This is a genomic window from Bacteroides togonis, from assembly GCF_900130135.1.
In the GTDB taxonomy this organism is placed as follows: Bacteria; Bacteroidota; Bacteroidia; order Bacteroidales; family Bacteroidaceae; genus Bacteroides; species Bacteroides pullorum.
Genome location: NZ_LT670820.1, coordinates 1,846,423 through 1,904,093 on the forward strand (window position 1 = coordinate 1,846,423; position 57,671 = coordinate 1,904,093).

General features: G+C 52.9%; 44 protein-coding genes, 1 tRNA gene and 1 pseudogene (1 of these 46 running past the window's edge). 19 read left to right on the plus strand and 27 right to left on the minus strand.

All coding sequences use genetic code 11. The features are described 5' to 3' along the window. Positions 1-1,873, minus strand: partial view of a hybrid sensor histidine kinase/response regulator transcription factor gene (locus BQ8005_RS08015; protein WP_075317688.1) — the beginning only. 2,573 nt of this gene lie to the left of the window's left edge; only the first 1,873 of its 4,446 coding nucleotides appear in the window; it begins with the start codon at positions 1,871-1,873; its stop codon lies beyond the left edge, outside the window. 83 nt (positions 1,874-1,956) lie between these two features. Between BQ8005_RS08015 and BQ8005_RS08020 the strand changes: the two genes are divergently transcribed. Continuing rightward, positions 1,957-3,117 (plus strand): dienelactone hydrolase family protein, encoded by a 1,161-nt coding sequence (locus BQ8005_RS08020; protein WP_075317689.1) that lies wholly within the window; start codon positions 1,957-1,959, stop codon positions 3,115-3,117. A gap of 136 nt (positions 3,118-3,253) precedes the next feature. On the opposite strand, the gene BQ8005_RS08025 is transcribed toward BQ8005_RS08020, so the two are convergent. The 3 genes from BQ8005_RS08025 to BQ8005_RS08035 form a co-directional block, all read right to left on the minus strand. Then, positions 3,254-5,005: a pectinesterase family protein gene (locus BQ8005_RS08025; RefSeq protein WP_075319041.1), complete on the minus strand. Its 1,752-nt coding sequence runs from the start codon at positions 5,003-5,005 to the stop codon at positions 3,254-3,256. A gap of 75 nt (positions 5,006-5,080) precedes the next feature. Further along, positions 5,081-6,010, minus strand: a complete 930-nt coding sequence (locus BQ8005_RS08030; protein ID WP_394334116.1) for a pectinesterase family protein — start codon at positions 6,008-6,010, stop codon at positions 5,081-5,083. A 69-nt stretch (positions 6,011-6,079) separates the two neighbouring features. Continuing rightward, positions 6,080-7,264 (minus strand): glycoside hydrolase family 88/105 protein, encoded by a 1,185-nt coding sequence (locus tag BQ8005_RS08035; protein WP_234984079.1) that lies wholly within the window; start codon positions 7,262-7,264, stop codon positions 6,080-6,082. A gap of 335 nt (positions 7,265-7,599) precedes the next feature. Between BQ8005_RS08035 and BQ8005_RS08045 the strand changes: the two genes are divergently transcribed. From BQ8005_RS08045 to BQ8005_RS08055, 3 genes are all read left to right on the plus strand, one after another. Next, entirely contained in the window at positions 7,600-8,973 is a 1,374-nt protein-coding gene (locus BQ8005_RS08045) for a PTS galactitol transporter subunit IIC (protein ID WP_021847016.1), read from the plus strand. Between the two features lie 36 nt (positions 8,974-9,009). After that, positions 9,010-9,966 carry a 5-dehydro-4-deoxy-D-glucuronate isomerase gene (kduI, locus tag BQ8005_RS08050; protein ID WP_075317693.1) on the plus strand — a complete coding sequence of 319 codons (957 nt, stop codon included), beginning with the start codon at positions 9,010-9,012 and terminating at the stop codon, positions 9,964-9,966. Between the two features lie 140 nt (positions 9,967-10,106). Beyond that, a complete protein-coding gene (locus tag BQ8005_RS08055; RefSeq protein WP_075317694.1) occupies positions 10,107-11,651 on the plus strand; it encodes an MFS transporter in 1,545 nt (514 codons plus the stop codon). Positions 11,652-11,925: 274 nt separating this feature from the next. Here the strand turns inward: BQ8005_RS08055 and BQ8005_RS08060 are convergent, their stop codons facing one another. The 14 genes from BQ8005_RS08060 to BQ8005_RS08130 all read right to left on the minus strand — a co-directional run bounded on the left by BQ8005_RS08060 (position 11,926) and on the right by BQ8005_RS08130 (position 28,372). Then, on the minus strand, positions 11,926-15,321 hold the full coding sequence (locus BQ8005_RS08060) for a DEAD/DEAH box helicase (RefSeq protein ID WP_075317695.1): 3,396 nt from the start codon (positions 15,319-15,321) through the stop codon (positions 11,926-11,928). A 317-nt stretch (positions 15,322-15,638) separates the two neighbouring features. Beyond that, entirely contained in the window at positions 15,639-16,442 is an 804-nt protein-coding gene (gene tatC, locus BQ8005_RS08070) for a twin-arginine translocase subunit TatC (protein WP_021847011.1), read from the minus strand. An 8-nt stretch (positions 16,443-16,450) separates the two neighbouring features. Beyond that, entirely contained in the window at positions 16,451-16,669 is a 219-nt protein-coding gene (locus tag BQ8005_RS08075; RefSeq protein WP_021847010.1) for a Sec-independent protein translocase subunit TatA/TatB, read from the minus strand. A gap of 80 nt (positions 16,670-16,749) precedes the next feature. Next, positions 16,750-19,296, minus strand: coding sequence for a bifunctional UDP-N-acetylmuramoyl-tripeptide:D-alanyl-D-alanine ligase/alanine racemase (locus BQ8005_RS08080; RefSeq protein WP_075317696.1), 2,547 nt, complete (start codon positions 19,294-19,296; stop codon positions 16,750-16,752). Further along, on the minus strand, positions 19,272-20,264 hold the full coding sequence (locus BQ8005_RS08085) for a GSCFA domain-containing protein (RefSeq protein WP_075317697.1): 993 nt from the start codon (positions 20,262-20,264) through the stop codon (positions 19,272-19,274). Before BQ8005_RS08085 ends, BQ8005_RS08080 begins: the two co-directional genes overlap by 25 nt. Positions 20,265-20,366: 102 nt before the next feature. Further along, entirely contained in the window at positions 20,367-20,783 is a 417-nt protein-coding gene (locus tag BQ8005_RS08090; protein WP_075317698.1) for a DUF5675 family protein, read from the minus strand. Then, entirely contained in the window at positions 20,774-23,062 is a 2,289-nt protein-coding gene (locus BQ8005_RS08095; RefSeq protein ID WP_075317699.1) for a BT4734/BF3469 family protein, read from the minus strand. The genes BQ8005_RS08090 and BQ8005_RS08095 overlap by 10 nt, the downstream gene beginning before the upstream one ends. 132 nt (positions 23,063-23,194) lie before the next feature. Further along, positions 23,195-23,512 carry a hypothetical protein gene (locus BQ8005_RS08100; protein WP_075317700.1) on the minus strand — a complete coding sequence of 106 codons (318 nt, stop codon included), beginning with the start codon at positions 23,510-23,512 and terminating at the stop codon, positions 23,195-23,197. A gap of 128 nt (positions 23,513-23,640) precedes the next feature. Next, complete coding sequence (locus tag BQ8005_RS08105; protein ID WP_075317701.1) at positions 23,641-23,922, minus strand: hypothetical protein; 282 nt, start codon at positions 23,920-23,922, stop codon at positions 23,641-23,643. A 170-nt stretch (positions 23,923-24,092) separates the two neighbouring features. After that, positions 24,093-24,635: a very short patch repair endonuclease gene (locus BQ8005_RS08110; protein WP_234984019.1), complete on the minus strand. Its 543-nt coding sequence runs from the start codon at positions 24,633-24,635 to the stop codon at positions 24,093-24,095. Then, positions 24,601-25,701: a hypothetical protein gene (locus tag BQ8005_RS08115; protein ID WP_075317702.1), complete on the minus strand. Its 1,101-nt coding sequence runs from the start codon at positions 25,699-25,701 to the stop codon at positions 24,601-24,603. The genes BQ8005_RS08110 and BQ8005_RS08115 overlap by 35 nt, the downstream gene beginning before the upstream one ends. 1 nt (position 25,702) lies before the next feature. Next, positions 25,703-27,052, minus strand: a complete 1,350-nt coding sequence (locus tag BQ8005_RS08120; RefSeq protein ID WP_083610526.1) for a DNA cytosine methyltransferase — start codon at positions 27,050-27,052, stop codon at positions 25,703-25,705. Between the two features lie 104 nt (positions 27,053-27,156). Then, the gene (locus tag BQ8005_RS08125; protein WP_075317703.1) at positions 27,157-27,666 is read right to left on the minus strand and encodes a hypothetical protein; all 510 of its coding nucleotides are present in this window, start codon (positions 27,664-27,666) and stop codon (positions 27,157-27,159) included. Between the two features lie 34 nt (positions 27,667-27,700). Beyond that, the gene (locus tag BQ8005_RS08130; RefSeq protein WP_159436229.1) at positions 27,701-28,372 is read right to left on the minus strand and encodes a hypothetical protein; all 672 of its coding nucleotides are present in this window, start codon (positions 28,370-28,372) and stop codon (positions 27,701-27,703) included. A gap of 586 nt (positions 28,373-28,958) precedes the next feature. On the opposite strand from BQ8005_RS08130, the gene BQ8005_RS08135 reads away from it, so the two are divergent. Both BQ8005_RS08135 and BQ8005_RS17385 read left to right on the plus strand, forming a co-directional pair. Beyond that, positions 28,959-29,453, plus strand: coding sequence for an HU family DNA-binding protein (locus BQ8005_RS08135; protein ID WP_075317705.1), 495 nt, complete (start codon positions 28,959-28,961; stop codon positions 29,451-29,453). 150 nt (positions 29,454-29,603) lie between these two features. Continuing rightward, the gene (locus tag BQ8005_RS17385) at positions 29,604-29,705 is read left to right on the plus strand and encodes a smalltalk protein (RefSeq protein WP_159436189.1); all 102 of its coding nucleotides are present in this window, start codon (positions 29,604-29,606) and stop codon (positions 29,703-29,705) included. 99 nt (positions 29,706-29,804) lie between these two features. On the opposite strand, the gene BQ8005_RS08140 is transcribed toward BQ8005_RS17385, so the two are convergent. Beyond that, complete coding sequence (locus BQ8005_RS08140; protein ID WP_075317706.1) at positions 29,805-30,794, minus strand: lysylphosphatidylglycerol synthase transmembrane domain-containing protein; 990 nt, start codon at positions 30,792-30,794, stop codon at positions 29,805-29,807. A gap of 142 nt (positions 30,795-30,936) precedes the next feature. Here BQ8005_RS08140 and rsmA point away from each other — a divergent pair, with 142 nt between their 5' ends. The 3 genes from rsmA to BQ8005_RS08155 all read left to right on the plus strand — a co-directional run bounded on the left by rsmA (position 30,937) and on the right by BQ8005_RS08155 (position 35,119). Then, positions 30,937-31,743 carry a 16S rRNA (adenine(1518)-N(6)/adenine(1519)-N(6))-dimethyltransferase RsmA gene (gene rsmA, locus BQ8005_RS08145; RefSeq protein ID WP_021848070.1) on the plus strand — a complete coding sequence of 269 codons (807 nt, stop codon included), beginning with the start codon at positions 30,937-30,939 and terminating at the stop codon, positions 31,741-31,743. A 46-nt stretch (positions 31,744-31,789) separates the two neighbouring features. Beyond that, complete coding sequence (mgtE, locus tag BQ8005_RS08150) at positions 31,790-33,136, plus strand: magnesium transporter (RefSeq protein WP_021848069.1); 1,347 nt, start codon at positions 31,790-31,792, stop codon at positions 33,134-33,136. Positions 33,137-33,259: 123 nt separating this feature from the next. Beyond that, positions 33,260-35,119 (plus strand): DUF349 domain-containing protein, encoded by a 1,860-nt coding sequence (locus tag BQ8005_RS08155; RefSeq protein ID WP_075317707.1) that lies wholly within the window; start codon positions 33,260-33,262, stop codon positions 35,117-35,119. Positions 35,120-35,273: 154 nt separating this feature from the next. On the opposite strand, the gene BQ8005_RS08160 is transcribed toward BQ8005_RS08155, so the two are convergent. Then, positions 35,274-35,344 (minus strand) — tRNA-Gln (locus BQ8005_RS08160). Between the two features lie 220 nt (positions 35,345-35,564). Between BQ8005_RS08160 and rsfS the strand changes: the two genes are divergently transcribed. The 3 genes from rsfS to BQ8005_RS08175 are packed head-to-tail and all read left to right on the plus strand — an operon-like array spanning position 35,565 to position 38,897. After that, positions 35,565-35,924, plus strand: a complete 360-nt coding sequence (rsfS, locus tag BQ8005_RS08165; protein WP_021848066.1) for a ribosome silencing factor — start codon at positions 35,565-35,567, stop codon at positions 35,922-35,924. Positions 35,925-35,933: 9 nt separating this feature from the next. Beyond that, positions 35,934-38,045, plus strand: a complete 2,112-nt coding sequence (gene ftsH, locus BQ8005_RS08170) for an ATP-dependent zinc metalloprotease FtsH (protein WP_083610527.1) — start codon at positions 35,934-35,936, stop codon at positions 38,043-38,045. Between the two features lie 12 nt (positions 38,046-38,057). Beyond that, entirely contained in the window at positions 38,058-38,897 is an 840-nt protein-coding gene (locus tag BQ8005_RS08175; RefSeq protein WP_075317708.1) for a phosphatidate cytidylyltransferase, read from the plus strand. A gap of 100 nt (positions 38,898-38,997) precedes the next feature. On the opposite strand, the gene BQ8005_RS08180 is transcribed toward BQ8005_RS08175, so the two are convergent. The 3 genes from BQ8005_RS08180 to surE form a co-directional block, all read right to left on the minus strand. Then, entirely contained in the window at positions 38,998-39,759 is a 762-nt protein-coding gene (locus BQ8005_RS08180) for a NigD1/NigD2 family lipoprotein (RefSeq protein ID WP_075317709.1), read from the minus strand. A 114-nt stretch (positions 39,760-39,873) separates the two neighbouring features. Beyond that, complete coding sequence (lpxB, locus tag BQ8005_RS08185) at positions 39,874-41,016, minus strand: lipid-A-disaccharide synthase (protein ID WP_075317710.1); 1,143 nt, start codon at positions 41,014-41,016, stop codon at positions 39,874-39,876. Positions 41,017-41,020: 4 nt separating this feature from the next. Further along, the gene (gene surE / locus BQ8005_RS08190) at positions 41,021-41,785 is read right to left on the minus strand and encodes a 5'/3'-nucleotidase SurE (protein ID WP_021848061.1); all 765 of its coding nucleotides are present in this window, start codon (positions 41,783-41,785) and stop codon (positions 41,021-41,023) included. Positions 41,786-41,933: 148 nt separating this feature from the next. On the opposite strand from surE, the gene BQ8005_RS08195 reads away from it, so the two are divergent. The 6 genes from BQ8005_RS08195 to BQ8005_RS08220 all read left to right on the plus strand — a co-directional run bounded on the left by BQ8005_RS08195 (position 41,934) and on the right by BQ8005_RS08220 (position 49,011). Next, positions 41,934-42,407: a DUF456 domain-containing protein gene (locus tag BQ8005_RS08195; protein WP_075317711.1), complete on the plus strand. Its 474-nt coding sequence runs from the start codon at positions 41,934-41,936 to the stop codon at positions 42,405-42,407. Positions 42,408-42,785: 378 nt separating this feature from the next. Beyond that, a complete protein-coding gene (locus BQ8005_RS08200; RefSeq protein ID WP_075317712.1) occupies positions 42,786-43,550 on the plus strand; it encodes a ParA family protein in 765 nt (254 codons plus the stop codon). A gap of 21 nt (positions 43,551-43,571) precedes the next feature. Further along, positions 43,572-44,462, plus strand: coding sequence for a ParB/RepB/Spo0J family partition protein (locus BQ8005_RS08205; protein ID WP_075317713.1), 891 nt, complete (start codon positions 43,572-43,574; stop codon positions 44,460-44,462). Beyond that, on the plus strand, positions 44,459-45,298 hold the full coding sequence (locus BQ8005_RS08210) for a DUF5683 domain-containing protein (RefSeq protein WP_021848053.1): 840 nt from the start codon (positions 44,459-44,461) through the stop codon (positions 45,296-45,298). The genes BQ8005_RS08205 and BQ8005_RS08210 overlap by 4 nt, the downstream gene beginning before the upstream one ends. Positions 45,299-45,336: 38 nt before the next feature. After that, positions 45,337-46,617 (plus strand): lytic transglycosylase domain-containing protein, encoded by a 1,281-nt coding sequence (locus BQ8005_RS08215; RefSeq protein ID WP_075319045.1) that lies wholly within the window; start codon positions 45,337-45,339, stop codon positions 46,615-46,617. A gap of 126 nt (positions 46,618-46,743) precedes the next feature. Beyond that, positions 46,744-49,011 carry a RelA/SpoT family protein gene (locus tag BQ8005_RS08220; RefSeq protein WP_075317714.1) on the plus strand — a complete coding sequence of 756 codons (2,268 nt, stop codon included), beginning with the start codon at positions 46,744-46,746 and terminating at the stop codon, positions 49,009-49,011. Here BQ8005_RS08220 and BQ8005_RS08225 read toward each other — a convergent pair. Together BQ8005_RS08225 and BQ8005_RS08230 are read right to left on the minus strand one after the other, a co-directional pair. Further along, entirely contained in the window at positions 49,008-49,415 is a 408-nt protein-coding gene (locus BQ8005_RS08225; RefSeq protein WP_021848050.1) for a MerR family transcriptional regulator, read from the minus strand. The genes BQ8005_RS08220 and BQ8005_RS08225 overlap by 4 nt on opposite strands. A gap of 50 nt (positions 49,416-49,465) precedes the next feature. Further along, complete coding sequence (locus BQ8005_RS08230) at positions 49,466-50,434, minus strand: M23 family metallopeptidase (protein WP_075317715.1); 969 nt, start codon at positions 50,432-50,434, stop codon at positions 49,466-49,468. Positions 50,435-50,644: 210 nt separating this feature from the next. Here BQ8005_RS08230 and alaS point away from each other — a divergent pair, with 210 nt between their 5' ends. Further along, positions 50,645-53,263: an alanine--tRNA ligase gene (gene alaS, locus BQ8005_RS08235; protein WP_075317716.1), complete on the plus strand. Its 2,619-nt coding sequence runs from the start codon at positions 50,645-50,647 to the stop codon at positions 53,261-53,263. Between the two features lie 303 nt (positions 53,264-53,566). Here alaS and BQ8005_RS08240 read toward each other — a convergent pair. Together BQ8005_RS08240 and BQ8005_RS08245 are read right to left on the minus strand one after the other, a co-directional pair. Continuing rightward, positions 53,567-56,151, minus strand: a pseudogene (locus BQ8005_RS08240) (hypothetical protein). Between the two features lie 13 nt (positions 56,152-56,164). Further along, the gene (locus BQ8005_RS08245; protein ID WP_075317717.1) at positions 56,165-57,619 is read right to left on the minus strand and encodes a TlpA family protein disulfide reductase; all 1,455 of its coding nucleotides are present in this window, start codon (positions 57,617-57,619) and stop codon (positions 56,165-56,167) included. Positions 57,620-57,671: the final 52 nt, after the last annotated feature.

Consider the following 57,671-nt stretch of genomic DNA (forward strand, 5'->3'; position numbering starts at 1 on the left):
CCATTAGCAAGCCTACGGTAGTACCTATCCAAAGATGTCCTTTCGAGTCGCCCGTAATGCAACGTACTTTGCTACAGTACTTGATGGGGAAATTTTTCAGATTGTTGCGATGGCTGATGAAGATTTCCTTCCCTTCGGCATCGCGAGTCAGATAGCTGACACCATTGGCAAATGTTGCCATCCAGATACGCCCCTGACGATCTTCATAGATGCAATAGACGTTGTCGTCCGACAGGCTGTAGACATCGTCGGCACTATAACGGTAGCGCGTCAGTTTATAACGAAGCTTTCCTGGCATGGGTTCAGCTTTCACCACTCCTGCTCCCTTCGTCGCTATCCAAAGATTGTCTTTACTGTCCTGCATGACGTAATAGGTATTGCCAAACAGAGGTTTTCCACTCTTAGCTACCGTGCCAGTTTCTGTCAGATAGCCTATCTCATTCCTATTTCTGTCATACACACGCAGCATGCCGTCCTTCAGCCCGACCCACATGTTGCCGTCCTTATCCTCACAAAGCGCGCGCACTTCGTTACTCAAAGATTCGTAGGAATGATTGACCAGAAACAGCAGATGAAAACGCTCCGTACGAAATGTCACCTTTTCCAACCCCTTGGAATGGGTACACATCCACAAATTGCCCTGACGGTCGGAGAAGGCAGAATGTATCTTGTTGGAAAAACGCCAGTTCTCGCCCGTCATGCTGTTGTAAAACGGACGCAGGCAGTTGTTTTTACGATCGAAATAAGAAAAACCTCCTCCATAAGGATGCACCCACAACATGCCGAAGATGTCTTCATGGATATGGAAAGCCGGACGTGAACGGTCGGTATTGGTAGGTTCGGCATACACTTTCTCACACTTCAGCTTACGGGTATAAGGATTGAAATGGGCCACTTCGCCCACAACGTCCTGTTCAAACCAGATTTCATCGGACGAATCCCTATAAATTGCCTTTATCTTCTCAGGAGGTAAACTGTCCGCCGAATAATGGCTCACTTCGCCTGTAGACAGGCTATAAACAAAAAAGCCGTCGGAAAGAGTCGAAACAACGACTTGTGAAAGTTTCTTCAGACATTTAATGCCACTGATGCGTGAAACAGCATCGAGCTGGACAGGCTTGAACGTCTTTGTATGCTTCTGATAGACCCAGACGGTACCATTGTCCGAACCAAAAAGAAGATAGTCGCCACAATCTTCCATGGCATAGAAGCCCTGTTTTTGCCTGCTACCACCATTTTCAAAATAAACGGTCGGTATCGACGAACCTGGGCTGAAACATCCCAAGCCATTATCCGAAAGAACCCATTCGCAACTGTCTGCACGACAAACATCAAACACATGAGAGAGCTGCAACCCTTCCGACGTCGGTGAATACCAAGTGGTAGTCAGCCGATAGTTCACAGAGTCGGTTGTCACACGAAGCGCGCCTTCACGTCCGCTCAACAACCAAACCGTACCGTCGGCCAACACCTTGATGGACGAAACGGCCATCTGACTGCCAGGCTCACCTTCGGCCGGTACAGATTCGAAAACCTCCGTACGAGGATCGAAGCGGAAAGCCCGATCGTCATAGGTCTGAACCCAAATAAAGCCATAACGGTCCTGCTCCATGTGGTCCATCCGATTGCTGGTCAAAGCGATCTGATTGTCCTGACGCGCTTTGTACGTTTTGAAAGTATAGCCGTCGAACTTGTTGATGCCATTCCAAGTGGAGAACCACATGTTGCCACGACTGTCCTGCAACATGTCCATGACTGTGTTTTCGGACAAACCATCATCCGACGAATAATGCGTAAAAGAGCCCTCCGGCTGTGCTTTCAAGAAGGAGGCCGACAGAACGGCCAGTATCAGATATAATAACCTTTGCTTCATAGTATCCGCGAATATATGGATGCAAATATAAGGATTTCATGAAAAAAACTTTATTTTTGTCACACGAAAAAACTCTCACAAATATGAAACACAAACTTCTTCCCCTGTTGTTCGCCTCCCTCCTGAGCCTTTCAACCGCTTCCGCACAGACGGACAGCACAGCCTACGAAGTGACCGGCAACATGCCCGTCTTCTACCAACAGATGAAACAACAGCTCACCTACCCCCTAGCATGGGGAAAGGCGGAAGAAAAAGACTTTGCGAAATGGAAAGCACAGGCACGCCACGTGCTGGCCGAATGCATGCAGAACCTCCAACCCGCCCCCAAGGCGTATGCCATGGAAGTGACCGACCGTGAACAACGCGATGGCTACGAAGCCCGCAAGATACGCTTCAACCTCTCCGAATGGAGCCGCGTCCCTGCCTACCTGCTTGTTCCTGAAGGCAAAGGACCGTTCCCCGCCATCGTTCTGCTACACGACCATGGTGCCCATTTCTCCATCGGAAAGGAAAAGATGGTACGTCCCTTCCACGTCGCGCCCGAGGTCATGGAGGATGCCGACCAATGGGCCAGCCAATGCTATGACGGACAATACGTAGGCGACTACCTGGCCCGACACGGCTATGTGGTGCTGGCCGTAGACGCCCTCTTTTGGGGCGAGCGCGGACGAAAGGAAGGGACAAGCTACGATGCCCAGCAGGCTTTGGCGTCCAACTTCCTGCAGATGGGTGCTTCGTGGGGTGCCTTCATCAACGTGGACGACATGCGAAGCGCCGAGTTCCTGGCCTCCCTGCCCTTTGTAGACAAGGAGCGCGTAGGCAGCCTGGGCTTCTCGATGGGGGCCTACCGTTCGTGGATGCTGGCTGCCCTGACCGACGTCGTCCGTGCATCGGCCTCCATCTGCTGGATGAACACCACCGAACATCTCATGACCCTGACCAACAACCAAAACAAGGGCGGATCGGCCTACGCCATGCTGATACCCGCCCTGCGCCGCTACCTGGACTATCCGCACGTAGCCAGCATCGCCTGCCCCAAGCCGACTCTTTTCTTCAACGGCACGCACGACAAGCTTTTCCCCATAGAGGGCGTAAGAGACGCCTATCAGGAGATGGAAGCCGTGTGGCAAAGCCAAGGAGCATCCGACCACCTCGTGACGAAGCTATGGGACGAAAAGCACTTCTTCAACAAGGAGATGCAGAAAGAAACGCTGGAGTTTTTCGACCGCTGGCTGAAGCCCTAAGCCTCGCAAACAAACGGCTCATCATAGGAAAAGGCACCCTTACAATCGTAAAAGTGCCTTTTCCTACCCACAAAGCAGTGCTTTCCGCCTGCTAAAACATAGTTTCTTTTCGGCTGAAACGAAACGACTTATGCCGTCAGCGTTTGATGTCCAGCAAGGCGTTTCCGTCCTTCATCGGATTCCAACCGTCCGTACCTGCCAAAACGTCCTCCATGGCATATCCTTCCAAGCTGTGCAACTGATGCGAGAAGGGAGCGCGTGTCTGGGGATTGGCTCCCGCTCCACGACTCTGATATTCAGCATAGAAAGCTGTCTTTTCGTTCGACTCCTTCCCCCAGTTGTTCCATCCTGCAGGCAGAATGTGGCCACCCAAGTCGCAACGTACAAACACGGCTTGTGCATAGGGGCGCCAGGGACGCGACAGGTAGACATCGGCCACGCCCTCGTCGGCCGTCAGGCGGCAATCGTAGAAGACGTAGCCGTACTTCTGCCCCTGGTCGGTAGAGGGAGCCGTGACGTAGCCTTTCGTCTTGCTATGGATATGGCAACGGTTGAACACGGCCGTAGACCATCCGAAGATGAAGTCTACTGTCCCTTCGATGTAGCAATCTTCGTAATATTGGCGGCAACCCTTCCCATAAGTGTAGAGCGTGTCTTGCCAGCCCAGGAAGCGACAGTTCTTGAAATAGGCGCGGTCGGCACTAACGAAGCAGGCGACGGCCTGCCCTACAGGCCCTGAGGTATTCTCGAAGGTAAGGTTCTCGGCATAGAAGTCGGGAGCATAGATATAGCAGGAAGCGGAGCCCGACGTGCCTGTCTTCTCTCCGAAGCGGTTCAATTTGTCGGCATAGTCGTCGTAGGAAAGGACGGCGCCGTCTTCGCCTGTCAGCGAGAGGTTTATCTTGCTGGCGGGTATCACAATCTTTTCTTTATAGACACCTCGCTTGACAAGAATGGTGGTGCGGACATTCTTGCGGAAGTCGGGCACGGCATTGATGGCCTCCTGTACGGAGAAGAAATTGCCCGAACCGTCCTTAGCCACCACGAAATCGTAATGTCTGACATAGGGTTTCAACGCGGGCACTACCTTGATTACCTCCTGCACGGCCAGCCAGGCGACGGTCGCGGCTCCGCGAACGTTCAGGTGCGTATTGTCCTCACGTCCCTTGGGCAGGGCGGGCACTGTGTTGGGAGCCACCCACACGAAGAGTTGTTTGGAAGCTTCGGGGCCCATCTGCTCCACCAGGTCATGAGTGACACGATTGAGGTCTACAAAAGGCACCTCCAGCTCGCGAGCCACATTGCGTGGCGAATCCAGATAAGCCCCGTGGGTATCAATCAGTCGGGCACCTGTTTTCACTTCCGCTTGGGGTGCATTGGGAGCAATACCCTCACGAATATCATCCTGAACAACAGCCTTCGCTACGGCATCGGCATCGGCTTTGCCAAAATTACGGCGGACGATGGAGTTGAACAGAACAGGGATAGCACCCTTGGCACGGGCTTCCTCGACGAAACGTTTCAGGTTGGCATCGAAAGTCGTACCAGGGTCGGTATGACGTTTTTCGTCGGGTTTCTCGTCGTTGTGTCCGAACTGGATGAACACGTAGTCGCCTTTTTTCAGTTTCACCAACACCTTGTCCCAACGGCCTTCGTCGATAAAGCTCTTCGAGCTGCGTCCGTTGACGGCATGGTTGTCTATCACAATCTCTTCCGAGAAGTAGCGGGAGAGCATCTGCCCCCATCCACGCTCAGGGTTTCCGCCCTCCAGCGGCTTATTAGCCATCGTGGAGTCTCCGATGGTAAAGATAGTAATTACTTGCTTTTCCGACGTAAAGGCCGAAAACATCAGAAGCAAGCCCAGCAGTATGGTCAATTTTGTTTTCATCATGTTATTATTTTAATCAGTTAGCAAAAAATTATTTCCTAATTAGAGAAAAAACAAATCCCAGTTGGAGAAAAATCAAGGCTTCACAGGCGCATCAGCAGGTTGCCAATCGCTACAAAGGCCGAAGACGTACGCCCAGTCGGCATAGCGGGCCGCTTCTTCGGACGTCAATGCCCTTGCCCACTTCGCGCGACCTGCCAACTCCGCCCCTTCGCCCTTGTTGCCGTATTCGGCATAGCGGACAGTCTTTTCGTTCTCGGCGTTGCGCCAGTTGTCCCAACCGGCAGGGCAGATATGCTTCCCCATGTCGCATCCGATAAAGACCGTTGCCGCATAGGGACGCCAGGGACGACCCAGATAAACCTTGTCCACCCCTTCGGAAGCCGTCAGTTTGCAATCTCGAAAGACATATCCTACCGCCACATTGGCAGGCGTAGAAGCGGCCGTTATGTAAGAATTGCGCTTGCTATGGATAACACAAGCTTCGAACAAAGCCGTCGAAGGGCCGAAGATGAAATCGGTCGTCCCCTCGATATAGCAGTTCAGGAAGTAGAGGCGCGTGCCTGCCACCCCTGTATAGACCGTGTCCTGATTGCCTAAAAAGCGACAATTGACAAACACCAGGCGGTCGCCCTCCGTATGGAGCGCCACGGCCTGACCAAGTTGCGCAGCATTGTTCTCGATGGTCAGGTTGCGGAAAGTGATGTTATTCCCTTCGACCTTCAGCGTATAGGTGCGGAAAGTGCCCATCTTGTTGATGTTGGCGTGGTCGTCGTAGGTGATGACAGTGCCTTCCGCACTCTCGCCGACGAAGTCCACATTTTGCAACCACGAGGGGACAATCACTTTCTCCTTATACACGCCGTTCTTGATGAGCACCGTCACCTTGTAGTCCATAAAGGCGCGGATGCCCTCCATCGCTTCGGTCAGGGTGCGATAGTCACCCGTGCCGTCGCGCGCTACTACCAGCGTATCTTTCCACTGTCCGGCAGCCTGAACCTGCATGGAAGCAGCTGCAAGAATCAATATCGTCCACACGACATACAAATAGTTTTTCATCTGGTTTCCTCTTTTTTATTCTTGGTTAACAATTTCTTTTACGTCCTGCAAATGTTCCCATTCAAGGCTGGCAAGGATGAAAGGGCCTACCGCCTTCGGATCGTTGTCGCGCACCTGTTCATGGATATAATAGTCGTAGTCGCCCGAACGGTAGTTCTTTCCGCCCAAGCCAGCCACGGCACAGGCTTTGGTGATGCTGACCAGCCCCCTCTCGTCCACTTCGATGAAATGGTCCAAGATGCCTTGATAGCCTTTCAGCGCCACTTTCAGATACGACTTGTCTACATACCCTTTGCGCACCGCCTTGAAGAGCGAATAGACAAACATGGCCGAACAGGAAGACTCCAAATAATTGCCCGGCTCGCCACTCTTGTCCAGCACCTGATACCACAAACCAGTTTCTTCATCCTGCAGGCGCTTGATTTGCGAAGCCAACTGATTGAGCACCATCAGCATCGAGTCACGCCCCGCCTCATGGACAGGAATAAACTCGAGCGCATCGACAAAAGCCATGGCATACCATCCCATGGCACGCCCCCAGCTATGCAACGAACGACCTGTCACAGGGTCGGCCCAACGCTCCTTGCGGCTGACGTCACAGGCATGTTTGAACAGATCCGTCTGAGGGTCGTACGTATGGCGGGCGGCCATCAAGAACTGGTTGACCACGTCCTGATAAGCATCCACTTCATTGTTGCGATAGGCATATTCGGCATAGAAGGGAGCACCCATGTACACGCCATCGAGCCACACCTGGTTCGGATAGACCTTCTTGTGCCAGAAACCTCCATCGGCATTGCGCGGGTGTCCTTCGAACTGACTTCGAAGCAAGTCCAATGCTTTCTTGTACTTCACATCTTTGGTTTGTTCATAGATGCGGAAAAGGATTTTCCCCGAATTCACACGATCAAGGCTATACTCTTCCAGCTTATATTTCTTGATGGTACCGTCGTCGTTGACCATCGTATCGGCGTATGCCAAGGCATAGTCATAAAACTTCTTGTTGCCATAGCGGTCGTACACGTCGAGCATGGCCTGAAGCTCCAACCCATGACAATAATCCCACTTCAGCTTCGGCTGGAAATCGAGTTGCCAGGACTCCGGCCAGCGTATCATTTCCGACTCGGCCATACGGACCGACCAAGGTTGGTCAATCTTTACATTTTGTGCTTCTGCAAAAACTGAAGCAAAGCACAACATCACCGAAACGATGAAACGGATAATCGATTCTTTCTTCATGAAATCAGTGGTTCAATTTATATTTGGACTCGAATTCTATCAGGAAACAAAAATACGCTTTTTACGTTGAAAACATGTGCATTTTTTTGTCCTAGTTAGTGCATTATTTGGTTTTCGTGCACGGAAACGAGCATTTTTGTGCACGCAAACGACAAAAAAGGTATAAAATCGTCCTTTTTTCCAATAATTAAAGAATTTCTTTTTTGAATAATGAATAAAAGAGCTAAATTTGACACCGAAATTTCATATAGATTCTTGTAAAACATAAATTTAATCATAATCAAAAACAAAAGAGAATGGAACAAGTTTTCGGCTATATCATTAGCCTTGGAGCATCGGTCATGATGCCTATTATCTTTACAATTATTGGTTTGTGTATCGGGATGAAATTTGGAAAGGCACTGAAATCGGGCCTTTGCGTAGGAGTCGGTTTCGTGGGCCTGGGTGTAGTTACCGCCTTGCTGACTACCAACTTCGACAATCCCCTGAAAGCCATTTCCGACCTCTACCACCTGCAGCTGAACGTTTTCGACATGGGTTGGCCTGCCGCAGCTGCCGTAGCCTACAACACGGCCGTAGGTGCACTGATCATCCCTATCTGTCTGGGCATAAACCTGCTGATGCTTATCACCAAGACCACTCGTACCGTGAACATTGACTTGTGGAACTACTGGCATTTTGCCTTCATCGGCGCTGTAGCTTACTTCGTTATGGGCGAAAGCCTGGCATGGGGCTACTTTGCAGCCATCATCTGCTATGTCATCACACTGGTATGTGCCGACCTCACAGCCGAGAAATTCCAAAAATATTATGACCTGAACGGTATCTCCATTCCCCAACCTTTCTGCCAAAGCTTCGTTCCTTTTGCCATCCTCATCAACAAGGCGCTGGACAAGATACCCGGCTTCTCCAAGCTGGACATTGACGCCGACGGCATGAAGAAAAAATTTGGCGTAATAGGCGAGCCGCTCGTACTGGGTGTTATCGTAGGTATGCTCATCGGATGGGCTGCCCAGCTGGACATCAAGAAAGTACTCTTCCTGGGTATCACGATGGGTGCCGTAATGGAGCTTATCCCCCGCATCACTTCCCTCTTCATCGAAGGCTTGAAACCTATCTCTGAAAAGACTTCCGAGCTGGTGAAGACCAAATTCAATGGTAAGAAGGTGCACATCGGTATGAGCCCTGCTTTGGTTATCGGACATCCCGCTACCCTCGTGGCATCTGTTATCCTGATCCCCGTTATCCTTGCGCTGGCCGTATTCCTGCCTGGTAACCAATTCCTTCCGCTGGCTTCACTGGCAGGTATGTTCTACCTCTTCCCCATGGTATTGCCCTTTACGAAAGGTAACGTACTGAAAACATTGATCGTAGGTCTGGTAGCGCTCATCGTCGGACTTTACTTCGTGACCGACATGGCCCCCGACTTCACCCTGGCTGCCAACAATGTATATGCTGAAACCCACGACCCCACAGCCCACATCCCTGAAGGTTTCTCGGGTGGTGCACTCGACTTCGCTTCCTCATTATTCGGATGGACCATCTACCGCGGCATCAAGCTTTCGTATGTAGGTGGCGCTGTACTCGCTCTGATAGCTATCGCCCTGATGCTCATCAACCGTCGCATTATCATCCGCAGCGAAAAAGAAGCCAAACAAGCAGCTAAATAAGAAAGAAAGTTTTATTTAATAGTTTATATACTGAATATGAAAAAGTTAGCAATTGCAATGATGTTAGGCGTCGCCGCCATCTCGGCCAACGCCCAAATGAATTACAAAGTACAGACTGCCTGCCATCCGCTGGACGTAAAGCACTATGACACAGAGCGTCTGCGCAGTTCTTTCATGATGGAGAAAGTAATGGCTCCCGATGAAATCAACCTGACTTATACCCTCTACGACCGCCTGATCTATGGTGGTGTAATGCCTGTCAACAAGGTCCTGAAGCTGGAAACTTTCCGCGAACTGGGTCCTGAAATCACTTACTTCCTCGAGCGTCGCGAACTGGGCGTCATCAATGTAGGAGGTGACGGCGTCGTTACGGTTGACGGCAAGGAATATCCCATGAAATATAAAGAAGCCCTCTACGTAGGTTGCGGCAACAAGGAAGTGACTTTCAAGAGCAACGACGCTACGAAGCCTGCCAAGTTCTACATCAACTCGGCTCCCGCTTACAAGCAATACGTTACCCAGCTGATTACAACCGACGTAAAAGCTCAGAAGGCTGAACCCAAGAAATATGCCCTCGCCATCTCCGACCACTATGGCAAGATGGAAGACAGCAACGACCGCGTAGTGAACCAGCTCATCGTAAAAGATGTATTGGAAAGAGTGAAGAACGGCGGTACCAACCAGCTTCAGATGGGTCTGACCGAATTGGCTCCCGGCTCTGTATGGAACACCATGCCTGCACACACGCACACACGCCGTATGGAGGCTTACTTCTACTTCAACGTATCCGAAGGTAACGCTATCTGCCACCTGATGGGCGAACCTCAGGAAGAACGCCTCGTATGGCTGCACAACGAGCAGGCCATCACTTCACCTGAATGGAGCATCCACGCTGCTGCAGGTACCAGCAACTACAGCTTCATCTGGGGTATGGGTGGTGAAAACCTGAAATATAGCGACAAAGACGAAATCAAGTATTTGGACATGAAATAATTGATAACGGCAAATGGGCGTAGGCTAACACAGGTCTACGCCCATTTTTGTCATTTTATACAGTATTTCTACCAATTATTGCACAAAGTGCTGACACGAAAACCTCTACTTTTGCAATCGAAAAAAAAGAATCTACTATCATGAATACAATTCAAAATGCCGTCGGAAAAATGACCAATTACAGATGGACCATCTGTGCCATGTTGTTTTTCGCTACTACAGTAAACTATTTGGACCGTCAGGTTCTGTCACTGACGTGGAAAGACTTTATCGCTCCCGAATTCCATTGGACAGACGCACACTACGGAGACATCACCGCAATTTTCTCACTTGTTTATGCCATAGCCAACCTGTTCGCCGGTCGTTTTATCGACTGGATGGGCACTAAGAAAGGTTACCTTTGGGCCATCGCCGTATGGTCGTTGGGCGCCTGTCTTCATGCCTTGTGCGGATGGGCCACAGAGCATGTGGTAGGTATCCACAACGCAGCCGAAATGATTTCGGCCACAGGAGCCATCGCTTCTACCATCGCTATCACCAGCGTCTACTTCTTCATCGCAGCACGCATCGTGCTGGCCGTAGGCGAAGCAGGAAACTTCCCCGCTGCCATTAAAGTGACGGCAGAATACTTCCCCAAGAAAGACCGTGCATTTGCCACTTCTATCTTCAACGCAGGTTCTACCATCGGCGCCTTGATAGCGCCTATCAGCATCCCGCCCCTCGCCCGCTACTTCCAAAGCGTCGGCATAGGAAACGGTTGGGAAATGGCCTTCATCGTAATCGGTGGCCTGGGCTTCATCTGGATGGGCTTATGGATGTTCATGTACAAGAAACCCGAAGGCAATCCACGCGTCAATGCAGCCGAACTGGCATACATCAACCTGGACAAGCAGACAGAGCAACCTGCACAAGACGCAGCCGCTCCCAAGAAAGAAGAAAGAAAGATGAGTCTGTGGGAATGCCTGAAATATCCGCAGGCATGGGCCGTGGCAGTAGGTAAATTCATGACCGACGGTGTATGGTGGTTCTTCCTCTTCTGGACTCCTGCCTATATCTCGGACGTCTATGGTTTCTCCTCAGACAGCGGTACAGCCCAGTTGCTGATTTTCGTACTCTATGCCATCACCATGCTGTCCATCTATGGCGGCAAGCTGCCTACCATCATCATCAACAAGACTGGCTTGAACCCCTACGCCGCCCGCATGCGTGCCATGTTCATTTTCGCCCTCTTCCCGCTGCTGGCCCTCTTTGCCCAGCCGCTGGGTGAATACTCCTACTGGTTCCCCATCATCATCATTGGTATTGCAGGTGCAGCCCACCAGTCATGGTCGGCCAACATCTACTCCGTAGGTAGTGACATGTTCCCCAATAGTGCCGTGGCCACCATCATCGGTTTGGGAGGTATGGCAGGTGGTATCGGCTCTTACCTCATCAACAAGGGTTCGGGTATGTTGTTCACCTACGCCGCAGGTACAACCATCGTAGACGGCCAGGAGGTGGAAATGACCAAAGCCCTGCTGGCACAAGGCGCCGAATATGCACAGCCCGCCATGCAGTTCATGGGATTTGAAGGAAAGCCCGCCGGCTACTTCATCATCTTCTGCATCTGCGCTGTAGCCTACCTCATCGGCTGGTGCATCATGAAGATCTTGGTACCGAAATACAAACCCATCGTAATAGACTAAACAAAACAGTGCTTTAGTCTCCCTAACTCATAGTTTTCATAGAAACAAAAGGGGGTTGTGTCAGATTAGCGACACAACCCCTTTCTTTTTTACGATAAACAAACGTCCTACAAACCTTCAAAAATAGTGAAAAGCAAGAGGATAATTTCCATAAGGATAAAAAAAAGGGAAGTCTCACGACTTCCACAATTCTTCTAACCTTAAATCTAAATCTCTATGAAAAAAACGTAATGCAAAAATAACAAATATTTCGATATGTTGTATCATTCACCGATTAATTTTTGCAAAAACGAAGCAAATCCGCATAAATAAGGTTCTGATTCAGCAACTGAGGCACGCCTATGATGAACACCTGCATACGAGCTCTGGTCAAAGCCACATTCAGTTTCCGATCGATCACCACTCCTTTCTCTTCGGTCACATTGGCCAGATACTTCAACTGGTAGGCACGATTCACGCAGAAGGAATAAATAATAACATCCCGCTCGCTGCCCTGAAAGCGCTCTACAGTGTCCACGGCCACGTCGTTCAGGGCAGGTATCCCCAAGGCGGCAAGCTCAGCCCTGATCAAGGCAATCTGGCTCCGATAGGGCGTGATGATGCCCAACGTCTTCGCAGAGTCGAAAGTCGAGCATGCCGAGTATTGCCTGTAGACAGCCTCGCTCAAGGCGGCTGCCAACCTGGCTTCCGACGCATTGGTCTTGACCGACTTCAGAGAAACATCCACGACAGAGGGCAGAAAAGCCACCCGCCTGGTCAGCACGGAAGCCAGCGGATGGTCGCGCAGACAAGGCGCCAACTTCAGATCGCCCCGCTGGTGGTCAAGTCCGAGCACTTCGAGCAGGCCTCCATAGAAAGCACGGTTGGGGAATTGGGCCACGTCGGCGTTCATTCGCCCCTGGCGGCGCAACATGTCGTGGCAACGACCCGCCACGCCTCCACTTCCATCATCGGCCTCATCCTGTGCTGTCAGGTGGCGGTAAAGGCGCTCGAACAACGAGTCCTTCAGGTTGTACAAGCCCAGTCGGCGCAACTCTTCGTCATGCACTTCCGAATGTTCAGACGCCTGCTGGACGACGGCAGGCAGCTGCTTGTGGTCGCCTATCAGCACGAACTTGCCGATGGCATCTCCGCCCGACGCGCTTCGTGCGCAAAGCAGGCCCAGCAACTGAGGTTCCAATATCTGCGTAGCCTCATCCACCAACGCCACGTCGAAGCGCTTCAGGCGGAACAGGTCGCCCTTGGTCGAGAGCGTGGCCACTGTCCCTACAAACACCCTGCACTGCACGATGCGCTCCTGCACGGCGCGACGATTGGCGCAATCTTCCAGCACATTTTCAATCAGATGCGGACGATAAGTCTCCTCGCAAGCCAGTTCGCTGCCGAGACGTATGTAGTCGATGGAAGGATTGATGGCCGACAGGGCCTTGCAGATTTCATCGACGGCTCGGTTCGTGTACGACAAGAGCAGGATCTGTTTTCCCTCCGCATAAAAGGCTTCTACCATCCCTCGCAAGGCACGCGAGGTCTTTCCCGTCCCTGGCGGGCCCACCAGCAGGAAGTAGTCGCGAGCCGCCCGCGCCTTCAGGGTGATGCGTTCGAAATCGTCCGCCGCCGCACGGATCTGCCCGTCAAAGCTCTCGTCAAAGGCTGGTTCACGACGCCCCAGCAACAAGTCGCGACGCCCCTGCGTGGCAGACAGGAAGAGCGAAAGCCCCTGATACATGCTGCGGAAAGTCGTGTCCATGTAGTCGTGCTCCACCGCATAGCGGCTATCGGCCGGCAACACGCCCGCATTCTGTTGCGAAGCACGCAGGCGGAGGCGGATCGTCTGTTCGGAGATGTACTCCACGTTGCCTTTGAACACCATCTTGTTCGTCACGTTGTCCTGCTCCGAATTGCGCTCGTAGAGCACCACGGCATCGCCTGCGCGGAAGTTGGCCAACGCTTCTTCCCCGCCACCCCGTCTGGCCAGTTGCAGGTAAGGTTTGTGGATGTCGGCGGCATGGTTGTCCTGAATGGTCAAGTCGTAGATGATTTCGCCCGCCTCGCATTTCTCGTCGAGGGTAGAAAGCCACAAAGAAGCAGCCCCCGTGCGGCTCAGGCCCTCTACGTCGCCCGATTTCGAGGTATAGAGTTCCTTCGTGATGAAGTTGTAAAGCGTATAGAAATAGCTTTTCTCCAACGGCGACAAGGCGGCCAATTTCTCCGCCAGACGCTGGATAGGCGGACACAGGTAGTCGCGCCAAAACCTGCCGTCCAGCTTGCGTTCGTTCAGTACGTCGGGTTGCAGGTCCTTGAATTTATAGGCCGTATATTCGATGTTGTTTCGTAGTTGGATGCCATACTCCGCCTCGACAATGCGGTTGCGCACGTTCATCACCCTGCGCACCATCGCCCACGACGGCCGGGCGGGATAGAGCAGCGGATAGCGCGTATAGAGCAGGTAGGCCTTCACCCGCCGATGGTCTCTCCCCATCGCATACTCCAGCACGGCCTGATAGAGGAGCATCTGCACACGGTTGTTCTCCTTCGGCTCCACCTTGCCGCGGATGGAATATTCGTCGGCCTTGCCCGACTTCATTTCGATGAACGACGTCATGTCGCGCTGCATGTAGTCGAGGCGTCCTTGCAGACCCAGTGCCTCGCAGATGTACGACGGCTCGAGCACGGCGTCGCTCTTGTCGAGCCCATAGCCGGGGGCGGGAAAGGTCTCGTTCACCGTCCGACGGATGTTCTCGAAGTGCAGGCGGCAATCGGCAAAGAACTGCCTTTCCTTCGCCGCCTCACGCAGATCCTCACAGGCGGCCAACTCCAGCGGATAGGTGCGGAAGGCTTTCTTCATGCACGCCAGGTAGTCGGGTTCGCCTTCTACATGTATCCATTCGTCCAGAAAGAGGTTGGCGATGTTACCCAGCAGCAGCGGACACGTATTGTCCGACGGCTGGAGGCGGGCCAGGATGTAGTTGGCCGGATGGTGTCCGTAGTCCTTGAAGCATTCGGCCAGTGAGCTGATGTCGATCAGATAGTCGGGCTCCAGGATGATGAACGAGGGTGTCAGCACTCCCTCCTCGTCCACCACCACATCCAGCAGGTTGAGTTGCGCATGGCGCCACAACAGTTCACACGTCTCCCTGAACTCTTCGTTCACGTCGGGCACGTTGTAGCGCACCTTGAGCCATTCGTCTGCCAGGGTGTCGAGGGGTTGTACATAGAGGTAGGTGTCGTCGGCGTATTGAAAGCACACGCGCATGCGCTTCACGCGGCGTCCCACGGGCATCACCACGTAGGTGGCGTCGGCGCGTGGCAGGAGGCGGTAGAGGGCGTCGGGGATATCCTCGCGCGTCAGGAGTTTGACGAAGAAAGCCAGCGTCTTCACGTCGCGCAACAGATTGTCGCGCACAGGCTCTTCTTCGCGATTGAGCACACGATTAGACGTCAGGCGAAAAGTGTGCAGGCGGTTCTGCTCTACAACAGAAAGGCCGACTTTCGCCGCCACGTAGCTGATGCGGGCGGAAAGGTCGGTCATCTGCAAACTGCCGTCCGACATCTGTGTGCGGCATAGTTGCTCCAGCAGTTCGCGCAATTGTCTGTAAGCCACTTCCAGGGGCACATCGTCCCTGCAAGCATCCAGCAATCGGTCGTAATATTCCTTCACTTCATTTTCCATGAAGGCAAAGATAGCGATTTCCACAGATATCCTATCATGCTATCCGTGTCATTCACACCAGAACATTAATTTGTCCTGCCTTTCTCACTTCTTCTGATTTCTCGGCTTCTTGCTGGCCTCGTTCAAGGCTTCTTCCTTCTCGTAAGCGGGTACATGATGCTTATCTTTTGGTTTTTTCGGCTTTTTGTTTCCAGCGGCTCCCATAAGGCATTCCTCCTTTTTTTAGATGGTTAAACAATCGAATTCAAAAATCGACCTCCCTCTTGCAAAGAGTGTACCAACGCCATGCGCTGTCCGTTAAATTAGATAAAATCTGCCTATTCTTCCGCTTCCGCCGGTTTGTCCTTGATCATCAGGATGCTCAGCTCGTAGAGCAGGTAGAGCGGTATGGCCACTACGGCCAGTGTGAAGGGATCGCCCGTAGGCGTAATGACAGCCGCCACGATGACGATGAGCACCACCGCATGACGCCGATACTTGCGCAACAAGCGCTTGTGCACAATGCCCAGCAACGACAACAACCACGTCACCAAAGGCAGTTCGAAAGCCAATCCCATGCAGAGAATCAGCATCATGAAGTTGTCGATGTAAGAGTTCAGCGAAATCTGGTTCTCGATGAGCGAACTGAGCTGATAGGTAGAAAGGAAACGAAGCGTCAGCGGATAGACCATGAAATAGCCTATCAGTACGCCCACGAAGAACATCCCCGCCCCTATCAACATGGCTTTGCGCACACCACGCAGCTCGTGGGGATAGAGGGCGGGACTGACAAAACGCCATATTTCGTAGAAAAGATAGGGTGCAGCTGTCACTACCGACATCCAGAAGGCGGTAGACATGTGTATCAGGAAAGGAGCTGCCAGGTTGATGTTGACCAGCTTCACGTGAAACTCCTGCGTGAAGAAGTCGTCCTTCAGCTGGAGGCGTTCACCGATGTAGCGCAGCAGGTCGTAGAAGACAAAGTCGTTGTTGCAGGGGGCCAACACCACCTTGTCGAACAGGTAGGGCATAGCTATAAAGTAGCCCACACCCAATACGAACCACACACAAAGCACCCTGATGAGCACTTTGCGCAATTCGTCCAGATGGTCCCAGAAAGTCAGTTCCTTGTCGTCCGACATGCTTCAGGTCATTTCTTATCCTTGACCGGCTCGTTGAGATCTTCCTGGGCCTTGTTGATTTCTTCCTTGGCTTCGTTCACGCCTTCCTTGAAGCTCTTCACACCCTTGCCCAATCCCTTCATCAGTTCGGGGATTTTCTTGCCGCCGAAGAGCAGCAGGAAGATAACTGCAATAATGATCCATTCAGAGCCACTAGGCAAGAAGCTTAATAAAAGTAAGTTTGTCATGGTTTTCTTTTTTTTCTATTCTATTTGGGGGCAAAGATAGAAAAATTATCCATTCTCCATACAGCTTTGCCCCTTGTTTCTCAATCCTGATAATACACTCGCTTCACACGGGTAGACACGCTCGTCAGCACCTCGTAGGGGATGGTTTCGAGCACATCGGAGAGGACCGTCACAGGCAGGTGGTCGCCAAAGATTTCCACCGCGTCGCCCTCCTTGCAATCGATGTCCGTCACGTCGATCATGCACACGTCCATACAGATATTGCCCACGTAGGGCGCCCGTTGTCCGTTCACCAGGCAGTAGGCATGTCCGTTGCCCAGGCGTCGGTTCAGGCCGTCGGCATAGCCTATAGGCAGGGCGGCGATGCGTGAAGGACGCTCCAGATGTCCCTTGCGACTATAGCCCACAGTATCCTCCTGCGGCACGTCGTGTATCTGCAGGATGGCGGTCTTCAGCGTGCTGACGTTGTCCAGTATCGAGTTGTCTATCGGGCTGACGCCATAGAGGCCAATGCCCAGACGCACCATGTCGAACTGCGCACCAGGGAAGCGTTCGATGCCTGCCGAGTTGCAGATGTGGCGCAAGATCTTGTGGGGGAAAGCGTCCTGAAGTACCTTTGCCGCCGCTTCGAAGGTCTCTATCTGCCGCCGCGTGAAGCTGTCGAACACAGGAGAGTCGCTGCCCACCAGGTGGGAGAAAACCGAACGCACCAGCACGGCATTCTGTCCGCGCAAGCGTTTCACCAGCTCGGGCATCTCTTCGGGCGCGAAGCCCAAACGGTGCATGCCCGTGTCCAGCTTGATATGGATGGGGAAGTTCGTGATACCTTCTTTCTCCGCCTCGCGCACAAGGGCGTCCAGCAGATGGAAGCTATAGACCTCAGGCTCCAGCTTGTAGTCGAACATCGTCTTAAAGGCCGTCATTTCGGGGTTCATGATGAGGATGTTGGCCGTGATGCCTGCCTTTCTCAGCTCCGACCCTTCGTCGGCCACAGCCACGGCCAGGTAGTCTACGTGCCTTTCCTGCAACGTCTTGGCTATCTCGTAGGAACCAGCCCCATAGGCCGATGCCTTCACCATGCACACCATCTTCGTCTCAGGCTTCAGCTTGCTGCGGTAGTAGTTCAGGTTGGCCACCATCGCGCCGAGGTTCACCTCCAGAATGGTCTCGTGCACCTTCCGTTCGAGGTTTTCGCTCAGGATGTCGAAGCCGAACTTGCGCGCACCCTTTATCAGGATCAGCTCCTTTTCCAACTTCAGCTCGCCGCGGGCAATGGCTTTGAGCAATGCCTGCGTGTCGGGATAGAAAGCCTTCTCGATGCCGAAGCAGGAGGCACACGACGAGATGTTCGGCCCTACGCCGATGATGCGCTCCACGCCGCGGCTGTTCATCAGCTGGGCCACGCGCCGATAGAGCGTCGATGCATTCTGCCCCGTCTCCAGGATGTCGGACAGGATGAGCGTGCGCTTCAGCCCCTTGGCTTGCGAGCGCCGGTATTGGAAGTCGAGGGCTATGTCGAGCGAGCCCAGGTCGCTGTTATAACTATCGTTGATCAACAGGCAGCCGTTCTTGCCTTCCTTCACCTCCAGACGCATGGCCACCGGCTCCAGCCGCGCCATCCGTTCCTTGATCTTCTGCGGCGGAAGCATCAGGTAGAGGCAAGCCGCCAAGCAGTTCAGCGAATTCTCGATGGAAGCATCGTCGATGAAAGGCAGCGTAAACTGGTTGTCCATGTCCAGATAGCGGTAGGCTATCAGCGTGCAGTCGTCTTTCTTCTCCACCTTCGAGATGAAGAGCGGCCGTTCGGGGTCCTTGCGACTCCACGCTATCTCTCGCGCGGAAAGCAGTGACTTGGCCACGCAGTTGCAGATGAATTCGTCGTCGCCGTTGTAGATCAGCACGTCGCAGTTCTTGAAGAACGTCAGCTTCTCCATACACTTCTCCTGCAACGAATAGAAGTTCTCCTGATGGGCGCCTCCGATGTTGGTCAGGATACCGATGGTCGGCTTGATGATGGCTTCCAGCGCCCTCATTTCGCCCGGCTCGGAGATGCCAGCCTCGAAGATGGCCAGCTCGTCGTCCGCCCCCATCTGCCAGACGGACAGGGGTACGCCGATCTGCGAATTGTAGCTGCGCGGCGAGCGCACGATGCGACGGTCGTCGCCCAGCAGCTGGTGGAGCCATTCCTTCACCACCGTCTTGCCGTTACTGCCCGTGATGCCCACCACGGGGATGCTGAACTGCGCCCTGTGCAGCTCCGCCAACTTCTGCAAAGCCTTCAGGGGCGAAGGAACAAGGAGAAAATTCAATGAAGAATGAAGAATGGAAGCCTTGCTTCCGAATGAAGAATTCTCATTGCTTACAGACAATTCTTCATTCTTCATTTTTAATTCTTCATTACTCTCATACTCTTCCTCGCTCACCACGAAACAGCGCACGCCCCGTTCGATGAGTTCGGGTATATAGTTCGCCCCCGTGTTGCGCTTGGCTGGAAGGGCAAAAAACAAAGTTTCTTCGGGGAAGTTCAACGAGCGGCTGTCAGTCAGCAGCCAGTCGATGGTAGCCGGAGCCTCGCCAATGCGTCGGGCTCCGATCATTTCTGCTATTTGTTCAATCGGATACGACATGTCATTCTCTCTTTTTCGAAGTCTAAGTACGGGTATTTTTCGTTAAGTCGGTCGATTTTTAACAAAATTTGTTCTAAAAATTTCTTATAGCCATCCGAGTCCGGACGGAAAGGTTTGTGTGCCAAGTCTTTACGAATGGCGTCGCATTCGTCCATCACCCGCCTTGCCTCGTCCGTCAGGCAAGCCTCGCAGAAGCGTTGCCACACGTAGTCCACCGCCACGTCCGAGGGGTGCACCATATCCGCCGCATAGAAGCGGTAGTCGCGCAGCTCGTCGTTCAGCAGCTCGTAGGCGGGAAAGTAGCCCACGACGTCGGGCATCGCCTCCACCAGCCTGTCGGCGGCCAGCAGCAGGGTAGCCTTGCTCAGCTGGTTGGCGTGCAGCCCGTCGCGCAAGTGCCGGATGGGGCTCACGGTCAGCAGCACCCTCAGGCGCGGGTTCACCGCCCTCAGCCGCCTGACGAGGTCGCACCAGTCGTCTGCCACCTCCTCCACCGTCAGCCGCCGGCGGCGGAAGCAGCGTTCGGGCCTCTTGTGGCAGTTGCCCACGATGCAGCCCGTCTGCGCGTCTTCGTACACCCACGCCGTCCCCCACGTCGCTACCAGCACGTCCAGCCCCTTCAGCTCCTCGCGCAGGACCTCCAGGCGCGTGTTGATGCGCTCCAGCGCCTCCTCGGCCGTCGGGGCGGAGAAGTCGCCATGGTGCATCGGGCTGTGCCACAAGCCGCCATACGCCTGCAAGTCGTCCGCCCGATAGACCTTCCCCTCCAGCGCCTCGCGCAGGGCGGCGGAGATGGACATCGGGTTGTAGAGCACCCCGTAGGGATTGACGTCGCAGGCAAACTTCGCCTCCACCAGCCTCGTGCCGATGTTCGTGGCAAAGCAGGAGCCCATCAGCAGCAGCCGCTCGCGCCCTGAAAATCGCGGCAGCCCCTCGGGCATTTCAACGGAAGTATAAAATCGGTTCATGAAAACAAAGGTAGGAAATTCTGCTGAAAGTCGGAAGGGGACGCCCCGATAAAAAAGGCAGGCGCCCCTGCCCCGCGGCAGGACGACGCCTTTTCCGTTTCTTCACTTCACCGTGATCCACACGCCCTCGCCCCGCTCCTTGGCTTCGACGATGCGACGCTTCAACAAGTTCACGTTGCGCGTGGAGTTCAACACATGCCCCACCTTGCGATTCTCGCCCACGAGGATACAACCTGCCGTATCGGCGGCCGTGTTGCCCGCATGAATGCGGATACCCTCGAACAGAGGCACGTGGAGCAGCAGGGGCAGCCACTGGCCGAACTTGGGACTCCAGGTGATGACCACCGGATAGCGTCCTTCGGGGATGGCCGTGCGCCCCGCTATCTTATGTCCCGGACGTCCCGGCCCGAGGTCGCGCCACGCAGGCTCCAGCGTGTCGCAAAAGTACACTCCGTCTATTTCCAGGCGGCCTATCGTGTAGGTCTTACGCTTGGCGGTTCTTGTCAATGTCATTTCCATTGTTCCGTCTTTTGGTAGATTTGTTTATTGTCAATTGTAAGTTTTGTAATGTAATGGCGGTGTGTCCATTGCCAGAGCATGTTACGCGTACCTTCGGCATCCATACCCTGCGACTGGCGCACGCGCACGACATCGGCATGAGTGAACTCGTCAGGAAGCAAAGTCAACAAATTGACTCGTCCGTGGCGCTTGCCTTCGTTCCGCACCTCACTCATGGCACTTTCGATGTCCGCCCCGAAGAACTCCATCTTGCAAGCCAGGTCGTACTGGAGCGACCAGCGGATGAAGTCCTCGAACGTCTTGTCCCACTGGCAGCCGTTGGCCACGTAGAGCACGCAGGCCTTCAGGTAGGCAATCACGTTCGCACGAAACGACAGGTTCTCGTACACGCGGCTCTGCGAGAGGCGGGCGAAGTCGGCACACTCTTCCTTCAACGTCTGCGCCAACTTGTAGGCCTGCGGGCAATCTATCAATCCCTGGGCCTTCACGAGGTTTTCGATGTAGGGGCGGAGTTCCTCGTCGAAGGCGGCGTCATACGTGCCATAGACGGGCATGTCCGCGCCGATTTCGCGCTCGGGGATGGTGCAGAAGTTGATGCGGCTTATCGGCCCATCGGTCAGTACACGGCTGAAATAGCGCTTACCCTTCTGAATGGTCGTGGCGGCATTCCAGTTGAAGCGGATAGTCACCTTCTCCGTCACGCTCTGCACGCCCACACGCGTCTGCCCGTAGCGGTTGCCGGGGTCGAAGGCGAGGCACATGATTTGGAATTGTTGGCTGCCCCGTCCGCTTCCACGCAACGCGTCGAACTGGTCGATCTCGTTCAGCTTCGTGTAGAGGAAGTGCCCGTCGGCCTCGGCCATGCGCATCACGAAGGCAGGGTTCGTCATATCCGCGTCAATCTCTTGGATGATCAAGCCTTCGGGTCGCTGGCGCTTGTCCTTGTTGGCGCCCTTCGAGGTGACTTCGTTCTTCCACTCCCGCTCGCGTCGCAGGTTGTCCTCGTCGCGGCGGCGGATGTCGGCCATGATGCGGTTGATGGGTTCCGAAATACAGTCCTTGCCCGCGCCTGTGCCTGCCATCAGCACGTTCATCAAGGTGGCTTCGTGCTCCACGTTGTCGATGTAGCGGAAGCGTACTTTGTGCAGATGCGCGCCTAGCGAGGGGAAGACGGCGTGCGCCACGGCAGGTTTATAAACATCGGGCGTGCGGCTCACCAATAGTTTGATTAAGGCGGGCAAGCGCTTGGGCAATGGAGAATTGAGAATGGATAATTGAGAATTATTTTCTTCGTCATCCGCAAACATTTCTCCATTATTCAGTGCTTGTCGCATCATCTTCGGCATCGAATACCATTTGGCCGAGCAGGCGGAGTGTATCAGCCCCCTCATCTCCTCCTCGGAGAGGCCGTAGCGTGGCATCACTTGCAGGAGCAGCGCCTCGTCGTTGTCCGCAATATATCGCAGGTGCGAAGCCAGGCGGTGGAGCTTGTCGTTGCGCTCGCCCTGTACAGGTTCACCACCTGCCAACTTGAACCATTGTTGAATAATATGACTATATGGTATCCCCTTAAATGTAGGGACGCACCACGGTGCGTCCGTGTGGGGCGTTTCGGCGGCATGGGCGTCGTCATCGGACGCACCATGGTGCGTCCCTACGGAAGGATTGGTGGAAGCAGGCAATTCTCCATTTTCAATTTTCAATTCTCCATTAAACAGCCTCTCCTCGTCAAGGTAGAGCACATACCCCTCGGGCACTACGAACGACGAGCGCGCATAGTCCTTCACGCTGACGTCATAGTTTCCGTCGCCCATCTGCTGGGACATCCACCGCTGCGCCTCGGCCAGGTCCATCCCCGCGGGGATGATGAAGAACAGCCGCAGCCCCTCGGTGCTGGGCGTGATGTGGGCCAGCACCACGTAGCGCATCACACCCCTGGCCTCCAGCTCCTGCCGCTTCTCCTCCCAGTAGCCGCGGGGATTGGGCAGGTGGTCCACGTCGTACATCGACAGGCCGCTGGGCACGGCGTCGGCGTTCAGTCGCCGCCCGTTGCGAAACGTGGCGTGCGGCGTGAAGATGGGCAGCCGCTTCTTCAGCCCCGCTTTCAGTGTGTCATACTCTTCCTTCGTCAGCTCGCCGCGACGCAGCCGCTCCAGTCCGTCCGCTATCTCGGCGCAGACCTCCGCCACCAGCTCCGAACGCATTGCCTGGTGGAACAGCTCGGGGGTGCATTCGCGCACCACCCGGCTCTTTACGTTATTGCTTATTCCGAACTTCATTGCTTTAATGGATAATTGAGAATGGATAAAAGATAATTTAAGTTTTACCACGGATTACTCAGATTTTCACAGATTAATAAGATTATCAAGCAATTATAATCCGTGTCATCTGTGTAATCTGTGGTGAAAAAATCAGAACTCGGTGTCGAACACACGGTCCACAAAGTCGCTCGCCTGCCGGCTTTCGTCCATGAGAATGTCTGCCGGCGTGATGTCCGCCTCGTCTAGGCTAATGTTCAAAGCGAGTCTCACTCGTTTGGGATCCACGCTGGCCCGTCCGTGGCGCAGGCGGATGTACTTGTAGTCACCATTGCCGACCGAAGTGTGACGCACATGTTCGTTGAAGTTTCCCTCGTTGGGATTTACCAGGCCGATAGTACCCTGCAGGCGGCTGCCCGATGCGAGAAGGCGCTCGTAGGCCTTGTCGCTAAGTTGTAATTGGATAATCATAGTCGAAAAATGTTTTGTGAGGAGGAAGAGGAAGAGAAGGTGGCCACCCGTATCTCATGAGATTCCCTCACCGACATCCCCGACTCAGTTGGTTAATGGATAATTGAGAATTGTTCTTTGTACATTGCTCAAACCAATTTCATGATGACCACCTGGTTCTCGTAGCGCGTCGCGCCGTTCTTGTCCGTGTAGGCACGGGTCTTAATGCAGGCCTGCACCTTGTGAAGCATGTTCCGGTCGTAGTCGGGGCAGGCCAGTGCGGCGTCGCCCGTCATTTCGGCGTAGAATTCGTCGATACCGTCGGTCAGCAGGAAGCCGCGCGAGTTGAACACCATCGGCGTGCCGTCCTTCGCTGTGTAGGGGCGGGCCGAGAGGGGAAATTGTTCGAGAATGGTTACTAACTTTTCCATATTCGTTTTTGGTTTTAATGGTTGGAGGCATCCAAAACGAAATGCCCCCGCAAGCCTTTCTTAGTGGCTTACGGGGGCAAAGTTAGGGTATCAGGAAATGAAAAACCCACTACGTAGTGGGTACGGCGTAGTGGGTACGAATAAGATTATCAAATAAAACTGGAGCCAAACTACCGATTGTTTCCATACATTTCATCCGGCTCAGCCACAAGTGAAATGTTATTTTTATATTCAGTTGCATACTGTTTCGCCCCATTTAGTTCGAGAAGAATTTCTCCAAGTTTTAGGGATAACGCCCTTAATGTATCTATCCGCCTTTTTTTTGTCAATTGACATTCCCAAACAACAAGGACATGCCAACCTTCAGATTTTAAACGCAAATAATTTTGTATATCTCTTTCATGGTTTCGACGTATTTTTGACGTCCAAAATTCAACATTTGATTTTGCGGGTCTATAACATTCGCCAGCTATGTGTCCATGCCAAAAACATCCGTTTATAAAAATAACTGTTTTTAATTTACGAATAACAATGTCAGGAGTTCCAGGAAGAGACTTCACATGAAGCCTGTATCTGAAACCTTCCCGCCAAATCCATTGCCGAACAATTATTTCCGGGCCAGTATCCACACTTCTGATTTTACTCATACAACGGTGACGTTGCTGAGGAGACATTTTATCAACCATTGCCTTGAACTTCCAATTTATCTCCATTTAATGCCCATTGTTTAAAATGAACAGTCTGACCATATCTTTTTATCAACAAATCATCTACCTGATTTACCCAATTTAGATACGGCTCACCATCCATTAAAAGCTCTGGATTAAATATATCCAATTCCGACATCATATGATTAATTTCGCTCTTTATTAAAGGCGCATAATCCAAAAATCTTTTAACAATAGCCGGAACGGGAATACTTAACTTCGTACCGTTTAAATAACGAGCCTTGCCTCCTGCGCTAAAGTAATCACGCATATTGTGAGAAACTATTTTATGATATGCGACAAGCCACATAGCCGGCTCCATATAATTCCCATTAATCATACAATCAGGAAATAGCATATAGATTTGAGCCATTATTTTTTGTTTCTCTTCTATACTTAGTGAAGTTATATGCTTTATTATCAAATTATTGGATCTATCCTCAATTTCATCTAACCACCAAGGCATTTCTTTTCTCTGTTCAGTTTTTATCAAATCTCTATAATACCTCCTAACCTGTGCGATAGAATCCCTTGACGTCCGTAACTCATTATATGTAGTATGCATTTTTGCGAATATAGTACTATCTTTATTTATATTCATGTCTATCAAATACCTTGGAGAATGCGTCACTGTAATATCATATAGACAATCCTCATAAGGCCTGCAACGAAATTCAGGACTACCGCCTAATTTTCCAAATAACATATAAATATTTTCGACATTTTTATCCCTAGTAGTTTCTATGATGCTACTTCCTGTAGATTTCCAATGATCCGATTGTGTAGATTTTACTTCAACTCCATAATATGTTTCAGCGACAATGTCGGGAAAAGACATACCAGAAACGAGTTTTATCTCCTCAGGTCTAAAAGGGGTGGAAGGGGCGACTTCTCTCATACAATTTACAGAAATAGTTTCCAATTGGCTTGAATTCAAAGAGCGGAAATACGCCGGATCAGAAGTAGCCCTATGATTGAGTTCAGTTTCAATTTTATTCATAAAATCAGCAAACACATCATTTGCTAACGATAAATCACGTTTTCGTATCGATATTATATTATCTGAATCCATTTTATTTAAAATATAAATTCCACAAAGATTGAATTCTCATGGCTATATTATAAGCAAGAATCGGAGGTACAGCGTTTCCTATTACTTTATAGGCGCCAGAGGAACTTACGATAAATTTTGATTTAGAATACGATTTATACCTGACAAAAGAATAATCAGGCGGAAACGTCTGAATCATTGCGCATTCTCTAGGAGTAAGTCTTCGTTCTTGCATTCCCGCCATCAACTCCTGCTCAATAAGTCCTCCATGTTCCAAAGAAAGTCTCCGAAATTCTATATTCCCATGGTGTTCAGATCGTATAGTAGGCCCTATTTTTTTTAAAGAAATTTCTTTTTGTCCTTGACAATGTTTTCCCATATACTTAGCTTTCGAATAATATTTCTGCGAAAGATCGTATGAGAATTCCGGTTCTAATAATCCTTCAAAAACATCTTCACATACAACTGGTTCGGCTAAATTGTCCCCCTTATAATTATAAGCATGCGTAGGTTCAGGATACGGATTATATTCGATAGGTATTATCTCGCTCTCAAGCGCTTTCAAAGCAGCATCTTTCAACGCATTTTTTCTTATACCGATAAAGATAACACGTTCACGCGATTCGGGTACACCATAATCAGCGGCATGAAGAACTTGCGGCTTCAAAACGATATACCCATTATCATCAGCCGAAGCGAAATCTCCTTGAATAATGTCTTTCACATCACCAAGATTAACAAGTCCTTTTACATTTTCTGCGATAAATATTTTAGGTTTTGTTATATCAATAACTTGTTTCATCCAAAAATAGAGTTTTCCTCGAGTTTCCTCAGAAGGAACATTACCAATTCGCATTTTACCGTTATGATCTTTATTTGAATCAAAACCCTTTCGTTTTCCGGCCACGCTAAAATCTTGACACGGGAATCCACCGGTCACAATATCTACATCGGAAGGCAGTTCGTCAAAGCCTAGTTGATGACGTTTCACAATATCTACAATGCTTTCCAAATGATAAGAATCTGGCGTGTGTCCCCTTCTGCACATATAGGATGTCCAAGTCGCTTTAGCCTCTTCTAAAATATCATTAGCAAACACTGTTTTAAAATTTGTTTCTTTTACTCTTACCCAATTGGCATTAAGTTCTTCTTCAATCCATTCGCTTCTTGGATTTATTGATTTCTTGTGACAAATAAATCCTCCCTCAAAACCAATATCCATACCTCCACATCCCGAAAAAAGAGATAAGACTCTCAATTTACCCTTAGTGTCCGTTTTTACCTGAGGGAATAAAGGAAGTTGGCAATCGGCAAGCACATCACTCACATATTCATTTGTCAAATTTTCATAACGACTATATTCCTCTACCATAAGATATTATCTGATATTATTCATAATCGAACGCAAAGTTAATTAAAACACAGAAATATCGATTGTTTTGTAGAAACATTCTGCCTGAATCAGGAAGCGCTTCATCACTCCATCACCCCCTTCACCCGCTCCATGAACGCCATTGTCTTGCGTTGTCCCATCCCCAGGTTGTAGGCCGAGCGGAGGGTTTCCGACTTCATGCCCCACAGGCCGCCGAAGGTCTGCCAGGGAGTGGGCAGGTCCAGCCGGTCGGCCAGCAGGGAAGCCAGCACGCCCTTCTCGGGGTTCGAGAGCGAAAGGGGTTGCCAGCGCTCGTCCACGAGGCCAGCTTTCACAAGGCGGGACAGCAGAGCCTCGGCGCGGGCCGAGCGCAGGACTTCGAGCGGGGCGGCAACCTCCCCGCCGCCTTCCAGCCGCTCCTCCGCCCCGGCCTGTTCTTCGGACAGGGACTGTTCCGACGCAGAAGCCTCGGGCATGGCGATGTAAACATTGGTATTGCCGTGGATGTCAAACATGGGCGCGTTGAACGTCACACTCCCGTTGAACGAGATGCCGCCCGGCGTGTGGGAGCGGGACGTGCTTTCAGAGCGTTTTTCAGCTGAACGGTCTTTCATGAGTACATATATTTTTATTTCATTTCTTGGCTAATCAGGATTCCTGGGATGCGGGCGGCATTTCGATGGATACGTGGGTATTGCCGCTCACGTCGTACACGGGCGCTGCGAACGCCACAACCGGCCCCGACTCCTTATGCCCCAAGTGCCGGAGACGGGCAAACTCCTCATCGGTGGGATGGCGGTAGATGAGCAGCAGCGCATTGACGAGCAGCACCGCCTCCGCATTTTGCGAAGAGGGCAGGCGCTCCACCAGGTCCAGCCATTCAGACAAGGTGTGCCGCTCCACCTGCCCCTGCCGCTCGAAGTCGGCCTTCAGCCGGTCGAAATCGGCTTTCTGGCGCTCCAGCTCGTCACTCAGGGCCTGTATGCGCTCGTCACGCGACACATTTCCCCGCTGTTCCTCCTCCATCGCACGGGCCAGCCTCTCCCGCTCCTCGGAAGCACGTTTCAGGTCAGCCCGAGTGAAGAAGAGTTCCTCTCTCAGGGTTTCCAGCACGCGCAGAAGTTCGGAAACGCGCGCGTCCAGATAGCGTTCGCGTGGAGTGGGTTCGCCGGGGGTAATGTGTCTGACCTGTTCCATGTTTTTCATTTGCATCCACAGACCTTTGGTGCCGCCTGTGCCATTTGCAAAGTTAGAAATATAAATGAAATACAAAACTATTTTAGGATAAAAATAAAGACAACAAAATCTTACACCTGACAAATGACAATTAGCAAATTTCCATTTTTCATTCTCACTCCGCGAACAAAATGAGAATGACGGGATTATGTGTAAATATATTTTATTATATATAATATATATTTATATATATTATATATAATAACTTTCATACCCGTTTTCTTCATATATGATTCTGACAAATCATTAATTGTCATTTGTCAGGTGTAAGATTTCCGCTGTCTCCACTCGGGCACAGAGCAAACCAGACTTGTTACGAAAGAAAATCAAAAACAGTGGCGTCACGCAGATGTAGAACGCGCACGCCGCGCCGCAAAACGGAAAGCACCGCTTTCTGCGCACGAAAACATCGGTTTTCGCATTGAAAATCAATGTATTGTTTTTATTAACACGAAGCCTCGATTTTGTTAACAGATTTTTAGAAGTTACCGATACTCTGTTTTTGGCCGCACGGGTGAAAGGCTCTATATTTGCCTGTGTCAATGGATAATGGACAATGGAGAATGGAAAATGAAGTATGCGGCCGGAATTAATTTTCAATTTTCAAATCTCAATTATCAATTGAAGAAGATTTTCAATTAACCAAACACTAATTTAAAACAACAAAGCTATGTCAACAATCGGAACATTGAAGTACAGACGTTACGCGGCCAAGTCGCCGCAGGACCCCGACGGAGCCGCCAAGTGGTACGCCCGCGCCGTGCAGGACCGCACGGTAGAATTCGAAGACTTCGTCACCCACATTTCTGAACACAACTCGCCCTACTCGCGCGGCGTCATCCACGGCGTACTCATCGACATGCTCGCCTGCCTCAAGGAGCTGGTGCTCGACGGAAAGTCCGTCCGCCTGGGCGACCTGGGCCTCTTCTCCGTGGGCATCTCCTCGAAGGGAGCCGAGACGGCCGAAGCCTGGACCACCAACCTCATCACGGGCGTCCACCTGAACGTGCGCAACACCAAGACCTGGAGCAACGCCGAGCTGCGCAAGTCCGCCCGCCTGACCGAGCTGACCGTCTACACCGCCGGCGGCGCCCTTGAAGAAGACACCACCCCTGAACCCGAACCCGGCGGCGAGGACGACGGCGAAGGAGGCAGTCCGCTGTAATCATGGAGAATGGATAATGGAGAATTGAAAATTAAAAATGCGGCCGAAATTAATTATCCATTATCCATTAGCTTCGCTCAAAACCTCCTTTAATATTTACACTAAGGAATAGTCTCAATTATCAATTAAAGAAAATTCTCAATTAACGAAATGGACAAGAAAACTATTTGGAAAACCATTATCCAGACGCTGGTCACTATCCTGACCGCTATTGGAACTACGCTGGGCGTCACCAGCTGTATGGGGCTGTAAACGAAGCGCGTAGCCCACGACAACACAAGCACGAAGTAAAAACACCCGCTGCTTCAGAGATGAAGGGCGGGTGATTTGTTTATCAACACTCCACACTTCTCACTCCTTCTTCCCGCTCAAAACAAGATGCAGCCAGCCCCAGAGGCCGAGGACGATGACGAGCAGCGTCTGGATGCCATGGACAAGGAGGGCAAAAAGGGCGGCATCGGACGAGGAAACGCCGTAGAGCATCATCATGGTGATGACGGCAAAATGCCACGGACCGGCACCGTTGGGCGTGGGGACAATGACGGCAAACGTGCCTGCCACAAACATGACCAAACCGGCCTGAAGACCGAGGTCGGCACTGAACGGAAAGCAGTAGAACGTCAGGTAGAAATGGAGGAAGTAGCAAAGCCACATCAGGACGGTGTGGAGCAGGAAAAGGGGGACGTTGCGCACACGGCGAAGGGACATGACGCCCTGCCACACGTCGAGCACCACGCCACGCACGCGTTCGAACACGACGAGCATGCGGGCCAGCCATACGAGCAGCACGACGACGCCCACCACGCAGAACAGGGCGACGTAGAACCAGGGGGAGCTGAGGAGGTGGACAAGCGAGGGAATCTTGGTGCCCGTCTGGCGGAAGAAGGTGACGAAGACGGGAAGCTCGAGCAGGAGGGTGACACCCGTAATGAGCAGGATGCAAAGGGTGTCGACCAGGCGCTCGGTGACGACCGTGCCCAGCGACTTGGAGAAAGGCACACGGTCGTAGCGCGAAAGGACGCCGCAACGCGACACTTCGCCCACGCGAGGGATGACGAGGCTCGTGGCGTAGGACAGGTAGACGGCATCGACCAGATGGGACGGGCGCGGACGACAACCCAGCGGCTCCAACGTCTGACGCCAGCGCAGGGCACGCTCCACATGGCTCCACACGCCGAAAAAGAGCGAAAGGACCATCCAATCCCAACGGATGCCGTGGCGCAACACGACGGCGGCCTGAGCGAAGTCGAAGTCGCGATACACCCAGTAGAGAATGAAGGCACCCAGCAGCAAAGGCAACGCTACCTTCGCCAGGTTTCTATAAAATCCTTTCTTCGTCATCTTTCCGTTCGTTAATTGATAATGGATAATGGAAAATGGATAATTAAGATTGCGATCGAAACTATTTTTCCATTTTCAATTATCAATTATCCATTAAAACTCCTACCTTTGTGGGGCACAAAAGTAACAATAAACTTGATATATGAGACTGGTAAAGCCTAAAAAGTTTCTGGGCCAGCACTTCCTGAAAGACCTGAAGGTGGCGCAGGACATCGCCGACACGGTAGACGCCTGTCCCGGCCTGCCCATCCTCGAAGTGGGACCCGGCATGGGGGTACTCACCCAGTTCCTCCTGCCCAAGGAGCGCGAGCTGAAGGTGGTGGAGGTGGACTACGAATCGGTGGCCTACCTGCGCGAAGCCTATCCGCAGCTGGAGGAACACATCATCGAGGACGACTTCCTGAAAATGAACCTAACACGGCTCTTCGACGGAAGGCCCTTCGTGCTGACAGGCAACTATCCTTACAACATATCGAGCCAGATCTTCTTCAAGATGCTGGACAACAAGGACCTGATACCCTGCTGCACGGGCATGATACAGAAGGAGGTGGCCGAACGCATGGCCGCAGGGCCGGGCAGCAAGACGTATGGCATCCTGAGCGTGCTCGTACAGGCGTGGTACAGCGTGGAGTACCTCTTCACCGTCCACGAAAACGTGTTCAACCCGCCGCCCAAGGTGAAGAGCGCCGTCATCCGCATGACGCGCAACGACACGCACGACCTGGGTTGCGACGAACGCCTGTTCAAGCAGGTGGTGAAGACAACCTTCAACCAGCGACGCAAGACGCTGCGCAACTCCATCAAGCCCCTCGTGGGCAAGGACTGCCCCCTGACGCAGGACGCCCTCTTCGACCGGCGGCCCGAACAGCTGTCCGTACAGGAGTTCGTGGAGCTGACGAACCGAGTGAAAGAATACTTAAATAATGGAGAATTGAGAATGGAGAATTGAGAATTATCCATTATCCATTTTCAATTATCAATTCTCAATTAAAGAAATGGAAATAGACGAAGAATATATTGACAAGGTCAAAGGCTACATCGAGCAGAAGGACACGGAAAACGTGAAAGCCCTGCTGGCCGACCTGCACCCGGCCGACATCGCCGAGCTGTGCAACGACCTCGACCCCGAGGACGCACGCTTCGTCTACCGCCTCCTGGACAACGAGACGGCAGCCGACGTACTGGTGGAGATGGACGAAGACGTCCGCAAGGAGTTCCTCGAGCTGCTCCCCTCGGAAACCATCGCCAAAAAGTTCGTGGACTACATGGACACGGACGACGCCGTAGACCTGATGCGCGGCCTCGACGAGGACAAGCAGGAGGAGGTCCTCTCGCACATCGAGGACATCGAACAGGCTGGCGACATCGTAGACCTGCTGAAGTATGACGAGGACACCGCGGGCGGACTCATGGGCACGGAAATGGTGACCGTGAACGAGAACTGGAGTATGCCCGAGTGTCTGAAGGAAATGCGCATGCAGGCCGAGCAGCTGGACGAAATCTACTACGTCTACGTCATCGACGACGACGAGCGCCTGCAAGGCGTCTTCCCGCTGAAGAAGATGATCACGTCGCCCTCGGTGTCGAAGGTGAAGCACGTGATGAAGAAAGACCCCATCTCGGTACACGTGGACACACCCATCGACGAGGTGGTGCAGATCATCGAGAAATACGACCTCGTGGCCGTGCCGGTAGTGGACAGCATCGGGCGGCTCGTGGGACAGATTACCGTCGACGACGTCATGGACGAGGTGCGCGAGCAGTCGGAGCGCGACTACCAGTTGGCTTCGGGTCTTTCGCAAGACGTCGAGACGGACGACAACCTGGTGCGCCAGACGAGCGCACGCCTGCCCTGGCTGCTCATCGGCATGCTGGGCGGTATCGGCAACTCCATGATTCTGGGCAACTTCGACGCGACCTTTGCCGCCCACCCCGAAATGGCGCTCTACATCCCCCTGATCGGTGGTACGGGCGGAAACGTGGGTACGCAGTCGTCGGCCATCATCGTGCAGGGCCTGGCCAACAGCTCGCTCGACGCCAAGGACACGCTGAAGCAGGTGGGCAAGGAAGCCGTCGTGGCCAGCATCAACGCCACCATCATCTCGCTGCTGGTGTACATCTACAACTTCGTGCGATTTGGCAGCACGGCCACGGTGACCTACTCCGTGTCCATCAGCCTCTTCGCCGTCGTGATGTTCGCCTCCATCTTCGGTACCCTGGTGCCCATGACGCTGGAGAAACTCAAGGTGGACCCCGCCATCGCCACAGGCCCCTTCATCTCCATCACGAACGACATCATCGGCATGATGCTCTACATGGGAATCACCGTGCTGCTGGCGTAAAGGCTCCCAACAACTTTTTGTAAAAAAAATCGGGAAAAATGTATGAAGTAAACGTTTTATTTCATTAATTTGCAACCCATGTAACCCAAACGGGGAAACCCGTTTCTAAAATAAAGATATACAATGACGGACACTCATGACACTAATCTCCCCGAAAAGCAGGTGGAATTAGAAGAAGAAAAGAAAACAGTTGAGGTTTCTGAAACGGCAACGGCAGAAACTCCGGCTGAGGAACAGGCAATGGAAAGCACAGTAGAAACCGCTCCCGCACAGAAGCTGACGAAGGAAGAAGTCATCGCACGGCTGAAAGAGATCGCAGGCGACGTGGAAAGCGTCACCAAAGCCGAAATAGACGGCCTGAAGCAGGCATTCTACAAGCTGCACAACGCCGAACAGGAAGCAGCACGCAAGAAGTTTGCCGAAGCAGGAGGAGCACCCGAAGACTACGTGCCCACACCCGACCCCCTGGAGGAGGAAATGAAAAACGCAATGTCCGTCATCAAGAACAAACGGAACGAACTGGCCGCCGAGGTGGAGAAACAGAAGGAAATGAACCTGCAGGTGAAACTCTCCATCATCGAAGAGCTGAAAGACCTGCTGGAGTCGCCCGAAGACGCCAACAAGAACTACACGGAGTTCAAGCGCCTCCAGCAACAATGGAACGAGGTGAAGCTCGTGCCGCAAGCCAGCGTCAACGAGTTGTGGAAGAACTACCAGCTCTACGTGGAGAAGTTCTACGACCTGCTGAAGCTGAACAATGAGTTCCGCGAATACGACTTCAAGAAGAACCTCGAGATAAAGACCCACCTCTGCGAAGCTGCCGAGAAGCTGGCCGAGGAGACAGACGTCGTGTCGGCCTTCCACCAGCTGCAGAAGCTCCATCAGGAATTCCGCGAGACAGGCCCCGTGGCCAAAGAGCTGCGCGAAGAGATATGGGCACGCTTCAAGGCCGCATCGACCGCCGTCAACCGCCGCCACCAGCAGCACTTCGACGCCCTGAAGGAGGCCGAGCAACAGAACCTCGACCAGAAGACGGTGATCTGCGAAATCATCGAGGGCATCGACTACAACGAACTGACCAACTTCGCCGCATGGGACGCCAAGACACAGGAGATCATCGCCCTGCAAAACAAGTGGAAGACCATAGGCTACGCGCCACAGAAGATGAACGTAAAGATCTTCGAACGCTTCCGCGCCGCCTGCGACGCTTTCTTCAACAAGAAAGCCGAGTTCTTCAAGACGGTAAAGGAAAACATGAACGAGAACCTCGAGAAGAAACGCGCCCTCTGCGAAAAGGCGGAAGCCTTGAAGGATAGCACCGACTGGAAAGCTACGGCCGACACGCTGGTGAAGTTGCAGAAGGAATGGAAGACCATCGGCCCTGTAGCCAAGAAACACTCTGACGTCATCTGGAAACGCTTCATCACGGCTTGCGACTACTTCTTCGAACAGAAGAACCAGGCAGGCGCCTCACAACGTTCGGAAGAGCAGGCCAATCTGGAGAAGAAACGTGCCATCATCGCCCAGCTGGAAGCCATCGGCGAAGAAACCGAAGCCGACACGGCCATCGAACAGGTGCGCACACTGATGAAGGAATGGAACGCCGTAGGCTTCGTGCCCTTCAAGGACAAGGACAAGGTGTACAAACAATACCACGCACTGGTGGACAAACTGTTCGAACGCTACAACATCAGCCAGTCGAACAAGAAGCTGAGCAGCTTCAAGAACACCATCAGCAACATTCAGGAGGGAAGCCCGCAGGCACTCTACCGCGAACGCGAAAAGCTGATGCGCGCCTACGACAACATGAAGAGCGAACTGCAGACGTATGAGAACAACCTGGGCTTCCTGAACGCCGCCTCGAAGAAGGGCAACAGCCTGCTGACAGAGCTCAACCGTAAGGTGGAGAAACTGAAAGCCGACATCGACCTGGTGAAGGAGAAGATCAAGGTTATCGACGAAAGCATCCAGAAAGAAGGCTGAGCATAAGGGAAAAGCGATATACAACTGACAAGAGGGTGTGTAAAAAACGAGAAAGTACTTCCTGTTTTACACACCCTCTTCTTTTTAAGCCTACGCACACGCAGACAGACAATAAAAAAAGGACACCTCATCAATCGAAGTGTCCTCTTTTCTGTTGGGCTACCTGGATTCGAACCAGGAATGACAGGACCAGAATCTGTAGTGTTACCATTACACCATAGCCCAATGCATGTCAACGTTTCCGTTTTGCGGTTGCAAAGATACGAACTTTTTGTGAAACGCAAACATTTCGGAAGATTTTTTTTGCAGAAAAATGATAAATGGGCTTTCTACAAGCAATTACATCACTAAAAAAAAACTAAAATCAAAATACTTTTCACATTTTACGTGTTACATATAAGAAAACGGCGTATATTTGCCGACTGTTTAATATAATAATGTATAAATGGACGAAACAAAAAAACTGATCGAACAAATCACCGAAGGAATCCAGGATAAAAAAGGAAAAAAAATCGTCATTGCGGACCTGACGCAAATAGATGACACCATCTGCAACTACTTCATCATCTGCCAAGGAAACTCACCCAGCCAAGTCACTGCCATCGTGGAGTCTGTCAAAGACTTCGCACGCGAGGGAGCCAACGCCAAGCCCTATGCAGTAGACGGCCTGAGAAACGCCCAATGGGTGGCCATGGACTATGCTGAGGTACTGGTGCATGTATTCCTGCCCGAAGTGCGCAACTACTACAATCTGGAAAACCTTTGGGCAGACGCCAAACTTACCGAAATACCCGACTTAGACTAACAAACGAATATGGACAACAATAACATCAATAAAAAGAACACCGGCAACGGCAACAACAAGGTGAACCTGCCCAAGTTCAACCTGAACTGGCTGTACATGATTCTCCTGATGATGCTGGCCGGCCTGTGGCTGACCAACAAAAATGGCGTCAGCAGCAAGAACGTCTCCTATGATGAATTTCAAAGCTATGTGCAGAAAGGCTACATCAGCCGCGTGACAGGCTTTGACGACAATTCGGTAGAGGCTTACATCAAGCCACAACACGTAGGAAACGTATTCGGAATCGACTCCACCCGTGTGGGACGCAATCCGATGGTCACAACCGAAGCTCCCTCGCGCGAAAGCCTGGGCGACTTCCTTCAGAAAGAAAAGGACGAAAACCACTTCGACGGAGCCATCACCTACGAAAAGAAAGGCAACTACATGAGCCTCATCCTGTGGAATGTAGTGCCCATCCTGCTGGTGGTAGGTTTCTGGATCTACCTGTCGCGCCGCTGGAGCAGTGGCGGAGGCATGGGCGGCGGTGGAGGAATCTTCAACGTCGGCAAGTCGAAAGCACAGCTGTTCGAAAAGGGATCGAACATCAGGGTGACATTCAAGGACGTAGCCGGCCTGGCTGAAGCCAAACAGGAAGTGGAAGAAATCGTGGAGTTCCTCAAGGAACCTCAGAAATATACCGACCTGGGAGGAAAGATCCCCAAGGGCGCCCTGCTGGTAGGCCCTCCGGGCACGGGCAAGACATTGCTGGCCAAGGCTGTAGCTGGCGAAGCAAACGTACCCTTCTTCTCGCTGGCAGGCTCGGACTTCGTGGAGATGTTCGTCGGCGTGGGTGCTTCGCGTGTACGCGACCTCTTCCGCCAAGCTAAGGAGAAAGCTCCTTGTATCGTGTTCATCGACGAGATCGATGCCGTAGGACGTGCCCGCTCGAAAGCGGCCGCCATGGGTGGCAACGACGAGCGTGAAAACACGCTGAACCAGTTGCTGACCGAAATGGACGGTTTCGGTTCGAATAGCGGTATCATCATCCTGGCCGCCACCAACCGTGTAGATGTGCTCGACAAGGCCCTGTTGCGTGCAGGCCGCTTCGACCGTCAGATACACGTCGACCTGCCCGACCTGAACGAACGTAAGGAAGTATTCGGCGTACACCTGCGCCCCATCAAGATAGACGAAACGGTGGACGTCGACCTGCTGGCACGTCAGACGCCTGGCTTCTCGGGCGCAGACATTGCCAACGTGTGCAATGAAGCTGCCCTGATAGCCGCCCGCCACGGCAAGAAGTTCGTAGGCAAGCAGGATTTCCTCGATGCCGTCGACCGCATCGTGGGAGGTCTGGAAAAGAAGACCAAGATCACAACCGAAGAAGAGCGCCGCTCCATCGCCATCCATGAGGCAGGACACGCCAGCATCTCCTGGTTGTTGCAATATGCCAACCCGCTCATCAAGGTGACCATCGTGCCACGCGGACGGGCCTTGGGTGCCGCCTGGTACCTGCCCGAAGAGCGACAGATCACGACCAAGGAGCAGATGCTCGACGAAATGTGCGCCACGCTGGGTGGACGCGCCGCCGAAGACCTCTTCCTGGGTCGCATCTCGACAGGCGCCATGAACGACCTGGAGCGTGTGACGAAGCAGGCTTATGGCATGACAGCCTACCTGGGCATGAGCGAAAAGCTGCCCAACCTGTGCTACTACAACAACGACGAATACTCCTTCAACCGCCCCTATAGCGAGAAGACCGCCGAACTCATCGACGAGGAAGTGAAGCGTATGGTGAACGAGCAGTACGAACGCGCCAAGCAAATCTTGTCCGAACACAAGGAAGGACACAACAAGCTGGCCCAGCTGCTCATCGAGAAGGAAGTCATCTTTGCTGAAGATGTGGAGCAAATCTTCGGCAAGCGCCCTTGGGCTTCGCGTTCGGAAGAGATCATCACCGCCAACAAGACTTCCAAGGAGTTGAAGGAAGCAGCTGAGGAAGAAAGCAAACGTGCCGAACAAGCCGTGCTGGAAGTAAAGGAGCAGGAAAAGGGAAATGCCTCTGAACCTGCTGCCGAAGGAAAAGCACAGGCAGAAGGCAAGGCGGACGAAAAGAAAGGAGAACAACCTACTGAAGCATAAAGGAGGAAAGCCATGCAAAGCAATCTCGTGAAAAGAACCATTACAGGCGTCCTGTTCATCATCGTACTGGTGGGCTGCATCCTTTACAGCCCCCTGTCTTTCGGACTTCTGTTCACCCTCATTGCCGCCCTGAGCGTGCATGAGTTCGGCCACCTGGTCAACGCCAGCGGCGAAGTAAGAATCAACCGCACCATCACCTCGCTGGGCGGAGCTTACCTCTGTCTGGCCCTGATGGGCTTCTGCACGCAGGCTACCGACGCACGCGTCTTCCTGCCCTACCTGGCCCTGCTGCTCTACATGATGATCACAGAGCTCTACCTGAAGCACAAGAACCCGCTGGGCAACTGGGCTTTCTCCATGATGAGCCAGCTCTACGTGGCCCTGCCTTTCGCCTTGCTCAATGTGCTGGCCTTCCACAACGACCCGGCGGCGAGCAGCGTGAGCTACAACCCCATCCTGCCGCTCTCCATCTTTGTCTTCATCTGGCTGAGCGACACGGGCGCCTATTGCGTTGGTTCGCTGATAGGAAAGCACCGTCTTTTCGAGCGTATCTCGCCCAAAAAGTCATGGGAAGGCAGTATCGGAGGAGCTGTCTTCTCCATCGCATCCTCATTTATCTTTGCCCGCTACTACGACTTCATGTCGGTAGGCCAATGGGCCGGGCTGGCTGTAGTAGTGGTCATCTTCGGTACATGGGGCGACCTGACCGAATCGCTCATGAAGCGCCAGCTGGGCATCAAGGATTCGGGCAATATCCTGCCAGGCCATGGAGGCATGCTCGACCGCTTCGACAGCGCTCTGATGGCTATCCCCGCCGCCGTCTGCTACCTGTTTGCACTGACGCTGCTCTAAGAGATTTCCACCTGGGACAACCCTATAAAACGAGGCCCCGAAAGCTGGACATATATCCGCCTTCGGGGCCTCCGACTTTACATACCAATTTAAAAAGACATTATTTCAGCTGTACCTTCGACAGGTCTACATTACGTTGCAAGCCTTTTTCCGAGCTGCCTTCGCCTTCATCATCAGACGAAACAAAGTCGAATGCTACTTCTACTTCGCCATTGACCGAAGAATTGAGTTTCAGCTTGATACCCTTTGTGGCATCTGTGAAGTTCAGGCTACTGAGGTTGTAGGAAACAGCTCCCCAATTGCCATAACCCGTCACGTCGTCATAGTCGTTGTAGCGCAACTCCAGATGGACATAGCCGTCTTCACCATAAAGCTCGGCATCGTCTTGCGGACGCACGAGGCTGATACGGTGTTTCTCCTTGGCAGGCAGATTCTGAAGGAAGATAATGTTCATGTATCCACCGCTAATGCTGATATCGCCCTGGTAAATAGTAACAGAGTCGTTACCAAACTCTTCGTCCGTCTCGGGCGTCAAGGTCTCCACCTGTTTGGTCAACACGTTTTGGATACCCAAAATCTTGACCGCATGATCGTATCCCTCGTAGTTGTCCCACAGAGGGTTGAAGTAAGTGATGACTCGCTGGCCATCGACAGGCGTATACCACCCCATATCGGTATTGACAGGCCAAAGCGTGCCCCAAACATCACAATCCAGATAGAAAGCGCCTCCACCTACACGAACCGTCGCCCACAAAGGAGGCGTAAAATCACCAATTGAATAGCCATCGCCATCGTCGCAGGACTGGAAGACGGGCGACAAAGCCAGGCATAACAACAGGACAAACCAATGTACTTTTTTCATAATCCTCACAATTTATCTTCTGATTTCTGACAAGAAAACGGGCAGATCGCGCATTTACTGCATCGACCTGCCCGCTTTTAACATTTTATTTGAAATACACAGACTGGTTTACAATCAGTCCTTTGCCAACAACGAACGGATAAGACAAGCCGCCTTGGCAGGGGCGCCTGGTTCGCCCAGGCGTTTGCTTACCTCGTCGTAGCCTGCCAGCATCTCCCTGCGCCAGCCTTCGTCGTTGAGGATACGACCCAGTTCGGTCTTTATCTGCGCTACCGTCATCGTGTCGGCCACCAGCTCGCGCACCACCTCGCGCCCTGCAATCAGGTTGACAAGCGAGATGTATTTCACCTTCAATATATGTCGCTTCAGGAAAGCGATGACGCGTCCGATCGGCGTATGGTAACACACCACCTGCGGCACGCGGAAAAGCGCCGTCTCGAGTGTGGCCGTCCCCGAAGTGACCAGCGCCGCGTCGGCATGACTCAGCAGTTCGTAAGTTTGGCCGAAGATGACTTTCACGTCGGCATCGCCTATATAGGCGCGATAGTAGTCGGCGTCGATGCCTGGCGCGCCTGCCAGCACCAGCTGATAACCACCGAAGGAGGAAGCCGCCCGAATCATGTCGGGCAGGTTGTCCTTGATTTCCTGCTTGCGGCTGCCTGCAAGCAAAGCGATAACGGGCTTGGCCTGCAAGCCGTTGCGCTCGAAGAAGTCCTGGCGTGTCTCCTTGTAGGAAGCACGGAAGGCGACCACCTCGTCCAGCGTCGGATTGCCCACATAATGGATGGGGTATTGGTGCTTTCCCTCGAAGAAATCGACCTCGAAAGGCAGGATGGAGAAAAGCTCGTCCACGTCACGCTTGATGTTCTTGATGCGGTACTCCTTCCACGCCCATATCTTGGGAGCGATGTAGTAGTAGACAGGGATACGCGTGCGGGCATGGATGTACTTGGCGATGCTGAGGTTGAAGCCGGGGTAATCCACCAGTATCAAAGCATCGGGCCGCCACTCCACGATGTCTCGCTTGCAGAGGTCCATGTTGGCAAAGATGGTGCGCAAGTGGAGCAGGACGGGGACGAAGCCCATGTAGGCCAGGTCGCGGTAGTGCTTCACAGGCGCACAACCGCCCGCGGCAGCCATCAGGTCACCCCCAAAGAAGCGGAACTCCGCCTGCGGGTCTTCGCGACGCAAGGCCACCATCAGGTGCGACGCATGAAGGTCGCCCGAGGCTTCGCCGACAATCAGGTAGTATTTCATACGATTAGAACCAAGTCTTCAGCTCGTCGATCATGCCATAGGCCGTGACGTCTACCGTGGTAGGCGTAATGGCTACATAACCGTTGGCCAGTGCCCAGTGGTCGGTATCCTCCTGGTCGGCATCTTCGTCCACGAACGAGCCCGTCAGCCAATAGTAATGGTTGTCGCCGCGATGGGCAAAGTTCTCCCATTCGCTGGTCCATTGTCCCTTCGTCTGGCGACAGATCTTGACGCCCTTCAGCTCCTGCGTATCGGGGAAGTTCACATTGAGGCAGGTCAGCGCAGGCAGGCCTTTTTCCAATACCAGGCGGACGATGTCGCGCACGTAAGGACCTGCGGCCGTGAAGTTTGCGTCGGGCTCGTGGCTGCACAAGGAGAAACCGATGGAAGGTACTCCCTTGAGGCATCCTTCGATAACGACACCCATCGTACCCGAGTAATGTACGTTCGTAGCCGAATTGTCACCATGGTTGATGCCGCCCACCACGAGGTCGGGCTTGCGGTCGAGCACTGTCTCAAAAGCCAGCTTCACACAGTCGGCAGGGTTGCCCGAGCACTTATAGACCGTCAAGCCTACGTCCTTGCGCACAAGGCTGTAGTGGATAGGTTCGCCTGTAGTGAGCGCACATCCCGTGCCCGAACGGGCCTTGTCGGGGGCCATTACTACCACTTCACCCAGCGGACGGAGAAACTTGATCAGCTCACTGATTCCTTTCGCAACGATGCCGTCATCGTTCGATACCAATATCAAAGGTCTTTGATTTTCCATACTCATACAAACATTTTTGTTAACTGCCGACAAAGGTAGCAACTTTAGAGGGGAAATAAAAAAAAGAGCCGTCAAACTTCTATAACGGCAAAAATTTGGCAATTCGGCAGGTAACGTTTATTTTTGCGAAAAACTTCATGATTCGGCTATGAACATCTTGTTAATCATTCTAGGCATCCTCTGCCTGCTGGCAGGCCTGGCAGGATGCATCCTCCCTGCCCTGCCCGGCCCTCCGCTGGCCTATGGGGGCATGTTACTGCTCCACTTTACCGACCGCGTACAGTTCAGCCCTACGCAGCTGGTGGTGTGGCTCGTGCTGGTCGTTATCGTCCAGGTACTCGACTACTTCGTCCCCCTGCTGGGCGCCAAGTATAGCGGTGGCAGCCGATGGGGCGAGCGTGGATGCCTGGCAGGCACCCTTGTAGGCTTGTTCTTCATGCCATGGGGCATCATCCTCGGCCCCTTTCTGGGTGCCTTCATCGGCGAACTGCTGGGCGGACGCGAGACGAAAGAAGCCCTCCGTTCAGGTCTTGGCTCGCTGGTAGGCTTCCTGCTGGGCACAGTAGTGAAGTGTGCCCTCTGCGGCTATTTCCTTTGGAAGTTTGTGGAAGCCGTATGGTGAAAAAAAGGAAAGCAATGCTTTCTCCACCAGAAAGCACTGCTTTCCTCTGCAAAAAACAGTGCTTTTCCCTGGCGTGGCAGATACAGCACTGAGTTCACTCCCTGCCTCCAAGCCTCAAAAGGCGGAAAATAAATCTTAATCTTCCCCAAGCGACGGCACAAAAGTCTAAGATTTCCAATATAATTGTGTATATTTGCCGTCGGCTCGAAAGGGAAACCACCCAGAGAAAAATAACGGAAGAAGAGGAGGAACAACCTGCCGCCCGCAAGTTATTAACAAAAAGGGCGACTTATCAACCGTTTTTGCAATCTCTTCCCTTTTCATGCTGGCACTATCAGAAATAATCGCTTATTTCGCCGCCGATAAATGATAGAGAATATGGGAAAAATTATTGCAATGGCAAACCAAAAGGGAGGCGTGGGCAAGACTACCACCACCATCAACCTGGCAGCCTCGCTGGCCACCCTTGAAAAGAAAGTGCTCGTTGTGGACGCCGACCCCCAGGCCAACGCCTCATCTGGGCTTGGAGTGGACATCAAGCAAGCCGAATGTACTATCTACGAGTGCATTATCGACCGTGCCGACGTGCGTGAAGCCATCCATGACACGGAGATAGACACGCTGAAAGTCATCTCTTCTCACATCAACCTCGTAGGCGCCGAAATCGAAATGCTCAACCTGAAGAACCGCGAACGGATCCTGAAGGAAGTGCTCTCGCCGCTGAAAAGCGAATTTGATTATATTCTAATAGACTGCTCGCCGTCGCTGGGACTCATTACCGTCAACGCGCTTACCGCCGCCGACTCGGTCATCATCCCCGTGCAGGCCGAATACTTCGCGCTCGAAGGCATCAGCAAGCTGCTGAACACCATCAAGATCATCAAGTCGAAGCTGAACCCTGCCCTCGAGATCGAAGGCTTCCTGCTGACGATGTACGACTCGCGCCTGCGACAGGCCAACCAAATCTACGACGAAGTGAAACGCCACTTCCAGGAACTGGTGTTCAAGACCGTCATCCAGCGCAACGTGAAACTGAGCGAGGCGCCTAGCTACGGCCTGCCCACCATCCTCTACGACGCAGACTCTACAGGCGCCAAGAACCACATGGCACTGGCCCGGGAGCTGATAGAAAGAGAAAAATAAAGAAAAAGGAAACTGACAGATATGGCACAAAAAAGAAATGCATTAGGACGCGGCCTGGACGCACTGCTCTCCATGGACGACGTGCAGACCGAAGGCTCCTCTTCCATCAACGAAGTGGAGCTCTCGAAAATCAGCGTCAACCCCAACCAGCCGCGGCGCGAGTTCGACCCGACTGCCCTGCAGGAACTGGCCGACTCCATCGCCGAGATTGGCATCATCCAGCCCGTCACGCTGCGCAAGCTCTCGGACGACGAGTACCAGCTCATTGCCGGCGAACGACGCTTCCGTGCCTCGCAGATGGCAGGCCTCACCCGCATACCCGCCTACATCCGCACCGCCGACGACGAGAACGTCATGGAAATGGCCCTCATCGAGAACATCCAACGCGAAGACCTCAACTCGGTGGAAATAGCCCTAGCCTACCAGCACCTGCTCGAACAGTACGGCCTGACGCAGGAGCGCCTGAGCGAACGCGTGGGCAAGAAACGCACCACCATCGCCAACTACCTGCGCCTGCTGAAGCTACCCGCACCCGTACAGATGGGCTTGCAAAACAAGCAGATAGACATGGGACACGCCCGCGCTCTCGTGACGCTGGACGACCCCAAGCTGCAAGTGAAGATCTACGAGGAGATACTGGAGCATGGCTACTCCGTTCGCAAGGTGGAAGAAATCGTCAAGTCGCTGAGCGAAGGCGAAGCCGTGAAGAGCGGAGGGCGCAAGATAGCTCCCAAACGAGCCAAACTGCCCGAAGAATTCAACCTGTTGAAACAACAACTTTCAAACTTCTTCAGCGCCAAGGTCCAGTTGACCTGTTCAGAAAAGGGAAAAGGCAAAATCAGCATCCCTTTCAGCAACGAAGAAGAATTAGAACGCATCATCGGCATCCTCGACACGCTGAAAAATAAATGACAAGAAGAAGACTTAAATATCAGATACTGACAGCCCTGCTGCTCTGTTTCCTACAGGCGGCAGGGATTGTCGTGTATGGGCAGAACCGCCCTCGCGCCGCCCTTCGCAGATCGCACGAGCTGCAGGCCGACACAACCCACAAGACACTCTCGCCTCAGCAACAGGCCTTAAAAGCCGACACGCTGGACGCTCTGGCAAAAGCAACGGCCGACAGCATTGCCAACGAGAACAAGAAAAAAATGCTTGAACTGACGGCCAGCCCCGACATCAAGCAAGAAAAAGATCCGACGGACAGCCTGAGCCGCGAACTGAAACGCAAGCAATGGGTACCCAATCCGACCAAAGCTACTTGGCTGGCACTGGTCATCCCCGGCGGCGGACAAATCTACAACCGCAAGTATTGGAAGCTGCCCATCGTCTACGGCGGATTTGCTGGTTGTGCCTATGCCCTGACATGGAACGGCAAAATGTACAAAGATTACCAAGCTGCCTACGTCGACGCCGTCAACGAGAAATGGGACTCCAGCAGTATCACCGACCTGCTACCGCCGGGCTACATCGACCGCGTATCGCACTCGCAAATCACAGAAACCCTGCGTAAGCGCAAGGACACCTATCGCCGTTGGCGCGACTTAAGTATCTTCGCCTTCATCGGCGTCTATCTGATATCCGTGGTCGATGCTTATGTGGACGCCGAATTGTCCAATTTCGACATCGGCCCCGACCTGAGCATGAAGGTGGAACCCACCCTCATCAACAACCAGACAGGAGGCTACTACAACCCAGCCACACTGAAAGACAAATCTGTGGGCGTGCAATGCAGCTTCCGCTTCTGAAAAACGAATACTCACCACCAAACCGATATAGAAAGAATATGAAGAAATTGATCATAAGTTCCGCCCTGATGTTCGCCACCTTCCTGGCCACCCCTCTCCATGCGCAGGAAAGTGTAAACGTAGTCATCAACGAAAACGGAACCCAACGCGAAGAAACCATCGACCTGCCACGAAGCATGACCTATCCGCTGGACAGCCTGCTGAACGACTGGAAAGCCAAGACTTACATCGACTTGGGAAAGGATTGCAGCACTTCTCATGAAAATCCGCTGTTCAGCGACTCCATCTACATCGACCGCCTGTCGCGCATGCCGGTCATTATGGAGATGCCCTACAATGAAATCGTGCGCAAGTTCATCGACATGTACGCCACCCGCCTGCGCAATCAGGTGGCCTTCATGCTCAGCGCCTGCAATTTCTACATGCCCATTTTCGAAAAGGCCCTTGATGCCTACGACCTGCCTCTCGAACTGAAATACCTGCCCATCATCGAATCGGCCCTGAATCCTTCGGCCGTATCGCGCGCAGGTGCTGCCGGACTTTGGCAATTCATGCTTCAGACAGGCAAACTCTATGGTTTGGAAAGCAACAGCCTCGTAGACGAACGTCGCGACCCCATCAAGGCCACTTGGGCTGCAGCACGCTATCTGAAGGACCTTTATGGCATCTACAACGACTGGAATCTGGTCATCGCCGCCTACAACTGCGGTCCCGGCACCATCAACAAGGCCATTCGTCGGGCAGGAGGCAAGACCGACTATTGGGCCATCTATAACTATCTGCCCCGTGAAACACGTGGCTACGTACCTGCTTTCATTGCGGCCAACTACATCATGTCCTACTACTGCAAGCACAATATCTGCCCGATGGAAACCAACATTCCTGAGGCTACAGACACCATCCAGGTAAGCCGCAACCTGCACTTCGAGCAAATCGTTGACATCTGCTACGTACCGATGGACGAACTCAAAAGTCTCAATCCGCAATACAAACGCAGCATTATCCCAGGTGACAGCAAGCCGCAAACCCTGCGCCTCCCCATGAATGCCATCAGCACCTTTATAGACAACCAAGACACCATCTACAACCACCGCCAGGCCGAGCTGTTCAAAAATCGCCGTACCGTATCCGTGGCCAGTAGCAGTACTTCCAAAGCCGTAGCTGGCAATGGCAAGCCCATCTACTACAAGATAAAGAATGGTGACACGCTGGGTGGAATCGCACAACGTTATGGTGTCAGTGTCAGCAAGCTGCGTAGCTGGAATGGCCTGCGAGGCAACAATATTCGCGCAGGAAAGACGCTAAAGATATACAAGTAAAAGTATACTTACCTTACCGCCTCTTCCAAATAATTCGGGCATAACCGATGTTTTAAACAACAAAATGCTTGTCCGATGTCAAAATTTGCTTATTTTTGCAGAAAGTGAAGTAAATTGGATACGGATATGGAAGAGAACCTTGATCTGAAAAAGAAAGAGAAAGCGGAAGAAGCGATGATACAGGAAGCTTTTCAGGACTTACTGAACTGCTATCTGGCTACCAAACACCGCAAGCGTGTTGAAATCATCACCAAAGCATTCAACTTCGCCAACCAGGCACACAAAGGCATCAAACGACGCTCGGGCGAACCCTACATTCTTCACCCCATCGCCGTAGCCAAGATTGTGTGCACCGAAATCGGATTGGGTTCAACCTCCATCTGCTCAGCTCTGCTGCACGATGTTGTAGAAGATACTGATTACACAGTAGAAGACATCGAAAACATCTTTGGCCCTAAGATTGCCCAGATTGTAGACGGACTGACCAAAATCTCAGGTGGTATCTTTGGCGACAAGGCTTCCGCACAGGCCGAGAACTTCAAAAAACTGCTGCTCACCATGAGCGATGACATCCGCGTCATCCTCATCAAAATAGCCGACCGACTTCACAACATGCGCACCCTCGGCTCCATGCTTCCCAGCAAGCAATACAAAATTGCCGGTGAAACCATGTACATTTATGCCCCACTGGCCAACCGCTTGGGCCTCTACAAGATCAAGACCGAACTGGAAAACCTCAGCTTCAAATATGAACATCCTGAGGAATATGAAGTCATCGAGAAGAAGCTGGAAGCTACAGCCGCCGAACGCGACAAGGTTTTTAAGGACTTCACGGCTCCTATCCGTGCCCAACTGGACAAAATGGGCATGAAGTACCATATTTTGGCACGTGTCAAGTCCATTTACTCCATCTGGAACAAGATGCAGACCAAGCATGTTCCCTTCGAAGAAATCTACGACATCCTGGCCGTCCGCATCATCTTCACGCCCAAGAATCTGGAAGAAGAACTGAATGACTGTTTCGACATCTATGTAGCTATTTCCAAGATATACAAGCCCCACCCCGACCGACTGCGCGACTGGGTAAGCCACCCGAAAGCCAACGGTTATCAGGCGCTTCACGTCACCCTGATGGGCAACAACGGACAATGGATTGAGGTACAGATCCGCAGCGAACGTATGAACGACGTAGCCGAACAGGGCTTTGCCGCCCACTGGAAATACAAAGAAGGCGGCGGTAGTGAAGACGAAGGCGAACTGGAAAAATGGCTGAGAACCATTAAAGAGATTCTAGATGATCCGCAACCTGACGCTATCGACTTCCTCGACACCATCAAGCTGAATCTCTTCGCGTCCGAGATATTTGTGTTCACACCCAAGGGCGACCTGAAGACCATGCCCCAGAACTGTACGGCACTGGACTTTGCCTTCTCCCTACACACCGATATCGGCAGTCATTGTATCGGTGCACAGGTCAATCACAAGCTGGTCCCCCTGAGCCACAAACTACAAAGCGGTGACCAGGTAGAAATACTTACCTCGAAATCGCAACGCGTGCAACCCGAATGGATGAACTATGCCACCACAGCACGCGCACGTGCCAAAATAGCCTCCATCCTGCGCAAAGAAGCCAAAGCCAACCAAAAGGAGGGAGAAAAGATTTTAGCCGAATTCCTTAATGCAGAGGGGATCCGTATGGATGAAGTGTCTTTGAACAAACTGACACGCCTGCACAACTTCCACACCCATGACGAACTACTGGTTGCCATCGGCAGCAAGAAACTGGTGCTGGGCGATGCTGACCGCAATGCCTTCAAGGAGAAACAGGAAAAGAGTTGGAAAAAGCTACTATCCTTCTCGTTCGGCAATGGAAAAGAAGAAAAAGATACAAATGAAGGAAAAGGTTCACAAGAGAAAGTACAACAGGAAAAGATAGATACCAAAAAGATCCTGAAACTGACCGAAGAAGCGATCTCCAAAGAATACATCATGGCCGACTGTTGCCACCCCATCCCAGGTGACGACGTGTTAGGCTACATCAACGAGAACAATCAAGTCATTATCCATAAGCGCCAATGCCCTGTAGCAGCCCGTCTGAAGAGCAGCTACGGCAATCGTATCATAGCTACCCAATGGGATACACACAAGGAACTTTCCTTCCTTGTAACCATCTATATCAAAGGTATAGACAATGTAGGACTACTGAATGAAGTGACACAGGTCATCTCGCGTCAACTGAATGTCAATATCCGCAAACTGACCATGGAAACCAACGATGGTATCTTTGAAGGGAAAATACAGCTGTACGTACACGATGTGGACGACGTACGTACCATCTGCAACAACCTGAAACAGGTGCAAAACATCAAACAGGTATCAAGAATTGAGGACTAACGATCTTCTGGCGAAGACTGTAGATCGCCGATATTTTCCTTCAGCGCCTCCAAGTCGTCGTAGGTAAAAGCATCGAGCGCATCACGCATAGCCAGAAGCTCCTCACGGATGCTTTTCAGACGGTCTACAATTTCATAGCTGCGTAGCGTGGCTTCCTTGTTGTTCCTCAGACGCTGACGGGCTCCTGGCAGTGTCATGCCCCGTTCCTTCACCAGATGGTAAATCAGCCTCACTGTCTCTACATCCTCCTTACGATACTGGCGAACACCACGCCCAGCTTTCTTAGGACAAAGCTGAGGAAACTCTTTCTCCCAATATCGAAGCAGCGACTCGTTAACCCCGAACATCTCGGCGACTTCACTGATTGAGTAATACAACTTCAAGTTCTTATCGATATTCAACACGGAAGCAATTATTTAACAATCTGACGATAAATAATACATAACTCTCTCGACTAATCCAGCACCTTACCCTGGTTGGCTGCAATCTGTATCATGCGGTCATAATCCTCGGCACTCAGATCCATAAAGTAATAATTGACGGGATTAACCACCTGCCCTTTGACGTGAACCTCATAATGCAAATGCGGACCGGTACTCTTACCAGTACTGCCCACGCCGCCTATCACTTCACCGCGTACCACTTTCTTACCCAGTTTCGTACGAAAGTCCTGCAAGTGGGCATACCACGTCTGATAGCCAAAACCATGATCAATAATGATAGTATTGCCATATCCAGTCTGCCATCCCATCTTCACCACCGTACCATCGCCCGTCGCATAAACGTCTGTACCTGGATGGGCAGAGAAGTCCATGCCCGAATGGAATTTAGTCGTGCCATAAATCGGATCGACACGTGTGCCATAGCCCGAAGCCGTCTGCTTCAAATCCTTATTTGAAATGGGCTGTATGGCCGGAATGCATCGAAGCATCTCATCATGCTGCTTGCACATGCGTGCAACGTCATCGAACGAACGCGACTGAATATAGAGTTGCTTCGTAAGCATATCCATCTTCTGCGTGGTATGTACTACCAGTTCCGAGTTAGCCATCTTCATCAGGTGTTCGTAACGATTGGTTCCACCATATCCCCCCTGGCGAATAGCCGTCGGCACAGGGTCGGCCATGAAGATGACCCGATAGAGATTGTCATCGCGTTGCTGGATATCCTGCAACACGCCGATAGCCTCATCCATCCGACGCGAAAGCACATTATACTGCGCCTGCAACTGGCTGTTTTCCATCCTCAATTCCTTTTCCGAGGGCGAACCGAAGATGAGCAGAAGCACAATAAAACTGCCCGCTCCCAGTCCCATGCCAATAAAAAGACGGCGCAGATAACTCATTGCCCGCTGCTTCATCGTAGGATAAATGCGGTCGTAGGTCTGCGTCTGAGGATTGTATATATAGTATACTTTGCGCATCTTTTTGGAAATATTTCAGTGGTCTATGCGGCAAAAGTAATAAAAACAAGCTATCTTTGCACAGTTTTTTTGAGTTTTTAAGTTATTGAGCTTTTGCACATTCCGTTTTCCAACAAGCAGAATGTTCCCACCCTGCAAAAGAATCAGGGGCAAGCCATCAGCTAACTTGAAAAACCTCAGTATTCTGAAACTTAAAAAATTAGATAGTATATGTTGACTGCAAACGAAATCAGAGACTCGTTCAAGAGTTTCTTCGAAAGCAAGGGACACCACATCGTCCCTTCCGCTCCCATGGTGATTAAGGACGACCCTACGCTGATGTTTACCAACGCAGGTATGAACCAGTTCAAAGACATCATCCTGGGCAATCATCCCGCCAAATATAAAAGAGTGGCCGACTCGCAGAAGTGTCTGCGCGTCAGCGGAAAGCACAACGACCTGGAAGAAGTGGGACACGACACGTATCACCACACCATGTTCGAGATGCTGGGCAACTGGTCGTTCGGCGACTACTTCAAGAAGGAAGCCATCTCCTGGGCCTGGGAATACCTGGTGGACGTGCTGAAGATCAACCCCGAAAACCTCTATGCTACCGTCTTCGAAGGCAGCCCCGAAGAAGGCCTGAGCCGCGACGATGAAGCTGCTTCCTACTGGGAACAGTTCCTGCCGAAGGACCACATCATCAACGGCAACAAGCATGACAACTTCTGGGAAATGGGCGATACAGGTCCCTGCGGTCCGTGCTCGGAAATCCACATCGACCTCCGTTCCGAAGAAGAAAAGAAGCAGATACCCGGTCGCGACATGGTGAACCACGACCATCCGCAGGTCATCGAGATATGGAACCTCGTGTTCATGCAGTTCAACCGCAAGGCCGACGGCAGCCTCGAAGGTCTGCCCGCCAAGGTAATCGATACCGGTATGGGCTTCGAGCGTCTCTGTATGGCCATGCAGGGCAAGACGTCCAACTACGACACCGACGTCTTCCAGCCGCTCATCCAGGCCATCGCCGCCATGGCTGGTGCCAAGTATGGCGAAGACAAGCAGAAGGACGTGGCCATGCGCGTCATTGCCGACCACATCCGTACCATCGCCTTCTCCATCACCGACGGACAGCTGCCCAGCAACGCCAAGGCCGGCTACGTCATCCGCCGTATCCTGCGCCGTGCCGTCCGTTACGGCTACACGTTCCTGGGTCAGAAGCAGTCGTTCATGTACAAGCTGCTGCCCGTGCTGATAGACAACATGGGAGCCGCCTACCCCGAACTGAACGCCCAGAAGGACCTCATCGCCAAGGTTATCAAGGAAGAGGAAGAAGCCTTCCTGCGCACACTGGAGACGGGTATCCGCCTGCTCGAAAAGACCATGGCCGAGGCCAAGGCTACCGGCAAGACCGAAATCAGCGGCAAGGACGCCTTTACACTATACGACACCTTCGGCTTCCCGCTCGACCTGACCGAACTCATCCTGCGCGAGAACGGTATGACAGCCGACACGAAGGAATTCGATGCCGAGATGCAGCAGCAGAAGCAGCGTGCCCGCAACGCCGCCGCCGTAGAGACCGGCGACTGGATTACGCTGAAGGAAGGTACTACCGAATTTGTAGGTTACGACTATACAGAATATGAAACCAGCATCCTGCGCTACCGCCAGGTGAAGCAGAAAAACCAGACACTCTACCAGATTGTGCTGGACAAGACGCCGTTCTACGCCGAAAGCGGTGGTCAGGTAGGCGATACGGGTGTATTGGTGAGCGAATTCGAGACCATCGACATCATCGACACCAAGAAAGAAAACAACCTGCCCATCCACCTGGCCAAGAAGCTTCCCGAACACCTCGACGCACCCATGATGGCCTGCGTGGATACCGACAAGCGCGCCGCCTGTGCCGCCAACCACTCGTGTACGCACCTGCTGGACGAAGCACTGCGCACCGTGCTGGGCGACCACGTAGAGCAGAAAGGTTCGCTGGTTACGCCAGACTCGCTGCGTTTCGACTTCTCGCACTTCCAAAAGGTGACCGACGAGCAACTGCGTCAGGTAGAGCATCTGGTCAACGCCAAGATCCGTGCCAACATTCCTTTGAAGGAATACCGCAACATTCCTATCGAGGAAGCCAAGGAACTGGGCGCCATCGCCCTCTTCGGTGAGAAGTACGGCGACCGCGTCCGCGTCATCCAGTTCGGCTCGTCCATCGAGTTCTGTGGTGGTACGCACGTAGCCGCTACGGGTAATATCGGCATGGTGAAAATCATCTCCGAAAGTTCTGTTGCAGCTGGTGTACGCCGTATCGAGGCCTATACAGGTGCCCGTGTAGAAGAAATGATGGACAATCTGCAGGATTCCATCCGCGACCTGAAAGCACTCTTCAACAACGCCCCCGACCTGGCCGGAACCATCCGCAAGTACATCGAGGAGAATGCCGGACTGAAGAAGCAGGTAGAGGAATTCATGAAGGAAAAGGAAGCCCAGCTGAAGGAGAAACTGCTGCAGAGCGTGAAGGAAGTGAACGGCGTGAAGCTCATCAAGTTCTGCGCTCCCCTGCCCGCCGAGACAGTGAAGAACATCGCCTTCCAGCTGCGCGGCCAGATCACGGAGAACCTGTTCTTCGTGGCCGGCACCGAGTTCGAAGGCAAGCCGATGCTCACCGTCATGCTGAGCGACAACCTGGTGGCCAATGGCCTGAAAGCCGGCGCCCTGGTGAAGGAAGCCGCCAAACTCATTCTGGGTGGCGGTGGCGGTCAGCCCCACTTCGCAACAGCCGGTGGCAAGAACCCCGACGGCCTGAATGCAGCAGTCGACAAGATTGTAGAACTGGCAGGACTCTGATGCGTCAACCGCATCGGTAGGCTGCCAGCCTGAAATAAGAGAAGAGGGTGTATCCCAATCGGGATATGCCCTCTTTTTTTGTCAGCAAGCGTTATCCGCCAGCTTCCCCTGTGCTAACCAATCAGTTCAAACGCAGTATACTACCAGTTCAAAGGCGTTAAACTGTCAGTTTAAAAGCTTTAAACTCGCAGTTTAAACGGAGTAAACCGACAGTTTAAAGCCAGTAAACTGGAAGTTTATTTTCTTCAAACGAAAATAAACTGATAACTATCGACTTATCAAATACATACAAATCAAGTCGGATTATTGTTCCAGGCTACCGATACGCCCGTCGGAATCGAGCACATTGACCGTGACGCGCGGGCAGCGGCAACGGCTGTTGTTGAAGAAGCGCACCGTAGCACATCCCTGTTCGTCGGTCATCAGTTCCGGCTGCCAGTACAGTGTCCGGCGGTAATCTTCCTCACGGGGCAGCACCCGATAATCCGGCGAATAGAACTCTTTAACCTTGCTATAGCCCTCAAGCCACGTCTTGCGTACCCCTTTCGCCCCCTTGGCAGGTATTTCTCCCTCCGGTTTCGTTTCAATCAATACGACACAACCATACAGTTTGTCGATGTTCATCGGCGTGAACCGCGGGTCGGCGTAGCGGCACATGGTCCCAAGATCCTCGCTGATGTAGATGGACTTGATGGACTCCAGCGTCAGACTACGATATTTGTTGAAGTCCATTTCCTCGTGGCGGGTACGTTCATAGTTGATGACAAACAAAGCCAGACGGCCTTTGTAGAACAAATACTCCTCGCCCGACGGACTGAACTGCGTATAGAAATCGGGATTCATGTTCCTCATCAGTTCGTGGATGTCGTCCCCCACAAAGCCGTTCCGGTCCTGGATGTCGTCCATCTCCGAGGCCACGTCGTAGTAGGCTATGGACTTGGTGCGGGCCTGATAGACATCGCTGGCCTTGTCGCGCTTGCGGGCTTTCACCTCCACCTCGTCCAGGTGATGTATCTTCTCGTCGATGCCCAGGCGGCGCAACGAGTCTTCGTAGGCCCGAAGGAACAGGTTGTAGTCTTCCTCCACCTGCACCGTATCGGCCGGTTCGTCGGCCGACGCCCCGACTTTCTGTTCCCCGCCGGGTACCCGTACCTGCATCTCGGCCAGCGAATACATGCGGGGCGCGGGAGCAAACACACGGTCCAGCACGATGCGGTGGTCTTTCTTCTTGCCCTCCTTCGTCACGGCCAGTATCAGATTCCACTTCCCCTCTATCTGCGAGACGAAGGAGAAACGCCCCAAGCTGTCAGTAGTAAAGAGGTCGAAGGACTGTTGCCTGCCCACCTCCGGGTCTTCGCCGGGACTGCTCAGGAAGGAAGACACTTCCACCCCGGCACGCGGTTTGCTGCGCACCATCGACACCACCGTGCCGTGCAGCTCGATGCCCTGCTCGGGCAGGTATTTCAGGTCGAAGGGGCGTACACCGGCCATGCTCTCCCAGTCGTACCTCCTCCAGCCCTGCACCATCAGCAGTTCGTCCAGCGCACGGCGGTGCGCCAGGTCGCCAGACTCGAAATACCAGGCAGGACGGTGGACGTATCCTTTGATGTCCGACATCAGCAGCAGGTCGGTCAGCAGGCTGTAGCGGTTCTCCACCTCCTGCCAGCCGTCGCGCACGGAAACCGAGAGAGGCGCCTGCACGGGGCGGCCTTCCGCATCCCGGACCTCAACGTCCAGACGGATGGAGTCGTAGGGCTGATAGGCAGCCTTGTCCGAACGGACCGCCACCGACAGGGTGTCGGGCTGCCCGGCAAAAATCAGACGGTCGGCCACCAGCCGGCCGGAAGGGTCGAACCACACGACCTTCGCCACGCCTACGGGCAGGTCCCGCTTGTCCAGCCCGAAGCGGACGGGACGGCTGCGGGTGACCGTCAGCATACTGAAGTGGTAGAGCTGCCCTCCGCCGATGACCGCCATCCCCAGCACACTGCCCGGCGTACGGGCGTTCTTCTGTACCGTCACCAGCAGGCTGTCCGGCGAGCTGAGGTTGTCCACCGAGCAGGCAAAGCCCTGCTCCCTGGCTTCCGGCAGGTCGAAACGGTATCGCTTTTCATTCCAGATGACTTCGGCCCGACCTTCTTCCTCGCCGGCCGTATAGGTAAAGCTGCCTTTCCCCTCGTGGCCCGCAGCAAAGGTGAGGCATTCGCGACCCTCCTTGTCCACCACGCGCCCCGACACGTCCACCGGATTGCCATAGGCATCCGTCGCCTCGAAGGCCACACGCACCGCACGTCCTTCACCAGATAGCCGCCTTCGGGATAGAAGCGGAGGTTCAGTTTCTTCTCCTTCCGCGGCCGCTTGCGTTCCTGCGGATACTTGCCTACCCGCGGGCTGATTTCCTTTTCCACATAGTGGCCCGGCACCTCCGGCTTGTCGAAGACGGGGATGATGCGCGAGAAGACCGAAGCCTCATCGAAGTTCAACATGTATTTGGTATAGGCCCGCACCTCGTAGAAGCCGGAATAGAACGGCAATTGCGTCAGGGCGAAGTGGCCGTGGCAACGGCCGTTCCTGACAGGAAGAATCTGCTTGGATACAATCTCGCCTCCAGGGTTGAGCAGTTCCACATACAGCGTCTTGCTCCACCCCGTGGGACGGTTCAGTCCGGAGGCCACCACGTAGCACTGGAACCAGATGTCGTCGCCCTGATAATAGCTGGTGTTGTCGAGGTGCAGGGCCACCTTTTCCTGTGGCAGTGCCTCACCGAACTGTTCCACACGGCGGGCCAGCGCCGTCAGAGGCCCGGCTATGCTGTCCGGAATCTGTGCCGATGCAACCAGAGGGAAGAACACCCACAGCAGAAGTCCCATTATCCCATACCTGTTCATCGTACAGCCTCCTTTACCTGGCCGCTTCCTGCAACTGTTCTTTCAACTTGTCCCATTGCTCGGGCGAGGCGGCCGTGCTGAAACGGATGTTCCCCTGCTTGTCGAAGATGACGCAGCGCGGAATACTCAGGGCACCCTTATGGCCGAAGGTATCATAGATTTCCCGATGGAAGGCCTCCTGCCCACGGACGTGTTCGCCTTTCAGATTGTAGTGCGCGGCCATCTTCCGCCACTTTTCATCGTCCTTTGGACGGTCGATGGAGAGGTAGAGCAGCACCACATCGTTGGCCGCGGCATACTCCTGCAACGGACCGACGTGGGCAAACGACGCACGGCAAGGACCACACCACGTAGCCCAGATGTCCATGAAGATGACTTTCCCTTTATAACGATCGGTCACGTCCTTAATCGTTTTGGCCGAGCTGACATCGGGGAAATGGATATCGGCCGGGATAGTCGTTTCATTGAAGGCACGGTTCTTGGCCACGGCACGGTCCACCCACGGCATCCATCCGCTTTCGGGATAGAGACGACGGAACTCGTCGGCCAGCGGAAGCAGTTGCGGGTCATAACGTTGCTGGAACTCGTCTTCGAGGAAGAGCTGGGCCAGAGCAGCTTCCTGCGCCTTGCCCGTCAGCCGGTGCGTGAAATCGTAGAAAGCCAGCTGCACGCCTTTCTCCACTCCTTCCGGCTTCGGCTCGCCCTTGGTATAATAACGAATGCCGGTATCATAACTTGCCGCGTCGTAGAACGAAAGGGAGAAAGGGCTACCAGGATGATTGATGGAGCAGAAAGCCGTCATGCTGTCCAGCTGGGCCAGCCATTCCTGCTTCGTAGCCTCGGACGACCGGAAGACAGAAGCCAGCACCTGGTTCTGGAAAGCCAGCAGCAACTGCATGCGTATGTCTTGGCGGACCTTGGTACGCAAGTCCTCGTCCACGCCTTCCACCTCCTTATCCAGCGACAGGGCATAGTCCGTCAGTTTGCGGCGCACCGATGTAGCCACGGTATCGCGAGTTATCTCCCAATGGTCTTTTCCATAAGCACGGATATCAAACACATCGTCATACAGCTGGTCCAGCAGTTCCGCCACACGGACCGTCTTGTCATCCTGTCCTTCGGTGACGGTCATCGGCTTTTCGGCCCATCCGTCCAACTCGATCCGCATCGTTCCTTCCTTGGCAAGAAGTGAACCCATATTCTTCTTTCCATACAGATAGAACTGAACCCGCTCGTATTCTCCCCCGGGCAGCGTCAGCGTGAACGTACTGTCCGCCTGCAACTTCAACGTATCAAACGTCTGCGAATTGAACATTCCGCCAACCGACCGCCGGCAAACCAGAAGTGCCCCGTCCGCATGACGCACGGAACCCGTAATGTGAATCTCCGGACGGGTGGTACAGGCTGCACACAATCCGCCCAAACATACTGCTCCGAAGACAGCTTTCCAAATACTACTACGCTTCATCGTCCGTAAAATATTAAAATAATAAAGGAACTATACCTGCCACAAAGATAAC

Coding starts and splice junctions, on each gene's coding strand:
- BQ8005_RS08020 (WP_075317689.1), top strand. CDS start 1,957: ATGAAACACAAACTTCTTCCCCTGTTGTTCGCCTCCCTCCTGAGCCTT.
- BQ8005_RS08025 (WP_075319041.1), bottom strand. CDS start 5,005: ATGAAAACAAAATTGACCATACTGCTGGGCTTGCTTCTGATGTTTTCG.
- BQ8005_RS08030 (WP_394334116.1), bottom strand. CDS start 6,010: ATGCAGGTTCAGGCTGCCGGACAGTGGAAAGATACGCTGGTAGTAGCG.
- BQ8005_RS08035 (WP_234984079.1), bottom strand. CDS start 7,264: ATGTTGTGCTTTGCTTCAGTTTTTGCAGAAGCACAAAATGTAAAGATT.
- BQ8005_RS08045 (WP_021847016.1), top strand. CDS start 7,600: ATGGAACAAGTTTTCGGCTATATCATTAGCCTTGGAGCATCGGTCATG.
- kduI (WP_075317693.1), top strand. CDS start 9,010: ATGAAAAAGTTAGCAATTGCAATGATGTTAGGCGTCGCCGCCATCTCG.
- BQ8005_RS08055 (WP_075317694.1), top strand. CDS start 10,107: ATGAATACAATTCAAAATGCCGTCGGAAAAATGACCAATTACAGATGG.
- BQ8005_RS08060 (WP_075317695.1), bottom strand. CDS start 15,321: ATGGAAAATGAAGTGAAGGAATATTACGACCGATTGCTGGATGCTTGC.
- tatC (WP_021847011.1), bottom strand. CDS start 16,442: ATGTCGGACGACAAGGAACTGACTTTCTGGGACCATCTGGACGAATTG.
- BQ8005_RS08075 (WP_021847010.1), bottom strand. CDS start 16,669: ATGACAAACTTACTTTTATTAAGCTTCTTGCCTAGTGGCTCTGAATGG.
- BQ8005_RS08080 (WP_075317696.1), bottom strand. CDS start 19,296: ATGTCGTATCCGATTGAACAAATAGCAGAAATGATCGGAGCCCGACGC.
- BQ8005_RS08085 (WP_075317697.1), bottom strand. CDS start 20,264: ATGAACCGATTTTATACTTCCGTTGAAATGCCCGAGGGGCTGCCGCGA.
- BQ8005_RS08090 (WP_075317698.1), bottom strand. CDS start 20,783: ATGGAAATGACATTGACAAGAACCGCCAAGCGTAAGACCTACACGATA.
- BQ8005_RS08095 (WP_075317699.1), bottom strand. CDS start 23,062: ATGAAGTTCGGAATAAGCAATAACGTAAAGAGCCGGGTGGTGCGCGAA.
- BQ8005_RS08100 (WP_075317700.1), bottom strand. CDS start 23,512: ATGATTATCCAATTACAACTTAGCGACAAGGCCTACGAGCGCCTTCTC.
- BQ8005_RS08105 (WP_075317701.1), bottom strand. CDS start 23,922: ATGGAAAAGTTAGTAACCATTCTCGAACAATTTCCCCTCTCGGCCCGC.
- BQ8005_RS08110 (WP_234984019.1), bottom strand. CDS start 24,635: ATGGAGATAAATTGGAAGTTCAAGGCAATGGTTGATAAAATGTCTCCT.
- BQ8005_RS08115 (WP_075317702.1), bottom strand. CDS start 25,701: ATGGATTCAGATAATATAATATCGATACGAAAACGTGATTTATCGTTA.
- BQ8005_RS08120 (WP_083610526.1), bottom strand. CDS start 27,052: ATGGTAGAGGAATATAGTCGTTATGAAAATTTGACAAATGAATATGTG.
- BQ8005_RS08125 (WP_075317703.1), bottom strand. CDS start 27,666: ATGAAAGACCGTTCAGCTGAAAAACGCTCTGAAAGCACGTCCCGCTCC.
- BQ8005_RS08135 (WP_075317705.1), top strand. CDS start 28,959: ATGTCAACAATCGGAACATTGAAGTACAGACGTTACGCGGCCAAGTCG.
- BQ8005_RS17385 (WP_159436189.1), top strand. CDS start 29,604: ATGGACAAGAAAACTATTTGGAAAACCATTATCCAGACGCTGGTCACT.
- BQ8005_RS08140 (WP_075317706.1), bottom strand. CDS start 30,794: ATGACGAAGAAAGGATTTTATAGAAACCTGGCGAAGGTAGCGTTGCCT.
- rsmA (WP_021848070.1), top strand. CDS start 30,937: ATGAGACTGGTAAAGCCTAAAAAGTTTCTGGGCCAGCACTTCCTGAAA.
- mgtE (WP_021848069.1), top strand. CDS start 31,790: ATGGAAATAGACGAAGAATATATTGACAAGGTCAAAGGCTACATCGAG.
- BQ8005_RS08155 (WP_075317707.1), top strand. CDS start 33,260: ATGACGGACACTCATGACACTAATCTCCCCGAAAAGCAGGTGGAATTA.
- rsfS (WP_021848066.1), top strand. CDS start 35,565: ATGGACGAAACAAAAAAACTGATCGAACAAATCACCGAAGGAATCCAG.
- ftsH (WP_083610527.1), top strand. CDS start 35,934: ATGGACAACAATAACATCAATAAAAAGAACACCGGCAACGGCAACAAC.
- BQ8005_RS08175 (WP_075317708.1), top strand. CDS start 38,058: ATGCAAAGCAATCTCGTGAAAAGAACCATTACAGGCGTCCTGTTCATC.
- BQ8005_RS08180 (WP_075317709.1), bottom strand. CDS start 39,759: ATGAAAAAAGTACATTGGTTTGTCCTGTTGTTATGCCTGGCTTTGTCG.
- lpxB (WP_075317710.1), bottom strand. CDS start 41,016: ATGAAATACTACCTGATTGTCGGCGAAGCCTCGGGCGACCTTCATGCG.
- surE (WP_021848061.1), bottom strand. CDS start 41,785: ATGGAAAATCAAAGACCTTTGATATTGGTATCGAACGATGACGGCATC.
- BQ8005_RS08195 (WP_075317711.1), top strand. CDS start 41,934: ATGAACATCTTGTTAATCATTCTAGGCATCCTCTGCCTGCTGGCAGGC.
- BQ8005_RS08200 (WP_075317712.1), top strand. CDS start 42,786: ATGGGAAAAATTATTGCAATGGCAAACCAAAAGGGAGGCGTGGGCAAG.
- BQ8005_RS08205 (WP_075317713.1), top strand. CDS start 43,572: ATGGCACAAAAAAGAAATGCATTAGGACGCGGCCTGGACGCACTGCTC.
- BQ8005_RS08210 (WP_021848053.1), top strand. CDS start 44,459: ATGACAAGAAGAAGACTTAAATATCAGATACTGACAGCCCTGCTGCTC.
- BQ8005_RS08215 (WP_075319045.1), top strand. CDS start 45,337: ATGAAGAAATTGATCATAAGTTCCGCCCTGATGTTCGCCACCTTCCTG.
- BQ8005_RS08220 (WP_075317714.1), top strand. CDS start 46,744: ATGGAAGAGAACCTTGATCTGAAAAAGAAAGAGAAAGCGGAAGAAGCG.
- BQ8005_RS08230 (WP_075317715.1), bottom strand. CDS start 50,434: ATGCGCAAAGTATACTATATATACAATCCTCAGACGCAGACCTACGAC.
- alaS (WP_075317716.1), top strand. CDS start 50,645: ATGTTGACTGCAAACGAAATCAGAGACTCGTTCAAGAGTTTCTTCGAA.
- BQ8005_RS08245 (WP_075317717.1), bottom strand. CDS start 57,619: ATGAAGCGTAGTAGTATTTGGAAAGCTGTCTTCGGAGCAGTATGTTTG.